45 protein-coding genes, 1 pseudogene and 1 riboswitch (1 of these 47 only partly in view) are annotated in these 52,416 nt (G+C 28.3%); of the genes and pseudogenes, 34 read left to right on the forward strand and 12 right to left on the reverse strand.

What is annotated here, in order from left to right; all coding sequences use genetic code 11:
- The 11 genes from K5V21_RS10275 to K5V21_RS10325 form a co-directional block, all read left to right on the forward strand.
- Positions 1–525, forward strand: partial view of a TIGR03936 family radical SAM-associated protein gene (locus tag K5V21_RS10275; RefSeq protein ID WP_221861215.1) — the 3' portion only. It extends 177 nt beyond the left edge of the window; only the last 525 of its 702 coding nucleotides appear in the window; its start codon lies off the left edge, out of view; it ends in the stop codon at positions 523–525.
- A 14-nt stretch (positions 526–539) separates the two neighbouring features.
- Positions 540–1,988 (forward strand): ribonuclease E/G, encoded by a 1,449-nt coding sequence (locus K5V21_RS10280; protein WP_221861216.1) that lies wholly within the window; start codon positions 540–542, stop codon positions 1,986–1,988.
- A gap of 128 nt (positions 1,989–2,116) precedes the next feature.
- The gene (gene rplU / locus K5V21_RS10285; RefSeq protein ID WP_204596245.1) at positions 2,117–2,428 is read left to right on the forward strand and encodes a 50S ribosomal protein L21; all 312 of its coding nucleotides are present in this window, start codon (positions 2,117–2,119) and stop codon (positions 2,426–2,428) included.
- Between the two features lie 3 nt (positions 2,429–2,431).
- Positions 2,432–2,818 (forward strand): ribosomal-processing cysteine protease Prp, encoded by a 387-nt coding sequence (locus tag K5V21_RS10290; protein WP_221861174.1) that lies wholly within the window; start codon positions 2,432–2,434, stop codon positions 2,816–2,818.
- 4 nt (positions 2,819–2,822) lie between these two features.
- Complete coding sequence (gene rpmA, locus K5V21_RS10295; RefSeq protein ID WP_221861175.1) at positions 2,823–3,122, forward strand: 50S ribosomal protein L27; 300 nt, start codon at positions 2,823–2,825, stop codon at positions 3,120–3,122.
- A 216-nt stretch (positions 3,123–3,338) separates the two neighbouring features.
- Positions 3,339–4,625 carry a GTPase ObgE gene (gene obgE / locus K5V21_RS10300; protein WP_221861176.1) on the forward strand — a complete coding sequence of 429 codons (1,287 nt, stop codon included), beginning with the start codon at positions 3,339–3,341 and terminating at the stop codon, positions 4,623–4,625.
- Between the two features lie 11 nt (positions 4,626–4,636).
- On the forward strand, positions 4,637–4,945 hold the full coding sequence (yhbY, locus tag K5V21_RS10305; protein WP_221861177.1) for a ribosome assembly RNA-binding protein YhbY: 309 nt from the start codon (positions 4,637–4,639) through the stop codon (positions 4,943–4,945).
- 3 nt (positions 4,946–4,948) lie between these two features.
- A complete protein-coding gene (gene nadD, locus K5V21_RS10310) occupies positions 4,949–5,548 on the forward strand; it encodes a nicotinate-nucleotide adenylyltransferase (RefSeq protein WP_221861178.1) in 600 nt (199 codons plus the stop codon).
- Positions 5,538–6,128: a bis(5'-nucleosyl)-tetraphosphatase (symmetrical) YqeK gene (gene yqeK / locus K5V21_RS10315; RefSeq protein ID WP_245000693.1), complete on the forward strand. Its 591-nt coding sequence runs from the start codon at positions 5,538–5,540 to the stop codon at positions 6,126–6,128. Before nadD ends, yqeK begins: the two co-directional genes overlap by 11 nt.
- Before the next feature lie 34 nt (positions 6,129–6,162).
- Complete coding sequence (locus tag K5V21_RS10320; protein WP_245000694.1) at positions 6,163–7,704, forward strand: LCP family protein; 1,542 nt, start codon at positions 6,163–6,165, stop codon at positions 7,702–7,704.
- A 28-nt stretch (positions 7,705–7,732) separates the two neighbouring features.
- Positions 7,733–8,641 carry an RluA family pseudouridine synthase gene (locus K5V21_RS10325; RefSeq protein WP_221861179.1) on the forward strand — a complete coding sequence of 303 codons (909 nt, stop codon included), beginning with the start codon at positions 7,733–7,735 and terminating at the stop codon, positions 8,639–8,641.
- A 44-nt stretch (positions 8,642–8,685) separates the two neighbouring features.
- On the opposite strand, the gene K5V21_RS10330 is transcribed toward K5V21_RS10325, so the two are convergent.
- Positions 8,686–9,984 carry a D-alanyl-D-alanine carboxypeptidase family protein gene (locus tag K5V21_RS10330; RefSeq protein WP_221861180.1) on the reverse strand — a complete coding sequence of 433 codons (1,299 nt, stop codon included), beginning with the start codon at positions 9,982–9,984 and terminating at the stop codon, positions 8,686–8,688.
- A gap of 123 nt (positions 9,985–10,107) precedes the next feature.
- Here K5V21_RS10330 and K5V21_RS10335 point away from each other — a divergent pair, with 123 nt between their 5' ends.
- From K5V21_RS10335 to K5V21_RS10425, 18 genes and pseudogenes are all read left to right on the forward strand, one after another.
- Entirely contained in the window at positions 10,108–10,830 is a 723-nt protein-coding gene (locus K5V21_RS10335) for a helix-hairpin-helix domain-containing protein (RefSeq protein ID WP_221861181.1), read from the forward strand.
- 68 nt (positions 10,831–10,898) lie between these two features.
- Positions 10,899–11,924, forward strand: coding sequence for a selenide, water dikinase SelD (selD, locus tag K5V21_RS10340; RefSeq protein ID WP_221861182.1), 1,026 nt, complete (start codon positions 10,899–10,901; stop codon positions 11,922–11,924).
- 22 nt (positions 11,925–11,946) lie between these two features.
- Positions 11,947–13,335, forward strand: coding sequence for an L-seryl-tRNA(Sec) selenium transferase (selA, locus tag K5V21_RS10345; RefSeq protein WP_221861183.1), 1,389 nt, complete (start codon positions 11,947–11,949; stop codon positions 13,333–13,335).
- Entirely contained in the window at positions 13,332–15,218 is a 1,887-nt protein-coding gene (gene selB, locus K5V21_RS10350) for a selenocysteine-specific translation elongation factor (protein ID WP_221861184.1), read from the forward strand. Before selA ends, selB begins: the two co-directional genes overlap by 4 nt.
- 77 nt (positions 15,219–15,295) lie before the next feature.
- Positions 15,296–16,000, forward strand: a complete 705-nt coding sequence (locus K5V21_RS10355; protein ID WP_221861185.1) for a hypothetical protein — start codon at positions 15,296–15,298, stop codon at positions 15,998–16,000.
- A gap of 29 nt (positions 16,001–16,029) precedes the next feature.
- Positions 16,030–16,461, forward strand: coding sequence for an RDD family protein (locus K5V21_RS10360; RefSeq protein ID WP_221861186.1), 432 nt, complete (start codon positions 16,030–16,032; stop codon positions 16,459–16,461).
- 24 nt (positions 16,462–16,485) lie between these two features.
- On the forward strand, positions 16,486–17,847 hold the full coding sequence (gene rlmD, locus K5V21_RS10365; protein ID WP_221861187.1) for a 23S rRNA (uracil(1939)-C(5))-methyltransferase RlmD: 1,362 nt from the start codon (positions 16,486–16,488) through the stop codon (positions 17,845–17,847).
- 723 nt (positions 17,848–18,570) lie between these two features.
- Positions 18,571–19,566 (forward strand): DNA cytosine methyltransferase, encoded by a 996-nt coding sequence (locus K5V21_RS10370; RefSeq protein ID WP_221861188.1) that lies wholly within the window; start codon positions 18,571–18,573, stop codon positions 19,564–19,566.
- 23 nt (positions 19,567–19,589) lie between these two features.
- Positions 19,590–20,660, forward strand: coding sequence for a DNA cytosine methyltransferase (locus K5V21_RS10375; RefSeq protein ID WP_221861189.1), 1,071 nt, complete (start codon positions 19,590–19,592; stop codon positions 20,658–20,660).
- A gap of 19 nt (positions 20,661–20,679) precedes the next feature.
- Positions 20,680–22,188 (forward strand): AAA family ATPase, encoded by a 1,509-nt coding sequence (locus K5V21_RS10380; protein WP_221861190.1) that lies wholly within the window; start codon positions 20,680–20,682, stop codon positions 22,186–22,188.
- Between the two features lie 13 nt (positions 22,189–22,201).
- A complete protein-coding gene (locus tag K5V21_RS10385) occupies positions 22,202–23,515 on the forward strand; it encodes an LlaJI family restriction endonuclease (RefSeq protein WP_221861191.1) in 1,314 nt (437 codons plus the stop codon).
- 796 nt (positions 23,516–24,311) lie between these two features.
- Entirely contained in the window at positions 24,312–26,072 is a 1,761-nt protein-coding gene (locus K5V21_RS10395; protein WP_221861192.1) for an McrB family protein, read from the forward strand.
- Positions 26,059–27,360 carry an McrC family protein gene (locus K5V21_RS10400; protein WP_221861193.1) on the forward strand — a complete coding sequence of 434 codons (1,302 nt, stop codon included), beginning with the start codon at positions 26,059–26,061 and terminating at the stop codon, positions 27,358–27,360. Before K5V21_RS10395 ends, K5V21_RS10400 begins: the two co-directional genes overlap by 14 nt.
- 422 nt (positions 27,361–27,782) lie before the next feature.
- Complete coding sequence (locus K5V21_RS10405; protein WP_221861194.1) at positions 27,783–28,535, forward strand: FAD-binding oxidoreductase; 753 nt, start codon at positions 27,783–27,785, stop codon at positions 28,533–28,535.
- A gap of 139 nt (positions 28,536–28,674) precedes the next feature.
- A complete protein-coding gene (locus K5V21_RS10410) occupies positions 28,675–29,388 on the forward strand; it encodes a Crp/Fnr family transcriptional regulator (RefSeq protein ID WP_221861195.1) in 714 nt (237 codons plus the stop codon).
- Between the two features lie 128 nt (positions 29,389–29,516).
- Positions 29,517–30,977, forward strand: a pseudogene (locus K5V21_RS10415) (NADP-dependent glyceraldehyde-3-phosphate dehydrogenase).
- A 23-nt stretch (positions 30,978–31,000) separates the two neighbouring features.
- Complete coding sequence (locus K5V21_RS10420) at positions 31,001–31,417, forward strand: flavodoxin (RefSeq protein WP_221861196.1); 417 nt, start codon at positions 31,001–31,003, stop codon at positions 31,415–31,417.
- A gap of 283 nt (positions 31,418–31,700) precedes the next feature.
- Entirely contained in the window at positions 31,701–32,921 is a 1,221-nt protein-coding gene (locus K5V21_RS10425) for an FprA family A-type flavoprotein (protein WP_221861197.1), read from the forward strand.
- Positions 32,922–32,980: 59 nt separating this feature from the next.
- Here K5V21_RS10425 and K5V21_RS10430 read toward each other — a convergent pair whose 3' ends face one another.
- The 6 genes from K5V21_RS10430 to K5V21_RS10455 all read right to left on the reverse strand — a co-directional run bounded on the left by K5V21_RS10430 (position 32,981) and on the right by K5V21_RS10455 (position 39,218).
- Positions 32,981–33,982: a hypothetical protein gene (locus tag K5V21_RS10430; protein ID WP_221861198.1), complete on the reverse strand. Its 1,002-nt coding sequence runs from the start codon at positions 33,980–33,982 to the stop codon at positions 32,981–32,983.
- A gap of 299 nt (positions 33,983–34,281) precedes the next feature.
- Positions 34,282–35,700 carry an ArsB/NhaD family transporter gene (locus tag K5V21_RS10435; RefSeq protein WP_221861199.1) on the reverse strand — a complete coding sequence of 473 codons (1,419 nt, stop codon included), beginning with the start codon at positions 35,698–35,700 and terminating at the stop codon, positions 34,282–34,284.
- A 408-nt stretch (positions 35,701–36,108) separates the two neighbouring features.
- Positions 36,109–36,618 carry a hypothetical protein gene (locus K5V21_RS10440; protein WP_221861200.1) on the reverse strand — a complete coding sequence of 170 codons (510 nt, stop codon included), beginning with the start codon at positions 36,616–36,618 and terminating at the stop codon, positions 36,109–36,111.
- Positions 36,619–36,768: 150 nt separating this feature from the next.
- Entirely contained in the window at positions 36,769–36,945 is a 177-nt protein-coding gene (locus tag K5V21_RS10445) for a hypothetical protein (RefSeq protein ID WP_221861201.1), read from the reverse strand.
- Between the two features lie 258 nt (positions 36,946–37,203).
- Positions 37,204–38,454: an MFS transporter gene (locus K5V21_RS10450; RefSeq protein ID WP_221861202.1), complete on the reverse strand. Its 1,251-nt coding sequence runs from the start codon at positions 38,452–38,454 to the stop codon at positions 37,204–37,206.
- Between the two features lie 116 nt (positions 38,455–38,570).
- Positions 38,571–39,218 (reverse strand): TetR/AcrR family transcriptional regulator, encoded by a 648-nt coding sequence (locus K5V21_RS10455; protein ID WP_221861203.1) that lies wholly within the window; start codon positions 39,216–39,218, stop codon positions 38,571–38,573.
- 407 nt (positions 39,219–39,625) lie between these two features.
- Here K5V21_RS10455 and K5V21_RS10460 point away from each other — a divergent pair, with 407 nt between their 5' ends.
- Complete coding sequence (locus tag K5V21_RS10460) at positions 39,626–40,498, forward strand: GNAT family N-acetyltransferase (RefSeq protein ID WP_221861204.1); 873 nt, start codon at positions 39,626–39,628, stop codon at positions 40,496–40,498.
- 214 nt (positions 40,499–40,712) lie between these two features.
- On the opposite strand, the gene K5V21_RS10465 is transcribed toward K5V21_RS10460, so the two are convergent.
- On the reverse strand, positions 40,713–41,720 hold the full coding sequence (locus K5V21_RS10465) for a permease prefix domain 1-containing protein (protein WP_221861205.1): 1,008 nt from the start codon (positions 41,718–41,720) through the stop codon (positions 40,713–40,715).
- Between the two features lies 1 nt (position 41,721).
- A complete protein-coding gene (locus K5V21_RS10470) occupies positions 41,722–42,051 on the reverse strand; it encodes a PadR family transcriptional regulator (protein ID WP_221861206.1) in 330 nt (109 codons plus the stop codon).
- Positions 42,052–42,205: 154 nt separating this feature from the next.
- Positions 42,206–42,322: riboswitch (FMN riboswitch) on the forward strand.
- A 360-nt stretch (positions 42,323–42,682) separates the two neighbouring features.
- Here K5V21_RS10470 and ribD point away from each other — a divergent pair.
- Genes ribD through ribH form a run of 4 tightly spaced genes read left to right on the forward strand, consistent with a single transcriptional unit; the run spans position 42,683 to position 46,169 of the window.
- Positions 42,683–43,771: a bifunctional diaminohydroxyphosphoribosylaminopyrimidine deaminase/5-amino-6-(5-phosphoribosylamino)uracil reductase RibD gene (ribD, locus tag K5V21_RS10475; protein ID WP_221861207.1), complete on the forward strand. Its 1,089-nt coding sequence runs from the start codon at positions 42,683–42,685 to the stop codon at positions 43,769–43,771.
- Positions 43,772–43,776: 5 nt separating this feature from the next.
- On the forward strand, positions 43,777–44,433 hold the full coding sequence (locus K5V21_RS10480; protein WP_221861208.1) for a riboflavin synthase: 657 nt from the start codon (positions 43,777–43,779) through the stop codon (positions 44,431–44,433).
- Positions 44,434–44,467: 34 nt separating this feature from the next.
- Complete coding sequence (locus tag K5V21_RS10485; RefSeq protein WP_221861209.1) at positions 44,468–45,667, forward strand: bifunctional 3,4-dihydroxy-2-butanone-4-phosphate synthase/GTP cyclohydrolase II; 1,200 nt, start codon at positions 44,468–44,470, stop codon at positions 45,665–45,667.
- Positions 45,668–45,707: 40 nt separating this feature from the next.
- A complete protein-coding gene (ribH, locus tag K5V21_RS10490) occupies positions 45,708–46,169 on the forward strand; it encodes a 6,7-dimethyl-8-ribityllumazine synthase (RefSeq protein ID WP_221861210.1) in 462 nt (153 codons plus the stop codon).
- 271 nt (positions 46,170–46,440) lie between these two features.
- Here ribH and K5V21_RS10495 read toward each other — a convergent pair whose 3' ends face one another.
- The 3 genes from K5V21_RS10495 to K5V21_RS10505 form a co-directional block, all read right to left on the reverse strand.
- Positions 46,441–50,808 carry a glycosyl hydrolase family 95 catalytic domain-containing protein gene (locus tag K5V21_RS10495; RefSeq protein ID WP_221861211.1) on the reverse strand — a complete coding sequence of 1,456 codons (4,368 nt, stop codon included), beginning with the start codon at positions 50,806–50,808 and terminating at the stop codon, positions 46,441–46,443.
- Between the two features lie 555 nt (positions 50,809–51,363).
- The gene (locus K5V21_RS10500; RefSeq protein WP_221861212.1) at positions 51,364–52,104 is read right to left on the reverse strand and encodes a helix-turn-helix domain-containing protein; all 741 of its coding nucleotides are present in this window, start codon (positions 52,102–52,104) and stop codon (positions 51,364–51,366) included.
- Between the two features lie 89 nt (positions 52,105–52,193).
- The coding region (locus K5V21_RS10505) for a DegV family protein (protein ID WP_221861213.1) at positions 52,194–52,416 on the reverse strand (223 nt) is incomplete at its 5' end.

Here is a 52,416-nt window from a genome sequence, read left to right on the forward strand (position 1 = left end):
TCAGAAGGTGAGTATATGGACGTAGTTTTTAAAGAAGAAGTTGATCCAAAAGAAATAGTAGAGAGACTTAATAAAAGCACTGCAAGTGGAGTAAGATTTTTAAGCGCAGTAGGAATTGAAGTAATAGAAAATGTTAAGAAATTACCACAAGCTATGGCTTTAATAGATGCAGCAAGATATACAATAAAGATGCATTACACAGATGCTACAAACTTTGAAGAGGAAATGAAAAGTCTTTTAAGTAGAGAAGATTGGGTAATGACAAAGAGAAGTAAAAAAGGTGCAAGAGAAGTTGATATAAAGCCTTTAGTTCATGAATTAAAATACTGGATTAAAGATAATGAAGTTGTATTAAATGTATTAATAAGCTCAGGAAGTAGAGAGCATTTAGCACCAGACTTATTAGTAAAACTTATAAAAGAAAATACAACTAAATGTGATGAAGAAGCTTTCGTTCAAATAAAGAGAGAAGAAATGTACTTCATGAAAGATGATACATTAGTACCTCTTTATAAATGTGTATAGGAAGTGGAATTTTGATGAGAGAAATTTTTATTGAAAGAAGAGAAAAATCCATAAGGATTGCAGTTAAAAATAATAATGAGTTAGAAGAGTGTTTTATAGAAGAAAAAAGTAGTGAACCAACTTATGGAGAAATCTATAAAGGCAGAGTTAAAAATATAGTTCCTGCAATAAATTCATTATTTTTAGATATAGGACTAGATAAAGAAGGCTATATGTACTATAGCGAAGACTTAAAAAAGTTAAATATTAAAAAGGGTGATGAATTTTTAGTTGAAGTTTTAAAGGAACCTTTAAATGAAAAAGGCGCAAAGCTTACTAATAAATTCAATATACCTGGAAAGTATTTGGTATTTACAAAAGGTAAGAAGGGTATATCATTTTCAAAAAGAATAACTGATGCAGTTAAAAAGAAATTAATTGAAGCCGAACTTGAAGATGTTGATGGAATTAATATTGTTGTAAGAACTGAAGCAATTAATGTTCCAATAGAAATCCTTAAAGCTGAAAGAAATAAGCTAAAAGGAATATTGGATGAAATGAACAGAAAACTTAACTATAGCACTGAACTTTCAAAGGTTTATGGAGAAGATGTATCTTTGAATAAGGTCTTAAGAGATAATATAACAAAGGGAAATCTAAAAATCTATGTTGATAACATTGAAGATGAAACTTATGTTAAGTCATTTCTGGATGGGGAAAAAGATATTGAAATTATAGTATACGACGGACTACGTACACTATTTGATTATTACAATATTGAAAAAGAAATATTAAAGCTTAGACATAACAAAGTAAAATTAAATTGTGGTGGAGATATTGTTATTGAAAAAACAGAAGCTATGTATGTTATAGATGTAAATAGTGGAAAGAATATTAAAGGAAGAAGTTTTGATAAAACAATTCTTCAGACAAATTTAGAAGCTGCAAAAGAAATTGGAAAGCAAATAATGCTTAGAAATCTAAGTGGAATAATTCTTATAGACTTTATCGATATGAGAGATCATAGTCAAAGAAATAATGTAATGAAAGAATTGAAAGAGTCACTTAAAAGTGACAAAGGAAATAGTAAGATATATCCTTTCACAGAACTTGATTTAGTACAAATTACAAGAAAGCGAAGGGGAAAAAGTATATATGATTCAATAGAAGATAAATGTCTACTTTGCAAAGGTTCAGGTAATATTCTTAAATTATCATATATTGAAGATTTAATAAGAAATGATATATTAAGATCTGTTGAAGACAATACTATAGGAAGCTTCTTTATAGAACTTGATAACATTTATAGAGAAGATGTAAAGGGAGACCTATTTAGTTTCTTAAAAAATATAGATGGCTTAGATAAAGAAATGTTCCTTAAATTCTCAGAAGGAATTGATGGATATAGAATAGAACCTTTAATATTTAAAAATCAAAAGGAAAACCTTGCAGATTATAAGGTTAAAGGTATTGAAAAATATTAATTAATTTCTTTACAAAAAATAGACGATATGTTAAGATAGGTTAGTAAACCGCTCACGATAGGGTTTTTTATAAAACAAAGTTTTACTTTGTACCCGTAGTGGCGAGACCGTTATGAGGAGGTGTTTTAATGTACGCAGTAGTATTAACAGGAGGAAAGCAATACAGAGTTCAAGAAGGAGACGTATTATTCGTTGAAAAGCTTGAAGCAGAAGTAGATTCACAAGTTGAATTAACAGAAGTATTAGCTGTTTCTAATGGAGAAACTTTAACAGTTGGTAAGCCAATGGTTGAAGGAGCTAAAGTTGTTGCTAAAGTTGTATCACAAGGTAAAGCTAAGAAGGTAACAGTATTCAAGTATAAGGCTAAAAAGGACTACAGAAGAAAAGCTGGTCACAGACAACCTTACACTAAGTTAGTTATCGAAAAGATCGAAGCATAATCCATGATTAAAGCAAAGATTTTTTATAAAAGTAACAACATTACAGGATTCGTCATTGATAATCACGCAATGCCAGGAGACAGAGATTTTAATAATGATGTCTTATTGGTAGGAGAAGCTTTTGATATGGTTTGTAACTCAGTTTCAGTCTTATCACAAAGTGTTCTTATAGGTATAGATGAAGTTTTAAAACTGAATTGTACATACGAGATTGGAGACGGATATTTGAAATTAGACTTATCTGATTTCTCAGAAGAGGAGTTAAGAGAGTCACAGGTTTTACTTAAAACCTTCGAGAAGAGTTTAGAAAGTGTAATTTCTAGCTTGGATCAAATGTTTGGAGATAATAAACGTAGAGAATATATAAAATTATTAAAAGAGGAGGTGTAGTGACATGATGATAATGAACCTTCAATTATTTGCCCACAAAAAAGGGGTAGGTAGCTCAAAGAATGGTAGAGATTCTGAGTCAAAGAGACTAGGTGTTAAATCAGCTGACGGAGAATTCGTACTTGCTGGAAACATCATCGTAAGACAAAGAGGAACTAAGATCCACCCAGGAAACAATGTTGGAAAGGGTAAGGATGATACTCTATTCGCTAAAATCGATGGAGTTGTTAAGTTCGAAAGAATGGGAAGAGACAAGAAGAAAGCTTCTGTTTACCCAGTAAATGTAGAAGAAATAGCTGAATAGTAGTTATTTATATAAAGCACCCATGAATTTGGGTGCTTTTTAAATGTCAAAAAATAAAGAATTACTTAAATAATAGCATTAAATAGTGCTTTTTTTCTTCATATATAATAGTATTATGTTATAATGAAGAAAATATTTTTAAATAAGTAGATTTATTATTCATATCTTAAGGAATAATATGAATATAGAGATTTTTACAAAAGGAGAGGTGAGTATATGTTTATAGATAAGGCCAAAGTATTTATAAGGTCTGGTAGAGGCGGAGATGGAGCAGTTTCTTTTAGAAGAGAAAAATATGTTCCACTTGGTGGACCAGATGGTGGAGATGGTGGAAAAGGTGGAAGTATAATTTTCACAGTTGATACTGGAATAACAACCTTAATGGATTTTAAATATAAGAGAAAATTCGTAGCAGCGCCAGGAGAAAATGGTGGTACATCAAAGTGTTACGGTAGAGATGGAGAAGATCTTTACATAAAAGTTCCAATGGGAACAATCATTAGAGAGGCTGAAAGTAACAAAATTATTTGTGACCTTTCAGAAAAAGATGATGAATATGTTCTTCTAAGAGGTGGAAAAGGCGGAAAAGGAAACTGTAAGTTCTGTACACCTACAAGACAGGCACCAAACTTTGCAGAGCCAGGTATGCCTGGAGAAGAAATGGATATAGTTTTAGAATTAAAACTACTTGCAGACGTTGGACTTTTAGGATTCCCAAATGTAGGAAAGTCAACGTTCCTATCAATGACAACTAAAGCAAAACCAAAGATAGCTAACTATCATTTCACAACATTAAAACCAAACTTAGGAGTAGTTGCAGCAGATGGAGTTGAAGCATTTGTAATGGCAGATATTCCAGGAATAATTGAAGGTGCAAGTGAAGGAATAGGACTTGGACTTGAATTCTTAAGACACATAGAAAGAACTAGATTATTAGTTCATGTTGTTGATATATCAGGACTTGAAGGAAGAGATCCAATTGAAGATTTCATTAAAATAAATGAAGAACTTAAGAAATACTCAGTTAAACTTTGGGATAGACCTCAAATAGTAGTAGCTAATAAGACAGATCTTTTATTTGATGAAGAAATATTTGAAAACTTTAAGAAGAAAGTTAATGAATTAGGATTTGATAAAGTTTATAAAATGTCAGCTGCAACTAGAGATGGTGTTGATGAAGTAATTAAAGAATGTGCAAGAATGCTTAAGGAAATTCCTATAACAGGACTTGAGATATCAGATGAAGAAAGATACATCCCAGAAGATAAGAAGTTCACTTATGAAATAAGAGTTGAAAAAGGCGAAGAATATGATACTTACTTTGTTGAAGGTAGCTTCGTAGACAGACTGTTAAGTGCAGTTAATGTAAATGATGCAGATTCATTAAGATATTTCCATAAGGTGTTAAACAATAAGGGAGTACTTAGCGAATTAAGAGAAATGGGAATTCAAGATGGTGATATGGTAAGCCTTAACGACTTCGAATTCGAATACTTATTATAGGAGGAACAAGAATGCTAATAGGAAAACAAAGAGCTTATTTAAGAAGCTTAGCTAATGATATGCAACCAATATTCCAAATTGGTAAAAATGGAATAGAGGATAGCTTTTTAAAACAAGTAAGAGATGCACTAGAAGCTAGAGAACTTATTAAGATAAAGGTTTTAGAGAATAGTGGATTTACTGCAAGAGAAGCTTCAGATTTTATATGTAAAGAAATAAAATGTGAGGGCGTTCAAGCAATCGGAAGTAAAATAGTTTTATATAAAAGATCTTCAAAGAAACCAAAAATAGAGATACCAAGAAAATTTAAAAACCAATAATAGATGAAAAAGTATGGGATTATTGGAGGAACCTTTGATCCTATCCACAATGCACATCTTTATATAGCTTATGAGGCAAAAGTTAAATTAGGCTTAGATAAGGTGATCTTTATACCAAATGGAAGTCCCCCACATAAAACTTTAAGCAAAGTAACGGGGGCTTCTTTAAGGTATGAAATGGTTAAGGAAGCTATTAAAGATTTTGAGGATTTTGAGGTTTCAGATTATGAAATAAAAAAAAGAGAACTCAGTTACACATATAAAACATTAGAACACTTTAATAGTCATGATGTAATGCTATACTTTATAACAGGTGCAGATTGCCTTGTTGATTTAGACAAGTGGAAAAATGTAAGTGAGATTTTTTCTCTTTGTAATTTTGTTGTATTTACAAGACCAGGTTTCAAAGAAGAAGATTTACAAAAAGAAAAAGAAGAAGCTGAAAAAAAATATAATGGAAGAATTATATTTTTAAATATATTAGATTTAGAAATTTCATCAACAGATATTAGAAGAAGGATTAGAGAAGGGAAAAAAGTGGACTTTTTTGTGCCGAAAGAGGTACTTAATATTATTGAAAGAGAGAAGCTTTATGAAAAGTAGAACTAATATGGAAATTACTTATATTTATGATTATTTAAAAGAAAATTTAAAACCAAAAAGATATATACACACATTAGGAGTTGTATCTACAGCAAAGAAGCTAGCTAAGTTAAATGGTGTAGATGAAGATAAGGCAGCATTAGCTGCATTATGCCATGATGTAGGTAAGAACTTAACAATTGAAGAATTAATGAGTATTATTAAAGAAAATAATATAGAATTAACAATGGATGAGAAAAAAACACCAGAGCTTTGGCATGGAATTGTTTCAAGAATACTTGCTAAAGAAAAGTTTAATATAGATGATGAAGAAGTGCTTGAAGCAATGAGATGGCACACAACTGGAAAAGAAAATATGAGTACTCTAGAAAAGATTATTTATATTGCAGATATGATAGAACCATCAAGAGTTTATGATGGAGTTCAAGAAATTAGAGAGAAAGTATTAGAGAATTTAGATGAAGGAGTTCTTATGGGTATGAATCATACTATAAAATATTTATTATCTAAAGGGCAGCTTATAGATTTAAATACTGTTAAAGCAAGAAACTATTTAATATTAAATAGAGGAGAGGTATAACTCAAATTTATACTGGAGATGGGGTGTAGAAAATTTGACGGATGATAGAAGATCTAATGATTCTTCCAGAAGAAAAAGAAACGAAAGTGAAAGAGAAGAAGCTATAAGAAGAAAAAGACGTATTGCAAAAAGAAATGAAGAGCTAAAAAGGGGAAAAAAAGTAAGCAAGAGAAGTTTAGATGAAGGATATATTCCTGCTAATGATGCAAGAAGAAGAGTTGAGTCTCCAAGGAGATCGCAAGAAGGCTTTACAGATAGAGACTTTGAAAGTAGAAAGAGTCCATCTAGAAAAGCTGTACCTAGCAATTTGCAAAATAAAAGTAGGAATTCAAAAAAGAATATATCAAAGAAAAAGAAGAAAAAGAGAATATCATTTAAGAAGATATTTGGAATAATAATTGCAGCACTTTTAATACTTCTTGTAATAGGTGGAGTAAGAATAGCAAAACTTGTTAACAATATAAGTACTGATAAGATGATAGCGCCAGTGGAAGTTCCTATGGATCAGACCGTAAATATTTTACTTCTTGGAATGGACGTTGGGGATGTAAATAATCCAAATGATGAAGCTATTAAAAGAACTGATACTATGATGCTTGTAAACTTTAACCCTAAAACTAAAAAAGTAAATATAGTATCAATCCCAAGAGATACTCTAATCACTATAAATGGACGTAGATGGAAGATGAATGCTGCATATCCAATTGGAGGAGATCAAAGAGTAATAACAGAAGTAGAGCAATTACTAAATGTTAAAATAAATTATCTAGCTAAAGTAAATTATAAAGGCTTCAGAGATTTTATTGATGCAATTGGTGGAGTTGATATGAAGATAGAACACAATATGGATTACACTGATAAATCTCAAAATCTACGTATTGACTTCAAAAAGGGAACAACGGTTCATCTAGATGGTAAGAAGGCAGAAGAATTCTTTAGATGGAGAAAAAATAATGATGGAACAGGACTTCCAAATGGAGATATAGATAGAATAAAGAATCAACATGCATTCTTAGAGCAAGTTGTTAAAAAATGTACTAGTCCAGCAATAATATTTAAGATACCAGGAATACTTAAAGCAGTAGAGCAAAATGTAGAGACTAATATGACTGGAAGTACAATATTTAAATATGGACTAAAATTAGCCACATTAAAGCCAAGTAATATTAAAATGACTACAGTTAAAGGAGACTCTAAAATGATAGAGGGTCAATCTTACTTTATATTTAATAAAGAAGCAAATGCAGATTTAATAAAAGCACTTAACTCATCAGATACTGGAAGTGCAGATATAAAGCCTCAAGATGTAAGAATAAAGGTGTTAAATGCAACAAAAATAAGTGGACTTGCAGCAACTTACCAAATAGAACTTAAACAACTTGGTTATAAGAATGTTGATACAGGAAATACAGATCTTAGAGATAAGAGTGTAATCATGGTTGACAATGACAATATAAAGAATTCTCTTAAAAAGAATTTTAAATCAATAACTGATTATGAGAGTATTAATTCAAAGTACGCAGATACAGGGTATGATGTAATAGTTATACTTGGAAATGATGCTAAAAATTATTAAGATTTATAAATTAGGAGGACTTTAAGCTTTGAGTACCTTAGAAAAAACTGTCCCATCAGAATATGATGGAGTTAAAATTAGAAATTACTTAAAAGAGGGATTAAACTTTTCATCAAGACTTATAAGTAGAGCAGCTAGGGAAGAAAGAATATTTATAAATGATGAAGTAGTTAGAATGAATTTTAAGGTATCTACAGGGGATAACCTAAAGATAAACTTGGATAGAGAAGAAAACCAAGATATTGCACCAGAAAAAATGGATTTAGATATCGTATATGAAGATGAGGAAATACTAGTTGTGAATAAAAGACCATTTCTAGTTGTTCATCCTACAAAAAGTTATCAATCAGGAACCTTAGCAAATGGTGTTATAAATTATTTTAAGGAAACTGGATCAAATTGTATAGTAAGACTTGTAAGTAGGTTAGATATGAATACCTCAGGACTTATTTTAATTGCCAAAAATCAATTTGCACATATGGCACTATCAAAGGAGATGGAGAAAAACAATATTAAAAAAAGATATATTGCAGTTGTCCATGGAAACCTTAAAGAAAAAGAGGGAACTATAGATCTTCCAATATATAAGCCTCAAGAAGGGGATGGATTTGATAGTATAAAGAGAGTTGTAGATGATAGAGGACAAAGAAGTATAACTCATTATAAAGTTTTAGAAAGCTTTAAAGGTGGAGATATAGTTGAATGTCTACTTGAAACTGGTAGAACACATCAAATAAGAGTTCATCTATCTCATTTAGGTCATCCTATATATGGAGATTTCTTATACGGCGATGGAGATGAAGAGAAGGATTTTATAAATAGGCAGGCACTTCATGCCTATGGATTAGATTTTAAATCACCAAAGACTGAAAAACCATTGAGCTTAAGAGCAAATCTTCCAGATGATTTAAAACAATTAATTGAAAAGATTAAATAAATCAAAAAACATCAATTACAATTAAGTAATTGATGTTTTTTATATTAATAAATATTTTTTTTCTTCTTAATACGCTTTAATTTATTATAGAAAGCTCTCTTTTTTCTTCTATTTCTAACTATAATAATTCTAATAATTATTAAAATTATAAGTATAACTAATGATATCCCAATAATATTAAATAAATTATTTGTAATCATTTCTGATATTGCTATTTTAAAGCTATATTCTCTATCTATACCACTTAATAAATTAACTTCAGATACAGCTTTTCCATTTACCATGACCTTAGCAGTTGTTATTACATCACCTTTTTTTAGTGATTTCTTTTTTATCATTCTAGGTAATTTGTAATCTAAAGTAGGATTTATACCATCTAAATTAGATTTTTCAGCAGTAAAAAATACATCATTATCAATAACTATAGGTATGTTAATATCATCTGTAACCTTTATATTATCGATTTCTTGATCTTTAGAATATAACTTATGCTCCTTAAAATTATTAAATCCATACTCTAAAAGATTTGCCATATCTTTATAATTTGCATCTTTATCTTCTGCTTTCAAAAATGTTGCAACTAATACCTGATCATCTTTTTGGCCAGATATAGTAAAGGTATGTCTAGCAACATCTGTATAACCACTTTTACCAACAAGAGCATTAGGATAATAGTATTTAGAATTTGGATTAATTAAGTAATTATGATTATTAGCCCATCTTTTAGCTCCATCTAAATTACTAGGTGGCAATTCTACAGATAATAATTTTGAAATTCTAATATAATCAGGATTCTTTATTGCCTCATTCATTATTAAAGCTAAATCATAAGCCGTTGTTACATGCTTATCATCAGGTAAACCACTTGGATTTTCAAAATTAGAATTTTTACAGCCAATAGATTTTGCTTTTTTATTCATCATTTTTGCAAATCCATCAATAGATCCCCCAACATGTTCAGCTAAAGCTTCAGCACAATCATTACCAGATTCAAGTAAAAGACCTGTAAGAAGTGTCTCAACACTAAACTTTTCTCCTTCTTTTAAGCCAATTGAACTGCCCTTTGCAAAAGGAGGGTTAGCTCCTACTGTAACAATATCACTGAGCTTTGTATTCTCTAGTACAACTAATGCTGTAAGGACTTTAGTTGTGGACGCAGGGAAATGTTTAACATCATCATTTTTAGAATATAAAACTTGACCAGTTTTACTATCAATTAATATTGCAGATTCTGCATTTAGCTCTGGAGGGGCTTCTTGTGCATTTGCACTAGTTAAAATTAAACTATAGAAAATAGGTATAAAAAATAGAAATTTTACCACAGATTTAAATTTTTTACTCATAAGCTCTCCTTATTATTAAGTTTGATTTTTTTATTTTAACAAAAAGTTCTTTTATTTTCCACAATTGTATCATAAATTATTTAAAAAATGTTAATAATCTAGAAAAAAACTAGGAGATTTTATATGGATTCAAAAAAGAAGAGTATTGGATTAGTAGCTATACTTATAATTTTAGGAAGTGGACTTTTTATAAATTACTTATTTAGTGGTAGAAGAGAGCTTAATAAAAATAATAATGATAGCATTTTTGTTGAAGAAGATATTAATGAAGAAGAGTCTGAAAGTAAAAGTAGTAAAGAGAAAATATCAAGTGGGAATGAATCAAAAGGTGAAAACAAAGAAAGTGGAGAAGCTATAAAGCTTAAAGATAATAAAATAGCTGTTGATATAAAAGGAGAAGTTAGGAATCAAGGAGTGTATTATCTAGATGAAGGTAGTATAGTTGAGGATCTTATAAAAGAAGCTGGAGGACTTACGGAAAAAGCATCACTAGATTTAGTAAATAGAGCAGAAAAGCTTACAAATAATAAATGTGTTGTAATACCAAGTAAGGAAGAGAGTGCAGAGATTAAAGAAACTAAAAATGATTCTAAAGAAAAATCTATACCTATAGTATCAGGTAATGGAAGTTTAAATAGTAGCAATGATAGTAATGGAATAATAAATATTAATACAGCAGATGAGAGTGACCTTGTTAAAATAAATGGTATAGGTCCATCAAAGGCTAAGGCTATCATAAGTTATAGAGAAGAAAATGGGAGTTTTAAATCTATCGAAGATATTAAAAATGTAAGTGGAATTGGTGAAGGAACCTTCTTAAAGATAAAGGATTCTATATCAGTATAAAGTATTTTGAGATTTTATAATCATGATGTACAATAAATATATAAACCTTTAGAGAAGGGGTGACATAAATGATTAAGTTAACCAATTATGCAAAGACTGCTGGTTGAGCAGCTAAAATAGAGCCGGGTGCTCTTTCAGATATTTTAAAAAGTATACCAAGTATGGTAGATGACAACTTATTAGTAGGGATTGATACCTCAGATGATGGGGCAGTATATAAATTAAGTGATGATATAGCACTTATTCAGACTTTAGATTTCTTTACACCGGTTGTGGATGATCCTTATACATTTGGACAAATAGCAGCTGCAAATTCATTAAGTGATGTTTATGCAATGGGAGGAGAACCAAAGGTAGCATTAAATATTGTATGCTTCCCTAACTGCTTAGATAGAAGTATACTTGGTGAAATCCTTAGAGGTGGTGCAGATAAAGTATTAGAAGCTGGTGCTGTTGTTATTGGAGGCCATTCTGTTCAAGATGATGAACCAAAGTATGGACTTTCAGTTTCAGGAGTAGTTCATCCAGATAAAATCCTGAAAAATTGTGGATCTAAGCCAGGTGATATATTAATACTTACAAAGCCTTTAGGAGTAGGAATTATAAATACTGCAGCTAAAGTGGAGATGGCATCAAAGGAAGGCTTAGATGAAGCTATAAAATGGATGGCACTTCTTAATAAATATGCTGGAGAAGTTATAAGAAAGTATGATATTACAGCTTGTACAGATATAACTGGATTTGGACTTATGGGTCATGTAAATGAAATGGCTGAAGGATCAAATATTACTTTTGAGTTATACAAAGAAAGTATACCTTACATAAAAGAAGCAAAGGAATATGCAAACTTTGGTCTTATACCACAAGGTGCTTACCAAAATAAAGCTTATATTAGTAATAGCTATAAGCTTTATGATGTTCCAAATTGGCTTGAAGATATACTATTCGATCCTCAAACATCAGGAGGACTTCTTATATCCTGTAGTGAAGATGTTGGAAATAATATTCTAAAAGAATTTAAAGAGAAGGATATAAAGTCTTGGGTAGTAGGGCATGTAATAGAAAAAGAAGAATACAATATAGTTGTCAAATAAAAGTTTAGCGGAGGAGTTTTATATGGAACTATTAAGAAGATTACCAAAAGTTGATACTCTTTTAAAAGAAGAAGAGGTTCAAAAGTATCTTAATAGATTACCAAGGGATTTAGTTGTAGAAAAATTAAGACTCTCCATAGACATTATAAGAAAAAGAATTTTAAAAATGGAGGATACTTCCTCCATTTTTTCTTTGCAGGAAGAATGTTTAATGGAATTTAAAAGGATTATTAGTTTATTAGATGATATGAATTTTAAAAGAGTTATAAATGGAACGGGAATAGTTATACATACAAACCTTGGAAGGTCAATATTATCAGAAGGTAGTAAAAAGGCTTTAATTAAAGCAGCAACTTATTATTCAAATTTGGAATATGATTTAGAATCAGGAAAGCGTGGAAGTAGATATAAGAATGTAATTGAAGATATAAAGTATTTAATAGGGGCAGAGGATGGACTAGTTGTAAATAATAATGCAGCAGCAGTTTTATTAGTTCTAAATACGATATGTAAAGATAAAGAAGCAATAATATCAAGAGGGGAACTAGTTGAGATTGGAGGTTCCTTTAGGATACCAGAAATAATGAAATTAAGTGGCGGAACTCTTGTAGAAGTTGGAACTACAAATAGAACACATCTTAAAGATTATGAAGAAGCAATAAGTGAAAATACAGGAGCAATACTTAAAGTACATACATCAAATTATAAGATATTAGGATTTACAAAAGAAGTTAAGTCCAAGGAACTTGTAGATGTTAGTCTAAAATACAATATTCCTATAATCGAGGATTTAGGAAGTGGACTTATTGAAAGATTAGATATAGATGGAGCATCTGATGAAAAGACAGCAAGAGAATGTATAGAAGATGGTGTTGATATTCTTACCTTTAGCGGAGATAAACTTTTAGGTGGTCCACAGTGTGGAATAATTGTAGGGAAAAGGGTGTGGATAGAAAAGATTAAGAAAAATCAATTAAATAGAGCACTTAGAGTTGATAAATTTACATTAGCTGCCCTTGAAGGAACTCTTAAAGAATATGTTAAAGGATGCAGCTTCAATATACCAACTATAAATATGTTAACTATGCCACTTAAAGATATAGAAAATAAAATTGATTTATTAATTAAAGAATTATCATTTTTAGATGATAAGTTTAATATAGAGAAAAGCTTAGAAAAATCCCTAGTTGGAGGAGGTTCTCTGCCACTTTTAGAGATTGATACATATGTTTTAAAGATTAATAGTGAGTTTTTAAAGGACCATGTAATAGAAGAAGAACTTAGGAAAAATCATATACCAATAGTTGTTAGAGTTAGCAGAGGAAAGATTATTATTGATGGAAGATGTCTTATACTTGATGATATAGACGTAATAAAGGAAGCCTTTAAAAGTATAGGAGAAAAGATATGAAAACATTAATGATAGGAACTTGTGGACATATAGATCATGGAAAAACATCTCTTATAAAGGAACTTACAGGTGTTGACACTGATAGGTTAGAAGAAGAGAAAAAAAGAGGGATAACAATAGATTTAGGATTTACTGATTTAATACTTAAGTCAAAGAGAAGAGTAGCATTTGTTGATGTTCCAGGGCATGAAAAGTTTATAAGAAATATGATTGCAGGTATAACTGGGGTAGATACAGTATTATTTGTAATTGCAGCAGATGAAGGGGTAATGCCTCAAACTATAGAACATTTACAAATAATAAATGGACTTAATATAAAAAATGGAGTAATAGCCTTAACAAAGTGCGATAAAAGTGATGAGGAGCTTATACAGTTAATTATTGATGATATAAGAGATGTTTTTAAAGGTAGCATATTAGAAAATGCAAGAATAATAAAAACATCAACAAAAACAAAAGAAGGTATACAAGACCTAATAGAGTTTTTTGAGGAAACCTTAGATAATAAGGAGGAAAATGATTTAGACGATCTCCCATTTAGAATGTGTATAGATAGAGTATTTTCTATAAAAGGTTCTGGAACTGTAGTTACTGGAACAGCTCTTGAAGGAAAAGTAAAAGAGGGAGATATATTAAAATTGTATCCATCAAATAAGGTTGTAAGAGTTCGAGAGATTCAAAGCTATGGAAAGAAGGAGAGCATAGGGGGATGTGGAAATAGATGTGCAATTAATCTTACGGGAATAGCAAAAGAGGATATTAAGCGCGGAGAAGTGATAAGTAGTGAAGAAGATATGGAGGCATCATTTATATTAGATTGCTCCTTTAACATAACGAACAATAAAGTACATAATATAAAGAATAGACAAAGAGTTAGAGTTTATCATGGAACAAAAGAAGTTATGGGAAGAATATATATTTTTGATGAAGATAAGAAGTACGTACAAATACGATTAGAAGAAGGTATAGTAAGTAAAAAGGGAGATTACTATTACTTAAGAAATTACTCTCCTATGTATAATATTGGTGGTGGAAGAGTAATTGAGCCTAATGGAAATAAGATAAGAGAAAGTGATAAGTTATATTTAGATAATATTATATTAAAAGAAAAGGGAAGTCTTGAAGATAATATACTAGATAGATTGGGGAAAGAGGAATTTTTATATACAAGTGAACTGTTTAATATGAATGATTCTAACAAAACTAATATAGATAAGGCTATAGAAAAATTACTTTATAGGAAAAAAGTAGTAATTATTGAAAATTGTAAGGAAAATATTATATTCTCAGTTAAACAGTTAGGTATAATAAAAGATGAGTTATTAGAGTCACTCTCAGACTATCATAATAAAAATCCATTAGAAATTGGAATGCCCAAGGAATCATTAAGAAAAATCATAATAAAGAAGGATATTAAATCTAAAGAATTCAATGAAATTTTAAAGTTATTAAACAAAGACGAAGTTATGACAATTTCCGGGGAAATAATCTCATTATCTAATTTCAAGAGAAGATTAAATTTAAATCAGAAAAACTTTAAAAGAGATTTATTAAAAGAACTTGAAATTGGATTTATAAATGTTGATTTAGATTTTATAAAACAGAGAAATAATATTAGTGAATTAGAGTATAAGAAAATTATAAATATTTTAGAGCAAGAGGGGGAAGTACTTCAGTTAAATGATGATGTGATAATAAAAGTTGAAGTCTTTAATTATGGAGTATTAAAAGTAAAAGGGTATTTAAAGGATAAAGGAGAGATAACTCTTGGAGAATGTAGGGATATCTTAAAAACAAGTAGAAAGATAGCCTTAGCTTTTTTAGAAGAGTTAGATTGTAGAAAAATAACAAAAAGAGTTGAAAATAGACGCGTAATGTTGTAAGAATAGCAGCAAGAATGTTATAATTAAAAAATATGAACAAATTTCAATAATAGAGGGTCTATTTAGGAGGTAAATATATGACTAAAAAGATTATAGGTCTAGTGATAACAACTACATTATTATTTTCACTAGCAGGATGTGGAAGCAATGAAAAGCAAAAGACTGCAGATGAAGGTACAAAAAAAGCAGAAATTAATATAGATAATCAAAAGCAATTTAAAGATTTAAAAGGGGATTGGATTAGAGATTTCACTCATGATGAATTTGTTGATAAGAGTAATAGTTTAATGACTTCTATTGAAGATAAAACCAAAGAATTTGGGTTAGATTATAAAAAAGAAGATAAGGTCGAGCAAATAGATGGAGTTACAGCTAATATTAAATCAATATATCTAGATAATAAAAATCCAGAAGCTAACAAACTTGAAAGTATGCAATTCCAATCACAACTTTTAGGAGATGCACAAGATTCAGGAAGACTTCAATTAAAACTTTCACTTAAGTTTGATGGGGAAGGTGCAATAAAAGATGATAAATTCAATCTAGGAGATACTTCAATAGCTAAATATGCAGCTATAATGACTGGTGTTCAAGATAGAAATTATGATGATATAAATAAAAAGATAATGGATATAATTAAGAGTGATAAAAAAGAAGGCATAATAGAAGATAATATTAATGGATTAGCTGAGGAGTTTGCAGTAAGTAAAGATTATATAGTGTATACTTTATCAACTAAGGTATATAAATTTGTTGAAAAGACAAATGAGGGAATAAAATAATTAAATAAATTAAATTTAGGAGGACTATAATGAGTAAAAAAGAAGGTATGGATATTAATAATCAAGAAGATACTAACGTAGAAGAAGTAGTAGAGAGTTTAGAATTAAAGAAAGAAGAAGGTCCTGAGGAAGAATTAGTTAAAGAGGATATCGTAGTTGAATCAACTGATGAGGAAGAAGCTGAAGAAAAAAATAAAGATAAAATTATTGTAGAAGTTGATGCAAATCCATCATTTATAAAGAAATTATTTTCAAATATCTTAGATCAAGCAGTAATATTAGGGGTATCAGCAATTTTATTATTAGTATTTGATTTATTAATAGGATTTATAGGTTACATGGTAGTTGAACCAACATCAATTTTACTTATAATTTATGTAATAGTTAATATATTATACTTCCCTATATTTGAAGCAAAGAATATAAGAACTATTGGAAAGAGAATATTAGGAATCGGATAATTTAAAGAATAGGAGAAACAAAGAGTGGGCAGAAGAAGAGCAAGAGAAATTACAGTTAAAATAGAAAAAACTGAATTCCCATCAGTAGGTGTAGGAACTCAGGAGGATAAGAAAATATATGTTAAGAATGCTTTCCCAGGAGAGACAATAAAGGGAAGAGTTAAAAAGAGCAGAGCAGATTTTATAGAACTTAAACTTTTAGAAGTTTTAGAAAAGGCACCTTATGAAATAGAAGCTAAATGTCCCCACTTTGGAATATGTGGTGGATGTTCATCACAGAATCTTACTTATGAAAAGCAATTAGAACTTTTAAGTGAAGAAGTTCTTGAGTTATTTAAAGATGCTGAAGTTACAACTGGAGAGTATGAGGGTGTAACTGGAAGCGATGATCAATGGGAATATAGAAATAAAATGGAGTTTACATTTGGTGATGAGTATAAAGGTGGAGAACTTTGCCTTGGTATGCACATGAAAAATGCAAGCTTTGGTATTATAACAGTTGATAAATGTAAATTAGTAGATGAAGATTTTAGAAAAGTTATAAAAGCTACAGTAGAATACTTTAGAGGAACAGATCTTCCTTACTACAGAGTAATGAAGAGAGAAGGATTCTTAAGACACTTAGTTATTAGAAAAGCTAAAAATACTGGTGAATTATTAGTCAATCTTGTAACAACAACACAAGTTGATTTTGATTTAACAGAATGGGTTAATATAATTAAAGGATTAGACTTTGATGGTGAACTAGTTTCAGTTCTTCATACTGAGAATGACTCATTATCAGATGCAGTAATACCTGAAAAGGTTAATATTCTTTATGGAAAAGATCATATAATGGAAGAACTTTTAGGACTAAAGTTTAAGATATCACCATTCTCATTCTTCCAAACTAACACTAAAGGGGCAGCAAGTCTTTATAGCATAGTTAGAGAATTCATGGGAGAGTCAGAAAATAAAGTGGTATTTGACCTTTATTGTGGTACAGGAACTATAGGTCAAATAGTTGCACCTAAGGCTAAAAAGGTTATTGGACTTGAGCTTATTGAAGAAGCAGTAGAAGCAGCACGTGAAAATGCAAAGCTTAATGGACTTGATAACTGTACGTTTATAGCTGGTGATGTTGCTGAGACTATAAAGCAAGTTAAGGATAAACCAGACATTATAATATTAGACCCACCAAGAAGTGGAGTAAGCCCTAAGGCATTAGAGTATGTAATAAGATTTAATGCAAAGGAGATTGTATATGTATCATGTAATCCTAAAACTTTAGTGAATGATCTTAAGGGATTAATTGAAGCTGGATACAAGATAGAGAAGACAAGAGTTAAGGATATGTTCCCTAACACGCCACATGGTGAGACTGTTGTAAAGCTAATTAAAAAATAGATATTGAACACTTAGTAAAGCGATAGCTGAACTTAGTGTGAAAGCCCATCTTACAGAGGGGAATGGAGTAAGATGTTCCTTTTAGTAATAAAGGTTCAGCAGGTTTTAATTGAATATTGAAATGTGTTTTATGTTCCCTAAGACTAGGTCTTGGGGAACTTTTGTGTTTAGAAGATTTAATAAACACGCTAATTGATTTAATGTTATATAACAAAATTTAATGTAGTTGAATTACAATATAATATATGTTTATATAAATACTTAGATAAGTTTTAATACATTTAATAGGAATTTTCATGCATGTATATAAAAATATTAAATTGTGAGCATAATAATAAAAATTAGTATCTTCAATATTGGTTAGTTTTCTATTAAATTCTATGTATCTATATGTTCTTATTTTTGATAGAAAAATAAGAAAAGAAGTAAAAATAGGTTTTTAGGTATTACACACAAAGATCATATCAAGTATTATATGAAAGTATTGTTTTTATAAAAAATATATTGAAAAATACTTACTGTGATAAATTAAGTGTATAGCGAATGTATATTTTAAATTAATATGGGAATAAATTTATTTTTAGGGTTAATACTACATTTTACTTTAAGAATTTTTAATGTATAATATACTTTTAAGAAGAAGTAATATAACGCATAATAAAAAACTATTTTATATAATTAGTTACGTAAATATTATTCAGAAATAACGTATGAGGTGAGGAAGTGGCATTAAAAGTATTTGAGGCATTTGCTGGCATAGGAGCACCACGAAAAGCATTACTTAATTTAGGTATTGAGTTTGAAGTGGTATATACATCAGAAATAAATAAAGATGCTATTGAAGCCTATAAAAAATTATATGGTGAAAATAATAATTTAGGAGATATAGCTAAAATTGAAATAGATAAACTCGAAGACTTTGATTTATTTGTTGCTGGCTTTCCGTGTCAAGATATAAGTCATAATGGGAAACAAGAAGGAATGAAAGAAGGTACTAGGAGTGGTCTTATATGGAATGCTATGGAAATAATTTCATGTAAAAAGCCTAGATATGTTGTATTTGAGAATGTGAAAAATTTACTAAATGAAAGATTTAGAAATGATTTTAATAGAATAATTACAACTTTAGAAGGATTGGGATATACTGTAAGATATCAATTGCTAAATGCTAAAAATTTTGGTGTGTGCCAAAATAGAGAACGAGTATTTATTATTGGAAGTTTAGATGGAGATTTTAATATTCCTAGTAAATCAAGTCGACATTTGACGACTTTGCATGAATTATTGGTAGATGATGAGTGTGATAACATAAAAGATGAAATAAAGCAACGAATAATGAATGAAGGTAAAACGAATATTATAAGAAAAGCTATTCCTGAAAAAAAGGAAAATATTAAAAATAAGGTTATATGTTTAAATTCAAAAAATATATATAATAAACAACCTAGTCAACAATATAGAGTATATTCTAAAAATGGGATAATGACAACCTTATCAGCACAATTAAATGGCAGGTATAATATTATCTCTAGTAAGGGGTTCATTAGAAAAATAACACCAAAAGAATCTTTGTTATTACAATGTTTTGAGTTAGATGATTATGAAAGAATTAAAGATATGGGTAACAAAATTTATAAATTAAGTGGTAATAGTATACCAGTCTATATGTTAGAAGAAATATTTAACTATTTATTAATAACTAGGTCTAAATTTAATTAAAATTAAAGGAGAAACAAAACGATATGATAAATGTAGTAAGTATTTTCTCAGGAGGAGGAGGTATTGATTTAGGGTTTGAAAAAGCGGGGTATGATATAATTTTTGCTACAGATTTTTGGGAACCTGCTTGCAAAACTTTGGAGTTAAATACCAATAATAGAGCGAAATGCTACAATAAGATTATTGAGTGTAATGATATTAGAAATGTTGATTTTAAATCTATTTTAGAGAGAACTGGTATAAAGGAAATAGATTGTTTAGTAGGGGGTCCACCTTGCCCTGCATATTCAAAATCAAGATTTTATTTGACAGATAAGAAAAGAGCACTTGAAGATGAGAATTCATTTACATTATATAATTATTTCAGAGCATTAGAAGAACTAAATCCTAAGGTATTCTTTTTTGAAAATGTACACGGCTTTGTATTTAAGCCTCATCAGGCAGCTTTTGATTTGCTTAAAGAGAAAGCAGAAAATTTAGGATACCATATATCATATAAAGTTATTAATTCAGCAGATTATGGAGTCCCTCAAACACGAGAGAGATTTATTTGTGTAGGAGTTAAGAAGGAATTTGGAGATGCATTTGTTTTTCCGGAATCTACACATTATAATCCAGAAAAATATAGTGAGTTATTACATAATGAAATGAAGCCTTGGGTAACGTGTGGGCAAGCAATTGGTGATATAGATTATGATCTACCAGAAGATGCCAAAATGCAAGCTGGGTCTAAACATAAAGATTTATTAAAGTTAGTTCCGCCTGGGGAGAACTATTTATATTTTACTAAAGAAAGAGGTTATCCAGATCCTATCTTTAAATGGAGGTCAAGATATTGGTCATTTTTATTAAAACTTTCTCCAGAGCGACCTTCTTGGACTATACAAGCTAGCTTTTCTAATAATATGGGTCCTTTCCATTGGAAAAATAGGTTTCTAAGAATATCAGAAATAAAGCGTATACAGACATTTGATGATGACTATTTGTTTTATGGTGACTTTAAGGACCAATGGAGACAAATTGGGAATGCAGTGCCACCATTATTGGTACAAAAAATAGCAGAGGAAATAAAAAAACAATATTTCTATAGGTAATTAGGGGGAAAAAAGAATTATGAGAACAAAATTAGAAAGTATTTTTAATTTATATGGACAAACTTCAACTGTAGAGGAAATAGATAATAATCCTGAACTTTACTTGATCAATAGTAGTGCTTTTAATAATCCTATAATAATATGTGTTAAAGGATTAACATTTGGTGGAAGAGAAAATTTATCTTATGAACAACGCGTTCAGATTAAAGGGGTATCTAATAATTATGCATATAATAAGTTGATTGAGGGTGAAAAAGCAATATTATTAGGATTAATATTTGATAGTAATATAAATGATTTTATTATTTGCGCATGGAAATTAAAGTATTCTACAGCTAGCAATACTTTATCAAAACAAATTAAAAATGAAACAATTAGGAAAGCAACAATTGAAGGATTTGCGCAGCAAAGAAAAGGAAATAATGAATTAGCATGTGCATTTAGAAAGGAATTTTTACATTTTTATATTCAAAATTCTGAATGGATTCATGATGGGAATATAAACGAACTCAATGAACATATATCACAGTATAATTTAGGTGAATATACATCTTATAACAATGGAATTAATGAGAAAAACCGAATAAAAGGTGGAGAGAATATTTTGCTTTATGGAGTTCCAGGAAGTGGGAAAAGTCATACAATTAAAAATAATTATTGTAATGAACGTGATAAAATAGAACGTATTGTATTTCATCCTGATTATACATATTCTGATTTTGTTGGTCAAATACTGCCATGTTTAAATGAAGATGGTATGATCAAGTATAATTTTAATCCAGGACCATTCACGAGATTGCTTGAAAAAGCAGAAAATAATGGATCAAATGAATACTATTTAATTATTGAAGAAATTAATAGAGGAAATGCTCCAGCTATTTTTGGGGAAGTATTTCAATTACTTGATAGAGATGAAGATGGAAAAAGTGTTTATGGAATTTCAAATGCTGATATTGCTAAGGTTGTGTATAATGATGAAAATCATTTAGTAGAACTGCCATCTAATATGAATATTCTTGCTACCATGAATACATCAGATCAAAATGTATTTACGCTTGATACAGCATTTCAACGTAGATGGAGCATGAGGATAATAGAAAATAATGTTAAATTAGTTAAATATGCGAATAAAAAAATACTTGATACTAATGTGTCATGGTTACAATTTAATGAGATAATAAATTCATTAATATTAGAAACAAATTATAGAATGTCATCTGCAGAAGATAAACGCCTTGGTGCATATTTTGTTAGAGAAAATGATTTAACTTATGATTCAAAAGAAATTGATGAAAATGCAACTGATAATGAAAGAATAGTTGCAATACGACAAAATTCAAAATTCCCAGAAAAAATACTTAAATATTTATGGGATGATGCATTTAGATTTTCACGCGAAATAATTTTTAATATTGAAGAATATCATAGCTTAGAAGATGTGATAAAGCAATTTAAAAAAGAAAGAGGAAACAGAAGATTTAAGGTATTTAAAACAGATTTATTTAATCTAGGTATAAATGAAGAATAGGAAGTTAGTAGAGATGGATAAATTGGATTTGTTTAAAAGGTGTCATGTTAATACAAATGATGATGGAGACAGGTTTGTTGGAGTTAAGGTAGATGAAAATAATGCGGCAGTATACTTTCCAATTGGATATGAGTTGCCAAACACAGATCAAGAACTTAGACGTGATATTATTAATTTAATTTCTATATTAGCTGAGTTTACAAAACAAAAAGACAAGTTAATATCTATAAGAAAATTTATTGAGGCTCAGACAGTTAATTTTCCTATTAATGCATATATGACTATTATTGATTATTTTATGCAAAGAAAGAACTACTATACAGAGACTGAACAACAGTTTAAGGTTGGAGATCGTGGTAAAACTGATTGGGGGAGAACAATAAAATATCAAAGGCCAATTATGCAAGCTAATGGATCACCTGTATATTTACAACGACAAATAAGAGATTCAGCACAAAAGGATAGAAATCTAATAACACAAATACATGAGTATTGTGTTTATGAGAGTTTTACAAAGTTAGGATGGCTTTTTACTACAAGTATGCCTAAAAAGCCAACATTACCATTTCAAAAAAATATGTTCCTTTCAATTGTTAATGACAAATTGAGACATACATTTAATGATAAGGATAAGAGGCTTTTTCAGAGTATGATTGATATGATAAATTATATTGATGAACATTCTTCTCAAAAAAATTTTTATTTTGGGACAGATTATTTTGAATATGTATGGGAAAAACTTATAGATAAGGCATTTGGGGTAAAAAATAAAGAATGGTACTTCCCTAGAACTACGTGGACATTAAGTAGTGGAAAAATACGAAATAATAATGCATTAGAACCAGATACTATTATGGTTAAAGAAAATAAAATATATATTCTGGATGCAAAATATTATCGTTATGGTATTACAGGAGAACTAAAACATTTACCAGAGTCTACATCAATAAATAAGCAAATTACGTATGGGGAGTATGTTCATACAGAAAACAAATTTAAACAAAAGTTCGGTGAAAATATAGTTGTATATAATGCCTTTCTTATACCTTATAATAAAAATGAAAATTATTTTAATTTATCTAGCAATTATGCGTTCATAGGAGAAGCTACAGGAGATTGGAAATCAAATGGACATACATTTGAAAAGGTACAAGGTATTGTAGTAGATACTAGATATTTAATGTATCATTATATTGGAAATAAGCAAAAGCAAATACAACAAATGGTTGAAACAATAGAATCAGCTTTTATTAACTTTAATATATATTTAGAGAGACCAAATGATTCTATATGCGAAAAAACAATTCAAATTACACAAGTAGTATAGAAGTATCCGCTATCATAAATATGATTAGCGGGTACTTTTGTTTAGAAAACCCTGCGTTAGACGTGGGGTTCAAAAGCGTTTATAGTTATGTGCGTAACAAAAACTTCTTCTATATAATAAAAATGTGATATTTGTAATGAAGTATCGAAGAAAAGTATTTTATTAAGAAAAAATATTATAGATAGGAGTAATATTAAGAAAATTATGTATATGAAAAGGTGTAAATATAATAGAAGTCGAGGCTTTTGTTTGATAATACAAATTCCGACAAGGATGAATGTGTAAAGTTTTATGGGAGTTCTAAAGGGTGAGGGGATATGAGAAATATGAAATATAAATATATAGAGTTTGGATGTAGGGGGGGATTATGTTGATACTGTTTGGAAAAATATGAAGAAAATAAAAGAATGTATTGTACATAAATTGGAAAAAGATAGACTTTTAGAGTATCTTACAATAGATAATATAGACTCTTTCAAGAGTAGCAGATAAAAAGTCGTATGTTCAAGGCCTAATATACGACTTTAGGCGTAGTTAGTGGAAAGGGCTGTGACTGAAAGTGAAGGAGGATAATTATTTTGAATTAAAGTAATATAAATATAAGAGTCGAGCAAGTTCTTTGTTTAGTTATTTTTTATGTAAAAATGAAGAATAGGGAAGTACTTTATACAGAGTAGAAATAGTGAGTTTTATATTTTGTGGTAAATACTATGCAACATAGATTAATTATTAATATAGAAAAAGTTGTTAAATAATAGTATTCTTATATTAAGATAAAGTGAGAGGAAAGAGAGAAATGAGAATTGAAAATTGCAAGAAAATTTATGAGAACTTTGATAAATTTATAAATGAATTTATTATAAAGAAAAATAGCATATTAACAAGTCATAAAGATATTTTATCTGAAGAAAATATTAATGAATGCATTAGATTATTTATCGATAATTCTATGTTGGATAAAAGAAATTTTGATGAAAAAATTAAAGAACAGTTTGAAAATGCTAATGATAGTGAAAAGTTAGTGCTTTCACATGCTATCTGGCTATGGGCAATGGCTGTTAGTGATATAAGTAAATATGGTAAGGAAAAGGCAACAAAAATATGTTTAAATGAGGCGACTATATTAAATCAGGAATATTTTGATAATGGATTTGGATCTGGGGGAACATATCATAAACAAAATAAATATAACGAGATAGTTTTCAATATAAAATTATTTCAGTTTCTTGAAAAATATAAACCTAAAGATATAGAAGAATGTAAGTTAATAATAGAGCGTACTTGTATTTATAAACAATATACAGATATGTATTGTGATGATGTTGAATATGAAGAAATTAGAAAGTTTTGGAATGATGATACTGAAAAATCATGTGCTATGTATAATATTCTGCTTCATCTTTGTAATTCTGATAAATATGAACCAATAATAGCTCAAAATCATAAGGCACAATTGATTTCAACTTTTGAATCATTATTAGATGAGAATGATTTAGAAGAAAATATAGATGAAAAGATTACTGTTATTAGGTCAGCAATAGAAAATAATAATAAGGGTGAAAAGAACTTTAATTTTTATGATCCTAAAATATTAGAACTATGGAATCCAGTTATGAGTGATAAAACTTACTCAGAGTATCAAGCTTTAAAATACAAAAAATCTATTATATTATATGGACCTCCAGGAACAAGTAAAACATATTCAGCTAAAAAAATAGCTAAGTCATTTATACTACAACAATATATTTTGCAAGATAAAGATAATATAAAAAAGTATATTGAGGAAGATATAAAAGTTGAAAATTATGTACATCATTTACAGTTACATAATAATTATTCTTATGAAGACTTTATTGCAGGAATGCAATTAAAAAATGGGCAGACAGAGTCTGTTAAGGGATATTTTCTTAATTTGTGTGAATCTATAAAAGATGACACAATACCTCATATTCTTATATTAGATGAAATTAATCGTGTTGACGTTGCTAGATTATTTGGGGAATTATTTTCAGGAATTGAGAATAGAGAGCAAGTAATAGATTTGGCAATAGGTGGATTTAATATTAAAGTTCCAAAAAATTTATATATTATTGGGACAATGAATGAAATAGATTTTTCATTAGAACAAATAGATTTTGCATTACGTAGACGTTTTATTTGGTTCTTCTATGGTTTCAATGAGGATGTTTTGAATAATATCATAAAAAGCAAAAGAGAAAAAATAGACAGATTAAAGATAGTAGAATTAGATTTAGAAAGATTTAAAGAAAATGCAAAGTTGATTAATGAGCAAATAAGAAAAATGGACGAGCTAGGTAAGGAGTACGAAATAGGTCATGCTTTCTTTGGTGAAATAATTGATATAGCTAATGGATTTAATGGAAAGACGGGGTATAGTAGGAATATCCCTTTATTTAAGAAGAATGGACCTGCAGAAGTATTATGGAATATATCTATTAGACCTATAATTGAAGCTTTTTTAGGAAGTTTAGAAAAAGATACCTTAGAGAACGTATTAGTCTCATTTAAGGAGATATTTCTAAATGGAGGAAAATAGAATATTATCAGCAAAGGATTGCTTAGAATTTAATTTAAATAATGAAGAGGAGGAAGCATTAAAATACTTCATAAAAAATAATAATTTTGATAACAATATATTTAATTTTGATAAACGAAAAGAAAAAAACGAAGATATTATTTTAGCTGAGTACGATTATAGACAGGGAAAGTGGAGAGCGGGGAGGTTTATTGGTAGGAGTAAATTCGTTTACAATGATAAAGAATATGAATTGGTTATTGAACCTAGATTTGGGAACTTAATTCTTTTTAAGATGGTAGAAGAAATTTTTAACATTAAAATAGTAAACAATCAGATTGGTATACGTAAAAATAATAATTCAGAGATTTTAATAAAGAAGCTAATTGCAATAATATGGTTAAAAAAATTAAGCTCTGTAAATAAACATGGATTACCTAAAAAAACTGTAAAGAAGCAACATAAAGGATATAGAGCAAGAGGTAGAATTTTGATGCCGAAAACAGTAATACCATATTATACAGAAGGAAAAGTAATATCTCAGAGCCATGAAAAAGAAGTTGATTATGTAATTGCTAGAATTATCATGGAAGCATATTATAAATTAAATAAGTACTACTCAATTTCAATATTGAATCTTCCTAAAAATATTAAAGATATTATTCATGAGATTCAGAGCATGAATTTGAGTAAAAAGAAAGTAACGCAACAAGAGTATAACAGTATTAAGTATAAAAAAATTTATCTACCATATAAAGATATAATAGACTTTTCTTGGCTAATTATAAAAAGTAAAGATATACTATATAATAATCAGCAAGTTAAAAATGGAATTGGATTTTTTCTTGATATGGCTGAAATATGGGAAATTTATATAAAGACTATTTTGAAAAAAAGATTTAAAAATGAAGGGTGGAAAATATCATCTGATGAAATAGAGGTTTATAAGGATACATTCTTTAAAAGAAAAATGATACCAGATATAATCATGAAAAAAGAAGAAAGAGTAATAGTACTTGATGCGAAATATAAAAGCATGAAGTTTATGAAAGATGATGTAGATCGGAGTGATTTTTTTCAAATTCATACTTATATGAGTTATTATTTAAGGCAAAATAATTTATTATGTGGTGGATTGATATATCCATTTATAGGTGAAATTAAAAATAATTTAAGTACATCATTATTTGAATTATCAGGAAATGAAACAGCTTTCTTTATAGATGGAATAAATATTGAAGATCATAATAAATTTGAACAAGCAAAAAGTGAATTTATTAAACGTATATCTATGCAAATGAAGGAATAGATAAAATAATTAATACCTAAAAATTATACAATGAATATATTTTAAAATTATCATCTTGTAATAGTAATTGATAGATAGTATTGTAAAGGCAATTAATGAATATTATTTATTAAGAGAGGGTGTATAAGTTACGAATGAACAAAAACAAATAATAAGATTATCAATGTATTAATTATTTGATTACAAGAATTTATAGGGGTTAGGAGCTAAAAACATAAGTAAAGAAATTGAAAATTATATTGAAGTTTCCGTAATTATTAATGTGGAGTATAGAAATATAATAAAATAGATCTGATTAAAAGAGATACATAATTAAATAAGTATCTCTTTTTTATTTTAAATCACATTATTTTTTTATACCTGTAGTTATAATGATGACAAATGCTAAAAAGCAGTGAAATATAATTGGAGGTATACTTAAAATGGAAAGCTTAAAATGGAAGGGATTCAAAGAAGTTAAAGTAGTTAAGAAAATAGAAGAAAGCATTGGAATATACTCATTTTACATAAAAGATTTAGACAGCAAAGAACTACCTAAATTCTTAGCAGGTCAGTTCATAGCAATAAGAGTTAAAAATAAAGACAATACATATACAAAGCCAAGACAATATACTTTATCTATGAATCACAAAGATGATTTTTATAGAATTAGTGTAAAAAGAGAAGAAAATGGATATGTAAGCAAAGTATTAGTTGATGAAGTAAATGAAGGAGATACTATTGAGATAACTATGCCACTTGGAAACTTCTTTTTAAAAGATAACGATAGAAATGTTGTTTTAATTGGGGGAGGAATAGGTGTGACGCCAATGCTGACTATGGCATATGAAGCAGCTAATACTTCTAAGAATGTTAAGTTTATATATAGCACACAAAACTTAGAAAATCATAGTTTTAAAGATGAGATAGAAAAATTATGTGAGGAAAATACTAATATAACAAGTACTATATTCTATACAAGAGCTGCTGAAGAGGAATCAAATAATTCTGAGTGCATATCTGGAAGAATAAGTAGAGAGTGGATGGAAGAGAATTTAGATAAAGATAGTGAATTTTATTTCTGTGGACCAACAGAATTTATGAGATGTGTGTATAGGAATTTAGTATCTATGGGAATAAATAAAGAAGATATAAACTTTGAAATGTTTGATAAGGGTGATGATATAACAAAATAATACTGTAATATATGTTACGTAATTAAAACTAAATAAAGTATATAATTAAAATATATGATTATGGATAAAGAGTAATTAGGAATTAAATCTGATTACTCTTTATGTGATTTAAAAAATAATTTATGAAAAGGTGGTTAATATGAATAGTAATTGTATGAATTGTTGTAATGAATGTAGAGGAAAGTACTGCGCAAGCAAAGTTCCTATATTTGAAAATTTAGATTGTGATGAACTTTCTGAAATAGTAAAGAGTATTAATCATAAGGAGTATTCAAAGGGTGAAATATTGTTTGATGAGGGAAGTATAGCAAATAATATGTTTTTTGTTAATGAAGGAAAAGTTAAATTATATAAATATACAAGAGACGGTAAAGAGCAAATATTGCACATATTATCTGAAGGTGAATTCTTTGGAGAGCTTAACTTAGTAAATAGCTCTATCCATAACTTTAGTGCTAAAGCAATAAAAGTTACTAAGATATGTATTCTTAGTAACGAAGAAATGAAAAAGATAATAATTAAGAATACTCAAATAGGTATAAAGTTATTACAAAGCGTAGGAGAAAGGTTATCTAATATGGAAAATTTAGCACAAAACTTAGCTACAAATGATGCAGATTCAAGGGTTGCATATTTACTAATAGATTTATTAGAAAAGAGCGATAAAGTTAATGGAGATAAAAATGAAATTAAGATCCAAATGTCAAGAGAAGATATGGCAAACTGCGTTGGTGTAACTAGAGAAACGTTAAGTAGAAAGCTTAGAAGTTTTGAAGAAGAAGGTTTAATAAAAATAGTAAAAATAAAACAAATACGTATATTAGATGAAGATGGATTAAGAAATTATATATAAACTTTCAGTTTTTATTTTGAATCATATTTTTAAGAAAGATTAGCATTTATAATTAGCTCATAAATTAAGTTTTGGAAAAAAACATGTAAGTACAACTTAAGAAGAAAATTATAAATGGAGTGATAAATATGATAAACACGATAAAAGAAAATGGGGATACATTTAAGAATCTATTAAATGGAGAATGGATTCCAAGTGAAGGTAACCTAATTGAAATAAAGTCACCTTTAAGCAATGAGGTGATAGGAAAAGTTAAAGCCATGTCAAAGGAAGATGTTGATGAAGCTATAAAAGGTGCTAAGAATGCACAAAAAGCATGGAGTGATATGCCATTAAATGAAAGATGTGAAATTCTATATAAGACAGCAGATATATTACTTAAAAATCAAGAACCATTAATTGATCTTATGATAATGGAAATTGGTAAAGATAGAAAGAGTGCAAAATCAGAGATCGTTAGAACAGCAGATTTTATAAGATTTACAGTAGATTCAGCTAAAAATATTGAAGGAGAAAGTATTCTAGGAGATAGTTTTCCAGGAGGTAGAAATAATAAGATCTTAATTGTAAATAGAGATCCAGTTGGTGTAGTACTTGCAATATCACCATTTAATTATCCAGTAAATTTAGCAGCCTCTAAAATAGCACCAGCTATAGTTTCAGGAAATACTGTAGTGTTTAAGCCAGCAACTCAAGGAGCTTTAAGTGGATTATACTTAGCAAAGGTATTTGATATGGCAGGAGTACCGGCAGGCGTTATAAATACAATTACAGGAAAGGGAAGCGAAATCGGAGATTATACTGTATCTCATAAGGATATAAATTTTGTAAACTTTACAGGTAGTACAGAAGTTGGACAAAGGATTTCAAAAATAACAACTATGAAACCACTTCTTATGGAACTTGGTGGAAAAGATGCAGCAATAGTTTTAGAAGATGCTGATTTAGATTTAGCAGCTAAAAATATAGTATCTGGAGCATTCTCATATTCAGGACAAAGATGTACAGCTGTTAAGAGAGTTTTAGTCTTAAATAAGGTAGCAGATAAGTTAGTAGATAAAGTATCTAAAGAGATAGAGAAATTAACAGTAGGAAATCCAATTGAGGATAGTGGGAATTTAGATGTAGTACCATTAATAGATTCAAAATCAGCAGATTTTGTTATGGGACTAATTGGAGAAGCAAAAGAAAAAAGCGCAACGTTATTAAAAGGTGGAGAAAGAGAAGGAAACTTAATTATACCTACTTTATTAGATAAAGTGACATTAGATATGAGAGTTGCTTGGGAAGAGCCATTTGGACCAGTATTACCAATAATAAGAGTAAAAGATGTTGAAGAAGCTATAAAAATAGCTAATGAATCAGAGTAGGGATTACAAAGTTCAGTATTTACAGAAAATATGAATTATGCATTCTATGTGGCTAATAAATTAGAAGTTGGAACTGTACAAGTTAATAATAAAACTGAAAGAGGACCAGATCATTTTCCCTTCTTAGGAGTAAAGAATTCTGGTATGGGAACACAAGGTATAAGATACTCAATTAAATCAATGACGAGACCAAAAGCAGTTGTTATAAATTTAAAGTAGGAATCAAGAAAGAGGTAAGAAATATGAAAGTAATTTATTGGAGTCAAACAGGAAACACAAAAAGAATGGCAGAGTTAATAGCAAAAGGTATTGAAGAGCAAGGAAAGAGTGCAGAATTAGTTGAACTATCAGAAATATCAGTTGATGATTTAAGGAGTGAAGAAGTTATTATATTTGGTAGTCCAGCATATGGAGCAGAAGAACTAGAAGATACAAAAGTTGAACCTTTTGTTGAAGCACTAGAAGGTAATATATCAGGAAAAAAAGTTGCACTATTTGGTTCATGGGGATGGGGTGATGGCGCATGGATGAAAGATTTAGAAGAAAGGATTGAATCTTATGGTGCAAAACTTATAGCAGAAGGTTTAATAGTTAAAGAATTACCAGAAGGTGAAGATGAAGTTAGATGTATTAAGTTTGGAAAATTAATAGCAAAATAAATTAAATACATATTATAAAAGGCAGGTCTACAGTTAATGCAGATCTGCCTTTTATTTAAACAAATATTAAATTCTAATTTTTTTATCATAATATTAGCTTTTAATAGCTTTATTTTCTTTTAAAATTATTTGATATCAATTTATATAAATTAATTGATATTAGATATCAGTTATTTTATATATTTTATTTTGAATCACATAAAGCCTAAATAGGATTAACTATAATAAGGTCATAAGATTGATTCAGGAGCAAATGAATTTGTTCAGTTTAGGAGGAATAGTAATGAAAAGACAAGTTGAATTAAAGAATAATATTTATTCAGTAGGAGTTATAGATGATAGAAAGGTACCATTTCATAGATTAATATTAGAAGATGGAACTACATATAATAGCTACTTATTAAAGACAGAGAAACCAACAGTAATAGATACAGTGGATTTAATATACACAAAAGAATATATAGAAAATTTAAAATCATTTATTGATTTAAAAGATATACAATATATAGTAATAAATCATACAGAGCCAGATCACTCAGGTGCTTTAGGAGGACTTGCGAGACAAGCTACTAATGCAACTATAGTTTGCAGTGAAGAAGCTGTTTACCACTTAAAAGAATTATATAAATTACATGATAGAAACTTTTTAGTCGTAGGGGATGGAGAAACTCTTGATATTGGAGGAAAAACATTACTATTTAGAATGACTCCATATCTTCATACAGAAGAGACAATGATTACGTATTGCATTGACGATAAAATATTATTTCCTTGTGATATATTTAGTACACATTTAATAGCTAAAGAGTATTTACTAAGCAAAACAGATTTAGACATAACAGAAGCTTTTACTGTATACTATGATCTTATAATGTCACCACATAAGAAATATGTAAGACCAATGATAGCTATAGTAAAGAATTTAGATATTGATATGATAGCACCATCTCATGGATATATAATAGACGAAAATGTTGAAAAGTATATTTCAATATATGATGAAAGAAGTAGGGCGACTAAAAAAGGTAAGAAGACTACAATAGTTTATACAACAATGAGAAATTCTACAAAAGTAATTGCAGAAAAATTCAAAGAAGAATTTAAAACAGAAGATATTGAAGTAGCTATATTTAATGCTGACAAGAGTAATGAAGAAGAAATATTAGAATCTATTAAAGAGTCAGATGCAATATTATTTGGTACATCAACAAGATATGGTGATTTAATAGGTTCAATTGAAAATATATTAAAGAAACTACCTGAAATGGACTTAGAAGGTAAGGCAGCTTGTGCATTTGGATCATTTGGATGGAGTGGAGAGCCTATTGAAATCATTCAAGACTATTTAAACAATACTAATGCCAATGTTTTAAGTACATCTTCAATAATAAAATCAACAGGTATGATTGATGTTAATTTCCCAATAAGAATTAGATTTTCACTTAATGAAGAATCAAAGAAAGATGTAATAAAAGCAGCAGATTATATAAGCTCAATATTATAAAATTTTAAGGGACTGTCTTAAAACAGTCCCTTTGTGATATTTAAGTTATAAAATTCTATCTAAAAGAAGCTTGAAATCAAATCCTTATTAATAAAAACAGTTATATTATTTTTAAGCTTTAATGCAATTACAGAGTCCAAATTTAATACAATATTTCCTGTAATTACGCCTAAATCACGAACTATAATAGAGACAGTTGAACCTCTATAGTATTCGTTTAATATAGATGCGATTTCATTAGACTTAATTTTATCACTCTCAATATAGTTGTTTTTAATATAATTATGTTTAGAGTTTGATTTAGTTGTGGAATTAGAATTTAATGTAGTTTTATCAGAAGTATTTTTAAAGTTGTTAGTTGTAGGATTCTCATGAGTTTTTTTAAAGCTATCAATTATAGGATTATTAGAAACTTCTTTAGAGTGTTTATCTAATGTAGGTACAAATTTATTAGAATTAATTTTATCATATTTATTTTTACTATAGTTATTTTGAATTTTATTATTTACAGAGTTTGACTTAATTACAGAGTCAGAGTTTAATATAGATTTTTTATAAGTATTTTTAAAGTTATTAATTTTAGGTTTAATAGAAGGTTTTTCAGTATGTTCATCTAATATAGACATATATTTATCAGTATTAAATTTATAATTTTTATTATAATAATTTTTAGGTTTATTATTCATAGGATTTGATCTAATTATAGAATTATAATTAGATACAACCGGTTTAGAAATATTTTTTGAATTATTAGTTTTAGTATGGATATCATTATTTTTATTAATTGATCTTATGCTTTTACTTGGGGTTTGGTTAATAAATATTTTTTTATTTTGTTTAGGGGTTCTTTTTTTATTTTGGTCATTAGCATTAACTTTATTAGAATTGCAGTAGGTTGTATTAAAGTTATTCTTTTTCTTTAGGGATGAAGAAGAAATATTTCTGTTTCTAGTATTTAAAAGTAATATAATTAATAAAAAGAAAGAAGTATTAGTTCTATTAAAGAAGTTATAGCTTAATTTATTATTTAATATTAATAGTAACAATACTATAATATCCATATTTTCACCTTATTTCATTTAAATTTATTATAATTTTTTATGAAGTTAGGAAATATTTAATTATAGGAAGAATTTGAAAATAACTTTTAATTACATTCTTTAGATCAATATATTCTTTAATATTTAAAATATCAAAATTTAAGTCAGCTTATTTACAAATCTTCCTTATCATAAAACATTTTTAGTAAATATTAATTAGTAAGTTGATAAATGAAAATTTTACAAATATTAACAATTACTAAGGATTTATATAATAATATATATAACTTATCAAAGGTTTGTTACTTTTTGAATAGACTTTATATAGATATATATATTACTAAATATAGTGCACTGCATATTAACATAAGTAGTGCAAAAGGTATTGAGAATGATATATAATTTTTTAGATTATAAACTTCTTTTATTTTAACTTCTTCTTCATTGGATATATTATAATGATGCAAATATCTATCTACTTCACTTAGCATTATCGGGCCACCTGTGGCAGACCAAGGTAACATACTGCTTCCTGCTAATATACCTAAAGCTAATGCTGCAAATATAAAATTGCTACCTACTACAGGAAGTAGTTGCACGCATATAGGCAGAATAGTTGCAGTAGCAGGACCAGCAGAAAGGAATGTAGATATAATAAATGCAGAGAATAAAATACATAAAAGAATTAAAATTTTGCTATCACCTGTAAAAGACAGAATATAGGTTACTACAATCTTTAGTATACCAAAGTGCTCTAGAATACCTGATATCATAAATAGTGAAGAAATAAATATAATAGAGTCATTAACAGAAAGTGAATTTAATATTTCTTCAGGATTTGTTGCTACAAAAATTATAGTAAGTCCCATGAAAAATATACAAATATAAGAAATTGAGATATTGAAAAAAGGTGCAATACAAATACCAGTAATAAGTCCAGCAAATAATATTAAAGGTAGATAAACATTCTTAAATCGAGAGTCTTTCATCTGAATCTTTATATGAGGTGCTGGCTCATAAGGTGGGGGTGGAGGTGGAATAGCAATTCCAATTTTAGCATGAGGAGGTCTAGGAAATTGCTTTGGTTTATGGTAATGCAAAAAGCCTCTTGAATTAGAATCACAGCAAACTTCTGAATTTTTATTAGAAAATTTAGTCCATATAATGGTATATATTATAAGGAGCACAACATAAATAGCACAAGGCACAAATACTTTAGTTAAAAAGTCAATAATAGTAAAGTCTGTATATAGTGTAATAATTACTGCTGGAGTATCAGCCCAAGGAAGAGGACATCCTCCAATATTAGAAGCAATAAGCCCTGATACTAAAACAGGTATGACTGGGAGGTCGAGTTTTCGTATAAGGGTTAAAGAAATAAAAGTAAATAAAAGTACTACACTTAAATTATTCATAAATAGCGATGTTGCATACATAACCAAAGGTAGAACAATCATAATAAATAATTTTTTACCTTTTGATAATTCACTGAGTTTATCTCCTATAAATTTTAGGAATCCATTATTTTCAAATATTTTAGAAAATAATGCAAGAGTAAGGATTAATACTACTATCTCAAATGGAAATGATTTAAAAGCATCTGCAAAAGAATATCCCTCAAATATAGTTGTATATAAAAGTAAAGCTCCTATACCTAAGGTAGCTATCGCAGTACGATATTTAACTGAGAATATCATAGCTATATATATAGCTATAACTATTATTAATATAACAGCCATAAAGTGACTACCTCCAATCTTTTGTTTAGTACATATATAGATATTTAAAATATATGTAGAGTTCTAGAGGGATTCTTTGTGAATATAATAAAAAAGTAAGTACTATATGAGGTAATAAAGGATTGATATATAATAAGATATGTTAATTAGATAGGCAGAATAATACCTATAAAAATAATAATTGTTAAAGGACTGTGGTGATTATTAACAGCCCTCTAACACATTAAAAATATAATATTTAAAAGAAAAATATATAATATTATAATGAATATTTTTTTATCAATTAAAGTAACTTTTATTGAAGTAATTGCATCATGAATATTGTTGATTCACCTATCATAGCAAGAAATTTTGCTATAATTAATAACAATTACGTTCTTTATAATTGTTATTATATTTCTCTTTATGCTAGTGCTCTTTTCCTTTTTTGTCATGGTCTTTATCCTCGTGATCTTTTCCTTTACCATCTTTGCCATGATCTTTATCTTTGCCGTCTTTACTATCTTTGTCATGATCTTTGCCGTCTTTATCATCTTTAACATGGTCTTTATATTTGCTGTCTTTATCGTGGTCTTTGTCTTTGCTGTCTTTACCATCTTTATCGTGGTCTTTGTCTTTGCTGTCTTTACCATCTTTGCCATGATCTTTATCTTTACCGTCTTTACCATCTTTATCATTATCTTTACCTTTACCGTCTTTACCATGTCCAGGTTTAGGTCCAGGTTTAAGATCTTTAAGAGGAGCAAAACCTTCTTTTAATGAAGATAATTCATTAAAAGAATCGTCTTTTGTTAATTCTTTTAATGGAGTTATAATATCTTTTATAGAAGAAAGATCCTGAAAACCACTATTAGAATCATTAAATAATTCTTTTAGAGGATCTCCAATATTTTTTAAATCATCGAAATCATGTGGCATTTTATTTATAGCCCTCCTAATATTATGAAAATAATTTATTTTTATAAATTTAAGTACATACAAATTTATAGAAACTCATATATACATAAATTTATCAATGGGCTGATAGGTTAAATAACAGCCCAATGATTATTAAATACAGTATACTATTTAATAGAAGAAAGCGATAAGATTTGGTGCTATAGTAACTAATCTTCCATCTTTTAATCTAAGAGTTACTGCATTAGCTTGTCCTCTTATAACTTCACCAGTAATTGTCATTGGTAATCCAGTTAGAGCTATTGTAATATTTGCTCCTTGGTAATTATTTGTAATCAATTCAGCCATTTTTGTTCCACCTTTTCATCGTATTATTTAATTTAATAAATTTTAATGTTTTTTAGCTTTACATATCTCATTAGCGTTTCTAATCTTGTGTTTAAATACATAATATATTATATAAATTTGAATAGAATTTAGTTACAAATTGAGTCAAATTTTTACAAACATGTATAACTATTTATAGGCTTAAAATAATTAAAAAACCTCTAAGGATACAAATAATCCTTAGAGGTTTCATTTAATAATATAGATTGTTAGATAGAATTATAAGGAAGGTTGAGATTGTATTTCTATGTTCTTAAATATCCTTCTTGAGAATGCAACAATACCAATAAGTAGAGCAACTGTTACAAAAATTATTATATAAATATGGCTTGATACTTTATCAAATAATGCACCATACATAGATTGACCTATAGGTTGAGCACACATGCTAAGAGTTGTAACAAAAGACATAACCTTACCAATCATATCATTTGGAGTTACTTGTTGTACTAAAGTTATAGCTGTAATTGAAAACACTGTGGCACAAGCCATAACTAAGAATGCAGAAATGATTATTACAAAATATGAAGTCATAGCAGGTAGATTAAGCATTAATACAATTCCTATTGGCAGAATAAATATACTTGCAAGGAATAATGGAATATGGAATTTATCATGAGTTAATTTTTTTGAGAATACTCCAACTGATATACCGCCTATTAATGCACCTATTCCTATAGCACTTTGAGCAATACCATATAATTCACTATTTAGATTTAATGTAATATTTATAATATATGGGATACCTATAATTAATGCTGAGGAAAGGGTAAGGTTCATAAATGCAGCTACACCTATAGTTTTGGCTATGAAAGGTTTTTCTTTTGTTATAAATAAAATACTTTCTGAAAAGTCATTTTTTACAGACGTAAAAATATTTGTAGTAATTTCTTTCTTTTTAAAAGGCATATTTATAAATAATTCCATAATAGCAGAAAGCAAGAATGCAATAGAAGCTAAAAGTATAATTGGTGTAATTCCAAAAAGTCCATATAAAAATCCACCAAGAATAGGTCCAATTAACATAGATACTGCATTAACCATATTTACTAATGAATTAGCCTTTAATAAATTATCAGAAGAAGTTATTGTAGGAATACTCGCTTGTACTGCTGGTTGATAAAATGATCTAATTATAGATAATAATATAAGTGTTGCAGCAGCTGAAAATATTGGGGTGTTTTTAATAAATGCAATTGATAATAAAACAATAATAAAAGTAATAAAATCTAAGATGACCATGATATTACGACGATTAACTCTATCTGCAATTATTCCACCTATTGGTGATAATAGGATAGTAGGAATAATTGAAATAGCCATAACTACTCCAAAGATAGTTCCAGATCCAGTCCTATCTAAAAGATATAGAGGAATTGCAAAGCTTAAAGTTGCATTTCCAAGTAATGAAATGATTTGACCTATAATAATTAGTGTAAAATTTCTGTGAAATAATTTGTTTTCGACCATATAAAAATCCTCCTAAAATATAAAAAATATTATTTACATAATTTATATACCGACGTTTGGTATGTATAAGTTTAAAAAATATGCTGCCCAAAAAAGGACAGGATATTTTGGTTATATTAAGATATAGAAACAAGTTCCCTATACTTATCTATCATATTAATCATATCTTCATCAAATATAGGAAGACCTAAATTATCAGTAAGCTCTTTTAAAAATAAAAACTTTTGTTTTAATTCTTCTGATGTATTAGAGAAAATCATTGGATTTAACCATATATTTGATAATAATATCAACATTTCTGATAATTCTTTTGGACGCTCTGCGTTAATTGATCCATCTTCAATACCTTCTTCTATTAAATCCTTAAGCAGTGGAGCAACATCTTCTATACTTGTTATAACTTGCTCTGCAAGGAATTTTGGATTTTTTAAAAGTGTTGGTGCTGCTGTAATTAGTTTTTCTTGATTAGGATTTTGGATTGATAAGTAATATATACGACGGATCTTTTCAAGTCCAGTTAACCCTTTTTCAGATTTTATCCTAAGTATTTCGTTATTTGTACTCTCAAAAAGTCGTTCTGATACAGCATCAATTATATCTTCTTTTGATTTAAAGTGATGGTATATAGCACCTTTACTTAAATCACCAAGCTCATTGATTATATCTTGAATAGTAGTTTGTTCATAACCTTTTTCTAAAAAAAGTTTTAATGATGCATCAAGAATCCTATTAACAGTAACTTCTGGGTGTTTATTTCTTGCCACATTATCACTCCTTTGTTTTCATACATACTGTCGGTATGTACATATGGTATCATTATCCAAATACTGTGTCAATAAAAAATTGAAATTTATGTAATTAACTCGAATTAATATTAATTTGAGTTATATTTACTTAAAGCGATAGTGTAATAATATATATATATAAATTTAATGATATCTAAAATAAATATAGTGTTATTTTTATTTTAGGATAATAAATTAATTAAATACAAATAATTTATGGAAAAATAAGGAAAGTGTGATAATATAGAGTCATAAGGAAAATAGGATTATAAGGGGGGATTAATATCAAAGGAATAGAAGAGTTAAAAATAAAAGAAAATGATATAAAATTAAAAGGTATAAAGTTAGAGAAAGTATTAGACGAGGACTTAGAAAAAATAAGAGATATGATGGTCAAAATTTTAAAAAATGAAACTTTAAGATGGTTTAAAGATGGGAACAAACCTTTTATTCAAGGATATAATTCTATAGATATGCAAAGATATCATACTTGGGATAATAAATACTATAAGATAATATATAATGAAAATTTAATAGGAGTAACTCTTATATCTTATACAGGAAAAGAACATGCAAGAATTGATAGATTATATATTATTCCAGAATATCAGGGGAGAGGTATAGGTAAGAAAGTAATTAACCTTATAGAAGATATTTTCCATAATGTGAAGATATGGACTTTAGATACAATAAAAGAAAGTACAAGAAATCATAAATTCTATGAAAAGATGGGATATAAGCTAATTGGGGAGGATGATGAAGAGAGACATTATATTAAAATATTGAATAAGAATATACCTGATTCATCTAAATATATACGTTATAAAGATATAAGCCATTCTAATTTTAGGGAATGTAATATAGAATCTTCTGATTTATATGAGTCTAATATGAGTAATTCAAGATTTTCAAATACTAATTTATTTGGGAATATATATTCAAATTCATATCTTGGGAACAACCGTTTTACAAATGTAAATATGAATGGTTCAATATTTGTTGATTCTAGAATGAATGAAGTTGAGATATGCCATGTTTCATTATTGAGAGCTCATATACATGATATTAACTTAGAGGTAAAAGAAGAAGATACTAATATAATTATAGAGCGATGTAAATTAACTAACAGCAAAATAGTCGACTCTGATTTAAGAGATTTAAAGATAGAGAACTGTAATATAGATGGAATGACTATAGATGGTATAAAGGTATTAGAACTTATAGATTGCTATAATAAAAATTATATTAAGAATAAATAGATTTAAAAATTAAAATTAAATACTATTATAATGAATATGAAATTATTATGAATTATTTTATTGGGATATATACTTTAAATTATGAAAATGATATAAAATTGTGTAAATAAGCAGGTATACTATAAAACTAATCTTATTTTAGTTTTATAGTATACCTGCTTTTATAATTATTACGATAAATACTATAGATATTTAGCATAATATAATATTTTTGCTATGAAACTTTCTTAATGCCTTTATATATAGAAGTGAATGAACCAAAAAGTATACCAACGATAGGAAACACTATCCATGAAATATGCCAAGCTTTAAATACAAAGCCTATAAATAAATATACCACAACTGTTATTGGCCAAACAACTGAAGCTACAGAACCAATAACTTTATTAGCTTCACGATTTTTAGGGCTGTATTCATCTAGTTGTAAAAGCAACTTGTAACTTTCATGCATTACACTTAAATTAATAAATATAATTACTGCTAATGAGACTATGAATAATAAAAGAGAAACTCCATATACAGTAGCACTTTCACTAATTATATTACCTATAAAAATACAAAGTGGAGATACAACACAAAGACAAACGCCTAATATAATTCCTTTAGTGAATTTTGGTCTAAATAGATCATAATCTTGATTAAGTGAAAAATTAACATTACTAGAAAGAGAGAATTCACCTTTTTCTATAAAGTTGTATTTTTCTAGTTTAAGTCCTGAATATACAAATAAAGCAATAGCAGGAATAACTAATATAAATAATGGTATTAAAGGTATAGTGCTAGTTGCATTGTCAGAAAAGCCTTGTAAAATTATTTTATTATCTATAAGTTGATAAAGTAATATTAAAAGGGAAACTCCTGTTATGCAAAGAAATACACCGATACTTATAAATAAAGCTGTTTGTTTCCTAACCTTTAGGTAATTATAGGCTTCTTTTTCTCCAATAGTTGGAAAGTTAGTATCAGTAGATGGAGAGATGTCTTTTATATTAATAGAAGTAGTATTATTAATATTTATATCTAATTCATTTAATAATTCATCGATATTACCAAACTCAGAGATAACAACACCAATGGCTTCATTTTCTGTTTTGCCTTCTTTTTTTAATTCTTCATATTTATCTTCCATATTTGATAAAAGATCATATTTTAATGTTTCTATTTCTTTTGTTTTAGGTAGTCTAGAGAACATATTATCTAAATAATTTTTTATGGTTTCCATTCTAATCAATCTCCTTTATAAATTTATTAATAACATCCTTAGTAACTATCCATTCATTACATTTTTCCTTGTAGTACTCGACACCAAGTGGAGTTATTTTATAGTATTTACGGCGCTTTCCAAAAGTCTCATCTCCATAAAATGATATTATATAGCCATTTTTCTCAAGCCTAGTAAATGCAGAGTATAGGGTAGTTTCTTTTATTACATATTTATCATCCGTAATAGATTTTATATTCTTTGATATTTCATAACCATATGAATCTCCGTCAAGAAGAATGCTTAAAATTATTGTGTCATTATAACCACGAATAATATCACTGCTAATCAATATAAACTCTCCTTTCAATTACTTTATCTGTCGTAGTAATTATATGATATCATAATTACTACGACAGATAAAGTAGTTTTTTTAATATAGTATGAAATAAATATTTAATATTGACACAGGATAAAAAAGGGAATAGTATATAAGTATAAATTTAATAGATCTTCAGGGCAGGGTGTGAGTCCCTACCGGCGGTAAAGCCCGCGAGCTATTTTTAGCATGATTCGGTGAAATTCCGAGGCCGACAGTATAGTCTGGATGAAAGAAGATAAGTGTAATAATTAGTAATATATTATAAATATAATTACGTTTATTTAGTATATTTAGCTCTGAAATATTATGTATTTCAGAGTTTTTTTATTTTATTAAGAAAGTATTTAACTTATGATTTTTTATTAAATCAGTTTAAGAATTCTATAAAATATTTTCTAAATAGGTGAATTGTGTTTATATTAGATTACTATATGAAAATGTATATTTTAGCTATATAAATATTTAGATTTAAAGATTGAATAAATACTTATATAGAAAATTTGTGCATAAAAGCCCTGAGTTTTTAAACTCAGGGCTTTTATTTTTCTAATAATACTGAAGGTTTGTTAAAAACAAATTATTAGAAAGTGAGTTGATTTAGATGGATGAAGACTATATGGGACTAGCTTTAGATTTAGCTAAAAAAGGCAAAGGAAAAGTTAATCCCAATCCATTAGTTGGAGCAGTTATTGTAAAAGACGGGAAGGTTATAGGAAAGGGATATCATGAAAGATATGGCAAAGAGCATGCTGAAATAAATGCTTTTAATAGCCTAAAAGAAGATCCAAAAGGCGCAACTATGTATATAACATTAGAGCCTTGTTCTCATTATGGCAAAACACCACCCTGTGTAGACAAAATAATTGAAAAGAATATAAGAAGAGTTGTAATTGGATCAGTTGATGATAATCCTTTAGTATCTGGAAAAGGAATTGAAAAACTTAAAGATGCTGGAATAGAAGTAACTGTAGGAATATTAGAGGATGAATGTAAAAGGCTTAATGAAGTTTTTATTAAGTACATAAGTGAGAAAAAGCCTTTTGTAGTTTTAAAATCAGCTATGTCTCTAGATGGAAAGATATCCACATATTCAGGAGAATCAAAGTGGATTACAGGGGAAAACTCAAGAAAAGAAGTGCATAAGTTAAGAAATGAATTAACAGGAATATTAGTAGGAGTTGATACTGTTATAAAAGACAATCCTAAATTAACTTGTAGACTTGAAAATGGAAGAAATCCAATAAGAATTATTGTAGATAGCACTTTAAGGATTCCTATGAGTTCAGAAGTTATAAGAGATGGTAAAGTTAGAACTATTATTGCAACAACAGAATTTGCAGATAAAGATAAGATTTTAGAACTAGAAAAGAAAGAGATTGAAGTGATAATTGCTAAGTCAAAAAATAATAGAGTAGATCTAAAAGACCTTATGATGAAGTTATATGAATTGAATATAGATAGTATTCTTTTAGAAGGTGGAGCTACATTAAACTTTTCAGCCCTTAAAGAAAATATTGTAGATAAAATACAGATTTATATAGCACCGAAGATAATTGGAGGAGAAAAATCTAAAACACCTGTTGGTGGACAAGGTATAGAAGAGTTAAAAAAAGCTTTTAAAATAAAAGACATAACATCAAGAGTAGTAGGAGAAGACATATTGCTTGAAGGCTATATAGATAAGGAGTGAAGTGTTTGTTTACAGGAATAATTGAAGAAATAGGAGAAATCCAAAGCATAAAAAAAGGAGATAAATCTTCAAGACTTTTAATTAAAGCTAATAAGGTTTTAAAAGATACAAAGATAGGGGATAGCATATCCACTAATGGAGTTTGCCTGACTGTAACAAGTATAAGTTCTAATAGCTTCGAGGCAGATGTTATGGCAGAGACATTAAGAAAAAGTAATTTAGGAGATTTAAAGAAATTAAACAAAGTAAATTTAGAGAGAGCTTTGTCTATTAAAAGTAGGCTTGGTGGACATATAGTAAGTGGCCATATAGATGGAGTAGGAAAAATTGTAGACTTTACTAAAGAGGACAATGCAGTATGGATAACAATAAAGGCTCCAACTGAAATATTAAAATATGTTGTATTAAAAGGATCTATTGCAATAGATGGTGTAAGTCTTACAGTAGCGTATGTTGATGATGAAATATTTAAAGTATCAATAATTCCACATACAGGTGAAGAGACAATACTACTCAATAAAAAGACTGGAGAAACAGTAAATCTTGAGTGTGATGTAATAGGAAAGTATGTAGAAAAACTTTTAAAGTTAGATGATAAAAAGACAGAAGTAAAAGAAAATACCATAACAGAAGATTTTCTTAAAAATAATGGTTTTTTATAAATGATAATTTTTAAAAATAAAGGGAGGATTAATTATGTTTAAATTTAACAGTATTGAAGAGGCAATAGAGGATATTAAAGAAGGAAAAATAGTTATAGTAATTGATGACCCCGATAGAGAAAATGAGGGAGATTTATTAATGGCAGCAGAGAAGGTTACTCCTGAAGCTATAAACTTTATGGCAAAGCATGGAAGAGGACTTATATGTATGCCAATAGAAGAAAAAAGAATTAAAGAATTAAATATAGGGCCAATGGTACATAACAATACAGACAATCATGAAACTGCTTTTACAGTATCAATTGACCATATAGATACTGAGACTGGAATTTCAGCTTTTGAAAGAGCATTAACAATACAAAAGATATTTGAAGAAGGTAGTAAAGAAACTGATTTTAGAAGACCTGGCCATGTATTTCCTTTAGTAGCTAAAGATAATGGCGTTTTAGTTAGAAAAGGGCATACTGAGGCAGCTGTGGATTTAGCTAAACTTGCAGGACTTAAACCAGCAGGAGTAATATGCGAAATAATGAGTGATGATGGAAGGATGGCAAGAACAAAGGAATTAGTAGAATTTGCAAAAATACATAGCTTAAAAATTATTACTATAGCAGACTTAATTGAATATAGAAAGATACAAGAAAAATTAGTGGAAAGAGTAACTGAAGTTAAAATGCCAACAAGATTTGGGGATTTTACAATGTACGGATTTATAAATAAGATAAATGGGGAACATCATGTAGCTTTAGTTAAAGGTGATATATCAAAAGTAGATTCAGTATTAACAAGAGTTCATTCAGAGTGTTTAACAGGAGATGCACTTGGATCTAAAAGATGTGATTGTGGAGAACAGTATAATGCAGCAATGAATAGAATCGCAGAAGAAGGTACTGGAATATTACTTTATATGAGACAAGAAGGAAGAGGTATAGGGCTTATAAATAAATTAAAAGCATATGCGCTTCAAGATGAAGGACTTGATACAGTAGAGGCAAATATTAAATTAGGCTTTAAAGCAGATATGAGAAGCTATGATGTGGCGGCTGCTATACTAAAAGATTTAGGAGCTACAAAGGTTAAGCTTATGACTAATAATCCAAGGAAAATAGATGGATTAGGAAGTTATGGAGTGGAGATAACTGAGAGAGTTCCTATTCAAATGAATCATAATGAGAAGAATGAATTTTACTTAAAAACTAAGCAAATAAAATTAAATCATATGTTAAATTATTAAATTGCAGGAGAAAATAAAAATGAGAGTGGAGGAAAGAAAAATGAGAATAATAGAAGGAAATTTAGTAGCAGAAGGTATTAAGGTTGGAATTGTAGTAGGTAGATTTAATGAGTTTATAGTATCAAAATTATTAGGTGGTGCATTAGATGGGCTAAAAAGACACGGGGTATTAGAAGAAAATATAGATGTTGCATGGGTTCCAGGGGCTTTTGAGATTCCGCTAGTTGCTAAGAAGATGGCAAAGAATGAAAAATATGATGCAGTAATATGCTTAGGTTCAGTAATAAAGGGCGCAACACCACATTTTGATTATGTGTGTGCAGAGGCATCTAAAGGTGTTGCAAGTGTATCACTATCTACAGAAAAACCTGTAATTTTTGGAGTGTTAACAACAGATACAATTGAACAAGCTATAGAGAGAGCAGGTACAAAGGCAGGAAATAAAGGATATGATTCAGCTGTTGCAGCTATTGAAATGATAAATTTACTAAATAATATATAAGAGTATATACGCTCTAAATATATTGAAGGTGATACATATATTTAGATAAAAATAAATAATATAAAAAATTAATTATATAAATTAAAAAGTAGTAGATAGATTTATTTTTAAGCAAATCTATCTACTAGTCTTTTTTAGATATATCTACAGTCTAAGCTTACTTTATCTAGTATTTAATCTTAATTGAGTTAAATTTAAGCTTTATTAGATTTTAAATATAAATCTTGATTAAAGTAAAAGACATAAATGTAGTAAATGAAAATAGAGTATATTACTTTCTCTTTTTTAGTATTAAAATTGTACCAGCAGCTGTCATTAATCCTCCTAATATAAGTCCACCAGTTGAGATTTGTCCACCTGTGTCTGGAAGATTGTTAGAAGCATTGGAATTACTGCCGCTACTTAAGTTGTTTCCATTGTTAGGATTACTGTTATTAGGGTTATTCACGTTAGTAGAATTATTATTACCATTGCCTTGATTATTATTATCACCAGGCTTATTAGTATCATTTTGTTCAAGCTCTTTTAATTTCTTTTCAGCTTCTTCTATTAACTTAGCTAAATCGTTAGAAGCTTTATCAACTTCAAGCTTTGTTACTTCATCATTTTTGCAAAGATCTTCAGCAGAAGAAATAGACTTTTCTATATTCCTTATTAAAGTATTTGTTTTAGGATACTTCTTTAATCTATCAATTAGTTCTTTAGCCTTAGTAATCTGAGATTTTAAAGAATCCTTACTAACAATTAGAGCTTGTCTAAATTTTTCTTGTGCCTTTAATAATTCATGTGTAGCATTATCTATTACATCTTGAGTAGCATTCTCATCATTAAATATTCCAGTTGCTACATTCACTGCTTCTGTATATTTTTTAATTGAGGAAGGAGTATAGATACCTTCAGCATTTTTTAATTCTTTATTAGCTTCATTTATTAAAGTTTGTAATGCACTTTTATTAATTTCAGGTGGATTTACCTCACTTTTAAGTTCTTCTAATTTTTCTTCGCCAGCCTTTATTACTTCATTTAATTTATTTAATACTTCTTGAATTTCAGCTTCTGTTGCATCATCATTAATATAAACTTTTTCTGATTCTTTAAGAGAAGTTTTAATTAGGCTAACTAACTCAGAAGTTCCATCATATTTCTCAAGTTCATTAATTATTTCTTTAGATTTTTCAATAGATATGCCTAAGGAATCCTTATTTATAATTAATGATTTTTGAAATTCTTTCTGAGCTTCTAAAAGGGAACTTAAAGCATCATCTATTTGTTTTTGTGTTACATTTTCATTATTTAAAATATCAGTTGCTATGTCTATAGCTTCTTTATATGATTTAATTGAAGATGGAGTATAAACTCCTTCAGCAACTTCTAATTCTTTATTAGCTTCATTTATTAGAGCTTTTAAATCTTCTTTATTAATAAGATTTATAGATTTTATAATTTTAGCATCAGCCCAGTCTGCATGATCAGAGCCTATGCCATTTCCACCATCACCAGCAACTAATTTTAGTTCTTTTTTACCTTTAATATCAAGTTTAATATGCCTTTGTGGAGTTCTTAGGGTCATTAATCCTGAATCAAATACTTCTTCACCATCTAGATAGACTTTAAAATCTACTGATGCATTTGCAACCATTTCTTGATCGGCACCAACATAGGCTTCAAATGAATCATAGTATTTATAATCAGATAAATCATAAATTATAGTAGAGACTGCATGAACGCCAAGTCCTTTATCATAAGTTGTATTAGAACCATCTTCACTCTTTAATGTTAATTTATTGCCATCAATACTTACGTCTTTACCAATAGTTCCCCAGCCATTTGTTGCAGAGGTCCAGTTAAGATCACTTAAGTATAATAATTTTTGTTCTGATACTAAATCAGAAGCTTCACCTTCACCGAGAGAATTTACAGCTTTTATATAATAAACATAATTGAAAGAGTCATTTGTAAGCGCACTTTCATCTATAAATGATGTTTCAGTAACATTTTCAGCTATTTTTACAAAATCATTACCATCAGATTTTCTATATATATTATAAGATTCAGCGAATTTAGTATTATTCCAAGTCAGCTTTATAGAGGAATCATCAGCTCTTAAAACTTTTAATCCAGTTACTTTTTCTACTGGTTGATTTGATATATTTTCAATAGTATAAGTCATACCTTTCTCAGTTTTAAATGTGATTCTTCCTTCTGTAGTTACAGTAGTATCTACAGTATTTCCATTTGAATCTTTAGCTACTGCATCCTTAATTCCAGGATAATCTACAGTACAATCATTTCCAGAACCAGATAGTATAGTAGCAGATTTTAAATTGCTATTTTTCCAAGTTGCAGAAACTTCAAAATTACCTCTAGCTTTTAATCCAGAGAATGAGCCATCAGACCAAGCTGTTGGAAGTGCTGGTATTAAGCTTATATAATCCATATGACTTTGGATTAGCATTTCTGCTATACCAGAAGTTGCACCAAAGTTACCATCTATTTGGAATGGTGGGTGAGTATCAAATAAGTTATCTAAAGTACCGTTTTTTAACAGATTACCAAGTAACATATGAGCTTTTTCACCATTTAATAGTCTAGCCCAAAGGTTAATTTTATTAGCCATTGACCAACCAGTTCCGCCATCTCCTCTTTCTTTCATTGTAACTTTAGCAGCTTCAAATAGATCAGGAGTATCTTTATTTATTTCTTTGCCAGGATACAATCCTACAAGGTGAGAAATGTGTCTGTGTTGCTGCTCTCCAGCTACTATATCATCTTTCCACTCTTGTATCTGTCCACGGCTACCAATTTGAGTAGGTAATAATCTATCTCTTTTTTTTATTAATTCTTGTTTAAATGTTTCGTCAGATTTTAAATCTAAAGTATCAATAGCTTTAATTGTATCATTAAATAATTGTCTTATTAATTGTTGATCAAAAGTTGTTGCAATAGTTCTTGGACCATGTTCTGGTGAATAACTTGGAGATGAAACTAAATAAGTTTTTCCATCAGAATGAGTATACTCAACTAAGAATTTGCTCCAGAATTTAGCTGCTTCTTTCATAATAGGATATATAGTACTTTTTAAATAATCTTTATTATCGGTAAATTGATAGTTTTCCCAAAGGTTTTGTGAGATCCAAGCATTGGAAGTAGGAGCCCAACCCCAGTCAAAACTCCAACCCATTGCAGTAAATCCAAATGGGTTATTCATTGTATTAACTGTCCATCCAGGTTCTCCTGTTCCATCATCAGAAATTCCACAATGCATTTCTGCTGTAACTCTACCAGGTTCTCTAAGGCTATCAACATATTCAACTAATGGAGTAGCACACTCAGATAGATTTGTTACATCAGCAGGCCAATAATTCATTTGAAGATTTACATTAAAGTGATAATCTGATTGCCATGGAGCAGCATTACTATTATTCCAAACACCTTGTAAGTTAGCTGGAAGTGATCCTTCTCTTGAAGATGATATCAATAAATATCTACCATATTGGAAGAATAAAACCTCTAAACTATTAGAAGGATTTTTTCTATAGTCAGCTAAAAGGTCATTAGTTGGTTTATCAAGTTTTAATTCACCTAAGTTTAAAGTAACTCTATTAAATAATTCTTTATAATCGTTTTCATGAGAAGTTCTAAGTGCAGTATAACCTTTATCTCTAGCATCATTTATTCTTTTAGTAACTGCATTATGAGGATCTTCACCTCTGTAAGTTGGATATTCATTTTTATAATCTGTTCCAGCAGACATTATTAGAGTTACAGAATTAGAGTCACTTACTTGAACTCTATCATCTTTATCTAAGATAGTACCTCCTTCATTAATTACTTTAACTTGAGATTCATATTTCATACCATTACCAACATTACCATCACTACCATAGACAACACCAGGAGTTAATGCTCCTTTTAAAGTAATGGTATTATTAGAAACTGTTACTTGTTCATTAGATTTATTTCCTTCGTGAACGCCTTCATTTCTAACATTTAATGAAATAAAACCAGGTTTATCAGAAGTTAATTTAACAACCATTACATTGTCAGGGTAACTAGTGAAATATTCTCTTGTGTAATTTACATTATTATAAGTATATTTAACTCTTGCAACAGCTTCTTCTATATCTAATTCTCTTCTATAATTTGATATAGATGCATTATTTGGAATATCAAAATCCATAAATATATTACCAAAATTTTGATATGATCCATATCCTTTAACATCTCCACAAACAGCTTGATATAAGGCATTGGATGGAGTTTGGCCATTTGCTAGTTTTTCTCTTATTTGTTTAAGTGCATTATAAGCACCTTCTTTATTACCTCCATTATAGCCTTCTACAGAACCAGGTCCTCCAGACCATAATGTTTTTTCGTTGTATTGAATTTGTTCAGTTTTAACACCACCAAATATCATACCACCCATGTAACCGTTTCCTATAGGAAGAGCTTGTTTTTCCCAATTAGTAGCAGGCTCATCATACCATAACATTAATTTATTACCTGTAACATTAGTATCAGCAGAAATAATATTATCTCTTTTACTTTTATCAGTTGTAGCGGCATAAGATACCATAGTTTGTGTAGTTAAAGATACAGTAAGGACAATTGCTAGCTTTTTTAAAAGATTAGCTTTCATAATATTCCCCCATTTAAAAATTTTTTTTAAAATAAGAAAGGTTTATATAAGTAAGGTTTATAAAGTAGACTTTAAGTTTAGATAAGCTTGGGGAAAAATATTCAATTAATAATATTAATTGAAATTAAAGTAAATGATATAAAAATTCCCTCCAATCTTTAAGATATAAATTATTAATTAAATATTAGGACAATATTATAAATTCTATATATTTACTTATTTTCCTTTAATTTTAAATAGAAAAATATTCTTTTAGATATTTATGAATAAAGATAAAAGATATAGTTAATCTTATTCAGATATAAAGATTGAGCGGCGCTACATACATGTGCATAAAAAATCTTATCATACCATAACTCCTTAAGAGCTATTATAAAAATTATAAATAGATTTCAAAAACTATACAAATATTTTAAAGTGTTTCATGTATATATGAAACACTTCTAAAATGCTTATTGACTTGAAATAGTAAAGGACTGATTTATTTGGTATTAATAGAGAATACTATTATCAAGTTTTTTAGATACTTATGTTTCTAATTTTGTTAATTTAAATTTATATATTATGTAATGATCTATTTCTAAAATCTACAGGAGTTATGTTAGTAAATTTTTTAAACATAGTACTATAATAACTTTGATTTGTATATCCAACCATTAAGGCAATATCTAATATAGATAAATCTGTATTTGAGAGAAGTTCTTTACTCTTTTCAATCCGGAAGTAATTTAAATAATTAGTAAATGTATAATTAGTTTCTTTCTTAAAAATATTACAAAAATAACTTTTATTTATATTAAATTGACTACAAATAAAATCTATTGTTATGGGATTTTGATAGTTTTCCTTTATATAATTTAAAGATCGTCTTACATATGGAGAATATGGTTTTATAGTAGATATTTTAACAGTATCTTTAAATATCAAGTTTAATAATTCATATATATATTTTATACTGGTTAAATTTTTAGTTGATATTGTGCATTTATAAGAATTTTCTTCAAATGTAAATGGGCCTAATAAAAAACATATAGACTTATCATTATGTTTAAAATAAGGCGTTACTACAAACTTTATTTCTTTAGGATAATCTAAAAAAGTAATATTATCAGTATTTTTCAAGGACTTAAAATTTAATCTTTTTAATTCTACTATCATATCAATTTCTTTAAGAATGTCTTCTAATTCGATAGTGTATCCACATTTACAAATAGTATTAAGATTTTCATCTAATACACAGATGGGTAAGTAACAACAGCTAAAAAAAATATTTATTACAGAATTTATAAAAATCATAGAAACTCCTTTCAACAATATTAAAAATAATATTAAAAAAATATTAAAAAACTAACATATAGTTAAAAAAAACTATATACAGTTAAACACTAAGGATAAAGAATATGATAATATAAAAAAACAAAGTGATTATCATTCTCAATAATATTGTTAACTATTATTAGTAATATGTCAAATAATAAAAAAATACTAGGCTTAATTTCCTCTAACTCTTTAGCTATCTCTTCAATTTTTAGGCCTTGATCTCTAAGTTTAACTGCTTTTATTACAAGTAGACCAAGTCCTGATGTTATTGTCTGAGAGTCAACAACT

It is taken from the genome of Clostridium sardiniense (assembly GCF_019753795.1).
GTDB lineage: Bacteria > Bacillota > Clostridia > Clostridiales > Clostridiaceae > Clostridium > Clostridium sardiniense.

What these genes read in the sequence shown, in the direction of transcription:
- K5V21_RS10280 (WP_221861216.1), top strand. Translation starts at nt 540, where the DNA reads ATGAGAGAAATTTTTATTGAAAGAAGAGAAAAATCCATAAGGATTGCA.
- rplU (WP_204596245.1), top strand. Translation starts at nt 2,117, where the DNA reads ATGTACGCAGTAGTATTAACAGGAGGAAAGCAATACAGAGTTCAAGAA.
- K5V21_RS10290 (WP_221861174.1), top strand. Translation starts at nt 2,432, where the DNA reads ATGATTAAAGCAAAGATTTTTTATAAAAGTAACAACATTACAGGATTC.
- rpmA (WP_221861175.1), top strand. Translation starts at nt 2,823, where the DNA reads ATGATGATAATGAACCTTCAATTATTTGCCCACAAAAAAGGGGTAGGT.
- obgE (WP_221861176.1), top strand. Translation starts at nt 3,339, where the DNA reads ATGTTTATAGATAAGGCCAAAGTATTTATAAGGTCTGGTAGAGGCGGA.
- yhbY (WP_221861177.1), top strand. Translation starts at nt 4,637, where the DNA reads ATGCTAATAGGAAAACAAAGAGCTTATTTAAGAAGCTTAGCTAATGAT.
- nadD (WP_221861178.1), top strand. Translation starts at nt 4,949, where the DNA reads ATGAAAAAGTATGGGATTATTGGAGGAACCTTTGATCCTATCCACAAT.
- yqeK (WP_245000693.1), top strand. Translation starts at nt 5,538, where the DNA reads ATGAAAAGTAGAACTAATATGGAAATTACTTATATTTATGATTATTTA.
- K5V21_RS10330 (WP_221861180.1), bottom strand. Translation starts at nt 9,984, where the DNA reads ATGAGTAAAAAATTTAAATCTGTGGTAAAATTTCTATTTTTTATACCT.
- K5V21_RS10335 (WP_221861181.1), top strand. Translation starts at nt 10,108, where the DNA reads ATGGATTCAAAAAAGAAGAGTATTGGATTAGTAGCTATACTTATAATT.
- selA (WP_221861183.1), top strand. Translation starts at nt 11,947, where the DNA reads ATGGAACTATTAAGAAGATTACCAAAAGTTGATACTCTTTTAAAAGAA.
- selB (WP_221861184.1), top strand. Translation starts at nt 13,332, where the DNA reads ATGAAAACATTAATGATAGGAACTTGTGGACATATAGATCATGGAAAA.
- K5V21_RS10355 (WP_221861185.1), top strand. Translation starts at nt 15,296, where the DNA reads ATGACTAAAAAGATTATAGGTCTAGTGATAACAACTACATTATTATTT.
- K5V21_RS10360 (WP_221861186.1), top strand. Translation starts at nt 16,030, where the DNA reads ATGAGTAAAAAAGAAGGTATGGATATTAATAATCAAGAAGATACTAAC.
- K5V21_RS10375 (WP_221861189.1), top strand. Translation starts at nt 19,590, where the DNA reads ATGATAAATGTAGTAAGTATTTTCTCAGGAGGAGGAGGTATTGATTTA.
- K5V21_RS10380 (WP_221861190.1), top strand. Translation starts at nt 20,680, where the DNA reads ATGAGAACAAAATTAGAAAGTATTTTTAATTTATATGGACAAACTTCA.
- K5V21_RS10385 (WP_221861191.1), top strand. Translation starts at nt 22,202, where the DNA reads ATGGATAAATTGGATTTGTTTAAAAGGTGTCATGTTAATACAAATGAT.
- K5V21_RS10395 (WP_221861192.1), top strand. Translation starts at nt 24,312, where the DNA reads ATGAGAATTGAAAATTGCAAGAAAATTTATGAGAACTTTGATAAATTT.
- K5V21_RS10400 (WP_221861193.1), top strand. Translation starts at nt 26,059, where the DNA reads ATGGAGGAAAATAGAATATTATCAGCAAAGGATTGCTTAGAATTTAAT.
- K5V21_RS10405 (WP_221861194.1), top strand. Translation starts at nt 27,783, where the DNA reads ATGGAAAGCTTAAAATGGAAGGGATTCAAAGAAGTTAAAGTAGTTAAG.
- K5V21_RS10410 (WP_221861195.1), top strand. Translation starts at nt 28,675, where the DNA reads ATGAATAGTAATTGTATGAATTGTTGTAATGAATGTAGAGGAAAGTAC.
- K5V21_RS10420 (WP_221861196.1), top strand. Translation starts at nt 31,001, where the DNA reads ATGAAAGTAATTTATTGGAGTCAAACAGGAAACACAAAAAGAATGGCA.
- K5V21_RS10425 (WP_221861197.1), top strand. Translation starts at nt 31,701, where the DNA reads ATGAAAAGACAAGTTGAATTAAAGAATAATATTTATTCAGTAGGAGTT.
- K5V21_RS10430 (WP_221861198.1), bottom strand. Translation starts at nt 33,982, where the DNA reads ATGGATATTATAGTATTGTTACTATTAATATTAAATAATAAATTAAGC.
- K5V21_RS10435 (WP_221861199.1), bottom strand. Translation starts at nt 35,700, where the DNA reads ATGGCTGTTATATTAATAATAGTTATAGCTATATATATAGCTATGATA.
- K5V21_RS10440 (WP_221861200.1), bottom strand. Translation starts at nt 36,618, where the DNA reads ATGCCACATGATTTCGATGATTTAAAAAATATTGGAGATCCTCTAAAA.
- K5V21_RS10445 (WP_221861201.1), bottom strand. Translation starts at nt 36,945, where the DNA reads ATGGCTGAATTGATTACAAATAATTACCAAGGAGCAAATATTACAATA.
- K5V21_RS10450 (WP_221861202.1), bottom strand. Translation starts at nt 38,454, where the DNA reads ATGGTCGAAAACAAATTATTTCACAGAAATTTTACACTAATTATTATA.
- K5V21_RS10460 (WP_221861204.1), top strand. Translation starts at nt 39,626, where the DNA reads ATGATGGTCAAAATTTTAAAAAATGAAACTTTAAGATGGTTTAAAGAT.
- K5V21_RS10465 (WP_221861205.1), bottom strand. Translation starts at nt 41,720, where the DNA reads ATGGAAACCATAAAAAATTATTTAGATAATATGTTCTCTAGACTACCT.
- ribD (WP_221861207.1), top strand. Translation starts at nt 42,683, where the DNA reads ATGGATGAAGACTATATGGGACTAGCTTTAGATTTAGCTAAAAAAGGC.
- K5V21_RS10485 (WP_221861209.1), top strand. Translation starts at nt 44,468, where the DNA reads ATGTTTAAATTTAACAGTATTGAAGAGGCAATAGAGGATATTAAAGAA.
- ribH (WP_221861210.1), top strand. Translation starts at nt 45,708, where the DNA reads ATGAGAATAATAGAAGGAAATTTAGTAGCAGAAGGTATTAAGGTTGGA.
- K5V21_RS10495 (WP_221861211.1), bottom strand. Translation starts at nt 50,808, where the DNA reads ATGAAAGCTAATCTTTTAAAAAAGCTAGCAATTGTCCTTACTGTATCT.
- K5V21_RS10500 (WP_221861212.1), bottom strand. Translation starts at nt 52,104, where the DNA reads ATGATTTTTATAAATTCTGTAATAAATATTTTTTTTAGCTGTTGTTAC.